Raw genomic sequence first — 57,671 nt, 5'->3', positions numbered from 1 at the left:
TCGGCGACGAGCTCCCAGCCGCGGCGCTCGATGAGCTGCAGGGCGTCCTCCCGCTGGCGCGTCACGGCCCGGCTGTCGCCTTCGCGGTCAAGGCTGATTCGCGTGTAAATGCCGGTTCTCATGTGTGCAGTCTAGACTTAACCGTCAGTTCGAAGATCTCCTCGATGGTGACCACGCGCTCGCGGCTGCCGATCGAGGAGGCCAGGCAGTTGAGCATCGTTGTCTTCCCTGACTGCGTGGCCCCGGAAACCAGCACGTTCAGCCCGGCGCCGACGGCGACATCCAGGTAGTGCGCGGCCTGCCGCGTCATCGATCCGAGCTCCACCAGGTGCTCCAGCCGGCTGGCCCGCGCGATGAACTTGCGGATGTTCACGGCCCAGTGCCTGCGGGTGATGTCGGGGATGACCACGTGGAGGCGTGAGCCATCCGGAAGCTGGCAGTCGACGAAGGGTTGGGAAAGGTCCAGGCGGCGTCCGGACGACTTGAGCATGCGCTCGACCAGTGCCGGGATCTCGGCCTCGGGCAGCCTGATCGAGGTCAATTCGGAGGTGCCGCCCCGGGCGGCAAAAACCTCGTTGGGCCCGTTGATCCAGATCTCCTCGACGTCAGGGTCGTCGAGCAGGGGTTGGAGCGCGCCGAGTCCGGCGACGGCGTCCATGATCCTGCGTCGGGCGATGCCCAGTTCCCCCAGCGCCGGCAAGAACCCGAGCAAGGAACGTTCGTCGTAGTCGCGGACCACCTCGTCAACCAGGCGCCGGACCTCGCCCACCTGCGTGGAGGGGTCAAGCCCGTGCCTGCGAATGAGTTCGCGTACCTCATCCTCAACTATCGCCAGCCCGTCCGCCATCGTGCTTCCCTACCGTGATCCGCTCCCGGGGTGACCGGGAGAGGCGCCGTTCGCCGAAGCATGTGGGGAGGCGGTGCTTGGGGGTGGCCTTGCGGCGCTCCCCATATGGCTCGTGAGCGGCGATATCCAGTTAGTTGCTAGACGCAATACCGCGACCCTACCCGCGCTCCGCGCCCGCTTCAAGGCTCCTGCCAAATCTGTGGATAAATGGCCAGGCGCCAGGCCCGATGCGTCCACAGCCCGGCAACCCCTTGGCGCCGGGCCGCCGCCGGGAACCCTAGATTGGGAGCGGATCCGGTCGACGCCGGAAACGCTGCCGCCGGTGCTGCCAGGCCCGGTTCAGCAAGAGCGGAAAGACGATCACCAGCGGCGAAGGGCGGTGCCCGTGGCAAGGAAACTCTATATCCGGCTCTCCTCCCCGGCGCTTGCCCAGCCCGTGCTGCTGGAGCTGGCCGCCGCCGAGTCGGTCACCGGCCCTTCGCTGGCCGCCGCGCTGGCCCGCCGGTGGCCGGGCATCGGCTGGCATCTGGCCGGGCGGGCGCTAGAAGACGTTGCGCGGCTGCCACGGGAGGGCAGGCTCCTGCTCTGCGACACGCCCGTGGCAGCTGACCCGCGCGGCGCCCCGCGCCCCGGCGGCCACGATCCGGCCGTGCTCGTGGTGATGCGTGGCCCGGATCCCGGCGGGACGCTGCCACTGCGCCGGGGGGTCTACGCGCTGGGCCGCGGCGACGTCGATCTGTCCATCGGGGATCTGGGGCTCTCGCGCCGCCACGCCCTGCTGCGGGTGACCGATACGTCAATCGTGCTCAGCGACGAGGGATCGGCCAACGGGGTGTGGTTCGCCCAGACGCCGATCCTGGAGCGGCGCCTGCTGATTGGGGATTCCTTCAGCGCCGGGGAGAGCAGCTTCGCGGTGCTTCCGGCACGCGGGCTCGCGCCGGTCCCGGCGCGGTGGCCATTGGATCCGGTCCCGATCACGGCAGACGAGCCCGGCAGCAGACTGGCGATGTTGCTTGTCGGCGCGCTGGCGCCGCTGGGCCTGGGTCTGGGGCTGTTCCTGATGACGCGCAGCGTGTTCTTCCTGGCCTTCTCCGCGATTTCACTGCTCACCGGCGGGTTGCCCGCGCTGCTGGTGCTTCGTGCGAAGGCCCGCTTCCGGCGCGCCTGGGCGCGGGCGACGGCGGCCGATGCGAAACGGCGCGAGGATCTGGCCCCGTCCCTCGGAGCGGTGGCGGCCGGGCTCGCCGGCGGCGTTGCCGTGGACGGGGCGGGTTTCCCGGCGCTGGTCCTTGGGCACGGCCGGCTGGCAGCCTGGCTGTGCAGCGGATCCGGCTCCGACCCGCCCGCCCCGCGGCTGGTGCGCAGCGGTACACGCGCTGCCACGGCAGGGCACCTCCGGCGGCGCCGCGGCAGGTCGCCCGCCGGGTTCCAGGCCTCCGGCCCCGACCCGGCACCGGCAGTGCCGGCGGATCCCGGCATCCTGCCGGATTCCCCGGTTCCGGTGCTCCTGCACGCCGGTGCCACCGTGTGGTTCCAGGGACAGGAGTCCGGTTGGGGCCCGTTGCTGCGCGGCGTGCTGGTGCGGTGGCTGCCGCTGCTGGCCACCGGATCGCTGCGCGTGGTGGTGCTGGGACCTGCCGGATTCCTGCCCTCCGAATTCGCGATGCTGCCCGGTGTCCAGGTGCTCCCCGGGCATGCGCCGCTGCCCCCCGCCGGTTGCGCCACGATCGTGCTGCGCACCGAGCCCGCTGCGTCCCGGCAGCCCCACCCGGATCAGCTGGGTTCCACGGAGGCCGATTCGACCGTGTGGTTCCAATGCGGCGGCCCCGCCCCCGCCGGTGCCGAGGTGCACGTCGACTGCCAATCCCGTCGGCTGGTCCTGCAGCCTTCGGGCCTGGAACAAAATCCATGGCTCCGGCCCGCGCCACCGGCGAGCGACAATCCCCGGCGCAGGGCCCCGGGATCCGCGGGCCCGGCCTTACGCCGTGGCCCTGGATCGGCGGAACACCCGCTGCCGGGACCACTCCCCGGACTGGGACCGGACCCGGCCAGCACCGACCGGGAGCATTCCCTGCCGGTGTCGTTGGAAGGGATCGGATTCGACACCTTGGCGCGCGCCATCCGGCGCATGTTGCCGATGGATGCCGCGCTGATTTCCGGCCCGGAACCAGGCTCCGCGCCAGCTCCGCCCACCGGGCCCCGCACCGGCGCCGTCATCGGGGACACCGCCGAGGGACCGCTGCACCTGGACCTCGACGCTGACGGGCCGCACCTCATGGTCGCCGGAACCACCGGTTCGGGAAAATCCGAGTTGCTGCGCTCCTTGGTGCTCGGCCTGGCCGCGGGTTCCGGACCGGACGCCCTGGCCTTCATGCTCGTCGATTTCAAGGGCGGGGCCACGCTGGCGCCGCTGTGCGGGCTGCCCCACGTCCAGAATTTCGTTTCCGACCTCGATGCCGCCGCGGGCGAACGGATCCTGGACCTGCTGGGGCACGAGCTGCACCGGCGTGAGTCCTTCCTGGCGCGCCATGCGGCCACCGACCACCGGGACTACCTGCGCTCACGCACCGCCTCCGATCCGCCGTTGCCCAAGCTCGTCGTGCTGATCGACGAATTCCGCGTCTTTGCCACCGCGCTTCCCGAGGCGCTGGAGCGGGTGGTCCACATCGCCACGGTCGGCCGTTCGCTGGGGATCCATCTGGTCCTCAGCACACAGCGGCCGGCCGGGACCATCAGCGCGCCGTTGCGCGCCAACATCGGGTCCGTCATCGCACTGCGCACCATTGGCGAATCCGAGTCCAACGACCTGATCGGCTCGGCCGCTGCGGCCCGGCTGGACGCAGCGACCCCCGGCATGGCGTATTTCCGGCGCGGCGGAGGTCCCCCGGTGAAGTTCCGGGCCCGCGTCAACGCCCGCCCCAGTGTCCCGGCCCGGCTGCGGGGATTCGGCGTGAGCCTGGGCGACGTGATGTTTGACGAGGACTTGCCGGCCGCGGAACCCGCCGCTGCCACTGCCTCGGTGGTTGGCGAGGTTCCGGGGCAGAGCGGGACCGATGCGGAGTTGACCGCGCTGGTTGAATGCATCAGCGAGCGGCACCGCGACGTCGAGCCCGCCCCGAACCCGTTTTCGGCCGCGCTCCCCCAACGCCTGCCCGCGATCCCCCGTTCTGTCCTCAAACAGGTGCTGGGGCACCAGGGTGTGGTCGGGATGCTGGATCGCCCGCATCTGTCGCAGGCCGGACCCCTGTTCTTCGACCCGCAGGCCACGGCCCGGCTGATGGTGTGCGGGCTCCCGGGGTCAGGCATCGAGCAGGTGCCCGAACTGCTGGTCCACGCCGTGAACCGCGGTGCCTTGAGGATGCCCGCCGTGCTGCTGGACGGCAACGGCACCTTGGGCGAGCTGCGCGACCATCCGGCGGTGGCCGGCTACTTCGGGCCCGGCGACCCCTGGCGCATCACCGAGCTACTGCTGCAACTCGGGGACCCCGGGTGCGTCCAGCCGCTGCTCCTGGTGGTGTGCGGACTCGGAGGCTGGGCCCAGGCACTCGAGGGGAATGCGTTCATGGGGCTTGAGGCGCTGCTGGCCGGCTTTGCGCGCACCGCGCCGGGACTGGGACGCGCCCTGGCGGTGTGCGGGGACCGGGACCTGACAGGTTCGCGCGCGGCATCGCTGTGCGAAACCCGCTGGTATTTTCCGCGCGGTGCCGGCCCAGAGGTGCTCATGGGGTGGCCGCAGCTGCACAAGGTCGCCTCCCACGTGGGCCGGGGCGTGCTCCTGGCACCCGATGGGCCGCCCCGCGGCACCGAATTCCAGCTGCTGGACGGGGCCGCGTCCATGCCGCTCCCCCCGGGCCCGGTGCCCGAGACCTGGCTGCGTTCGCTGCCGCTGCCCGAGGTCCTGTCGTCGGCGGACCTGGCAACCGGCGCCTCGGCCCATGCGGAGGGGCGACGTGGTGCCACAGGGACGCCGCCGGCGTTGGCGGTCGGGGTCTGCGGCCCGGACAACCGGCCCTTCATCTGGTCCCCCGGGCCGTGCGGATTGGTCATTGGGCACGAAGGTGCGGGCAAGAGGACGCTGCTGGAACACCTCGCCGCGCTTGACGGATCGGGGGCCGGGCACACCGTGCATCTGGGCTTGGAGGACGAGTTGCCGACGCACGCCGAGCAGTTCCTTGGGCTGCACCCGCTGGCGGCAAGGGTGCTGGTGGATCGTGCGGACCTGCGTGCGTCGCAGGCCTCGCGGGCCGCCGAAGTGCTGCTGGGCGCCCACCTCCAGGTGATCCTCAGCGCCGAACCGTCCGCTCGCCTGCTCTTTGAACTGGGGCTCTCCGCGGTGGTGCGGGACCAGCGCTCGTTCCTGGTGCTTGACCCGCAATTCGGGGCGGATGCCGATCCCAGCGGGTTCAGGCTTCCTGCCGCCACCACGAGTGTGCGGGGACGGGCGATGGCCATTGATCGCGGAACCATCCGCCAGATCCAGTGCGTGAACCGGACGCCGTGATCCACCCGCGCGGGGCGGAGCCGGTGCCGGATCGCGCCGCTGGGTCAGCTCCCGGGTCGGGCGTCCGGCGCCGGGCGATCACCCAGGAACGCGGTGGTGCGCGGGTCGAAGAGCAGCACAAGGATCAGCGCCGCGGGAACCAGCCACAGCCAGGCCATCAGCACGTCGACCGGCATGGCGATCTGCAAGGCCAGGATGATCTGGAAGACCTGCCAGACCAGGACGGCCGCGCGGGTCCAGGCCCGTGCCCTGAAGAAGTGGTGCGCCACCCACAGCTGCCAGGCACCGGCGGCGGTGATCAACACGAGCATGAAGATGCGGGCGCCCATGCCCAACTCGCCGGGCTGACCCAGGGCCATGGCGTAGGTCAGTGCGTAGAAGAAGAGGACAGCGAGGCCCTCAAGGACCAACAGCCCCGAAATGAGCAGCACCGAGATCGGGCGGCGTTGGATCGCGGGGCGGCTGGGCTTTGACGCTGGCTGGTTCATCACGCATCAAATCTAGTACGGGCACCATCCCCGAGACGAAAGCCGGAGCATGGCCCGGTGTGACAAATGACCGCCCAAAGAGCTAAAAAATACCCTTGTCACGGCCAGGAAAACCTGTTCGCCAGACCCTCAAGACGGGTGCTTGTGACCAAGCACTCAAGGATGTGGAGGTATTCGCAACACAGGACTCTTGTTTACGTGAACGTAACATGAAAACCTTGTTAGGCAGTCGTTCGGGTATGGCAATTCTCCCGCCGCACTGCTTTTGCCCCGGCTTTTTACGCTGGGCGATCCCCCTCACTTTTCCTACACCCAAGGAGCATCAACAAGCATGGATTGGCGTAGCCGCGCGGCCTGTCTGGACAAGGACCCGGAACTTTTCTTCCCGGTAGGAAACACCGGACCGGCCCTGCTCCAGATTGAAGAAGCCAAGAGTGTCTGCCGGCGGTGTCCTGTAGTGGACACCTGCTTGGCCTGGGCCATCGAATCCGGCCAGGATGCAGGCGTTTGGGGCGGCATGAGCGAAGACGAGCGTCGGGCGCTCAAGCGCCGGGCAGCACGGGCCCGTCGCGCCTCCTAGGTAGATCGGTGCTTTACAGCACCTCGAGGTGAGGGGTCGGTTCCACGGGAACCGGCCCCTCACCTGCATTTCGGCTCCAAGCCGGGCAACACGGGCAACGCAAGAACCTCGCGGTCCCCGTGTTGCGGACTCCACCCATCCCCTACCCACTGGTTACGATCGATAAGTGACAGAGCCACACACCGACCCCCGCATAGGCACGACGCTTGATGAACGCTATCGGCTCGATGCCCGCATCGCCGACGGCGGCATGTCCACCGTGTACCGCGCCATGGACGTCAGGCTGCACCGCACCGTCGCCGTGAAGATCCTGCACGCGCACCTGGCCTCCGACGCCGTTGTCCTGGAGCGATTCGCCTCCGAGGCGATCATTGCCGCCGGCCTCACCCACGACAACATCGTGGGGATCCGCGACCACCACGTCTCGGGCACCACCGCCTATCTGGTGATGGAATACGTGCGCGGGCTGAACCTGCGAGAGTCCCTCGCAGACCGCGGCCGCTACACCCCGCGCCAGGCGCTGGTGGTGCTGCAGGCCATTTGCACCGGGCTGTCGGTGGCGCACGAGGAAGGCATCGTGCACCGCGACATGAAGCCAGCCAACGTGTTGATTTCCGACGAGGGACGCATCAAGGTCGCCGACTTCGGGCTGGCCCGTGCCGCTTCGGCACACACCAATGCCACCAACTTCTTCGGCACCGCCGCGTACATCTCCCCCGAGCTGGCCAAGGGCGAACCGTCCGATGAGCGCAGCGACATCTACGCCGTGGGGATCATCGCCTACGAACTGCTCACCGGGCGCCAGCCCTTCACCGCCGAAAGCGCCTACGGGCTGGCCTTCAAGCACATCAACGACGATGTCCCGCCGCCGTCCGCGCTGGTGCCCGGGCTGTCGACGGAGCTCGACGAGCTGGTGGCCTATTGCACCAACAAGGACCCGGAGGACCGGCCGCAGAACGCGTCGTTCCTGCTCAGCGACCTGAAACAGATCCACGATTCGCTCTCCAAGGACCAGCTTGACCTGGGCTCCGAAACCCTTGGCGGGCTCAAGGACCTGATTCCGCCGGCGACAACCGCCCACACCACCGTGCACGACCGCCTGGCCCTGGCACAGGAATACCGGGATTCCGCGGCGGCCGGACGCGCGTCCGCCGACGAGGGTCTTCCCTCTCCAGAGGACCCCACGCGGGCCCTGGGCCTGGATTCGCAGGACACCACCGTGCTGGCTGGCGGGTCGGACCACACACAGGTGCTGTCGGGTTCATTCGATGGCGCCCTGCCGTCCGACCAGAGCCACACCCAGGCGCTGCAGGTACAGCCTCAGCGACCGGTCTCCGCCAGGCAGGCCAAGAAGAATACCAAGGCGGCCGAGCTCGCCTGGCGCAAGGATGCACAGATCCCGACCCGCCAGCTGGCCCCCAGGTCCCCTGCCCGGCGCAAGTGGCTCATCGGGATCCTGCTGGCCCTGCTGGCAGCCTTCGTTGCGGCAGTCAGCCTGTTCTTCGGCATGGGCCCCGGGGCCCCGTTCCAGATCCCGACGCTGACCGGAGTCTCCGGCACCTCGGCCGTGCAGCAGCTTGCGGCGACCGGCGTGCAGGCAGGCACCCGCGAGGTCTTCGACGAAAAACTTGAGCGCGGCCTCGTGGTTGGAAGTGAACCCGCCGCAGGGGAAACGATCCGCCGATTTCAAGGTCTCCAGCTCTTGGTCTCCAAGGGTCCCGAACTCTTTTCCGTCCCGAACCTGACCGGCCGCACGCAGGCCGCGGCCGAAAAGGACCTGAAGGCCGCGAACCTTGCCCCGGGCAAGGTCACGAAGAAATACTCCGAGGAAATCGACGAGGGCGTGGTGCTCGGCCATGACCCGGAAACCGGGAAAAAACTGCGTCGCGGCAGCAAGATCGCACTTGTCATCTCCCTCGGGCCTGCCCCCGTGGATGTCCCTTCGCTTGTGGGGTTGACCCCGAAGCAGGCGGAGGACGATTTGAAGCAGGCAGGGCTGAAGGGCAAGTCCTCCGGCAAGGAATACAGCAACACGGTGCCCTCGGGGCAGGTCATGTCCCAGAGGCCGGCCGGCGGGCAGGTTGAGCGCGGCACGACGGTGGAGTACGCCGTTTCGCGCGGGCCGCGGATGGTCAAGGTGCCCAACATGCAGGGCAAACAGGTCGGCGAAGCGCGCAGCATCCTAGAAGGCTTGGGATTCCAGGTGGAGGTTCGCGAGGAATTCGGCGGTTTCTTCGGGACCGTGAGGTTCCAGACCCCTGACGGCGGCAGCGCCCCGGAAGGTTCGACCATCAAGCTCGTGGTGGTCTAAGACCCGAATCCTTCACCGTCGCAAGCTCCGCCCTTCCGGAGTTCTCCGCGATCCACCGAAGAAACACCGATGGCCGGGTTCCGCTCCCCCAAGGGGGAAGGAACCCGGCCATCGTCATTCTGGCGGGACGTGGCTAGCCGCGGACTCCGCGCTTGGCCAGGGCACCGGAGACCAGGAAGGCCATTTCCAGGGACTGCTTGTGGTTCAGGCGCGGGTCGCAGACCGACTCGTAGAGGTCGTCGAACTGTTCCTGGCGGATCGGGTCGGCTCCTCCCAGGCACTCGGCCACGTCGTCGCCGGTCATTTCCACGTGCAGGCCACCCGGGTAGGTGCCCAGCGAATCGTGGACCTCGAAGAAGCCACGGACCTCGTCCATGACGTCGTCGAAGCGGCGGGTCTTGTAACCGTTTTCGGAAGTGACGGTGTTGCCGTGCATCGGGTCGGTGACCCAGAGGACCTGGGCGCCGGAGGCGGTGACCTTCTCGACCAGGTTCGGCAGCTTCTCGCGGATGTTCTTCGCACCCATGCGGGTGATGAAGGTCAGGCGGCCCGGCTCGCGGTTCGGGTCAAGCTTCTCGATGAGCGCCAAGGCGTCCTCGGGCGTGGTGCTCGGGCCGAGCTTGACGCCGATCGGGTTGCGGACGCGGGAGAGGAAGTCGACGTGCGCGCCGTCGAGCTGGCGGGTGCGCTCACCGATCCACAGGAAGTGGCCGGAGGTGTCGTAGGGCAGCTCGGTGCGCGAGTCGGTGCGGGTCAGCGCACGCTCGTAGTCAAGCAGCAGGGCCTCGTGGGAGGCGAAGAACTCGGTGCGCTTGAGCGCCTCGAAGTCCGCTCCGCAGGCCGCCATGAAGCGGACGGCGCGGTCGATCTCGCCGGCAAGCTGCTCGTAGGCGGTGTGCGCCGGGTTGGCCATGAAGCCGGCGTTCCAGGAATGCACGGATCGCAGGTCGGCGAAGCCGCCCTGCGTGAAGGCGCGGATCAGGTTCAGCGTGGCGGAGGAGGTGTTGTAGGCCTCCACCATGCGGCGCGGGTCGTGGGCGCGGGATTCGGGGGTGAACTCGTAGCCGTTGACGATGTCGCCGCGGAATGCCGGCAGGGTCACCCCGTCGCGGGTCTCGTCGTTGGAGGAACGCGGCTTGGCAAACTGCCCGGCCATGCGCCCCATCTTGATGACCGGCATCGAGGCGCCATAGGTCAGCACGACTGCCATCTGCAGGATGGTCTTCACGCGTGCGGAGATCTTGTCGGCGGTCGCCCCGTCGAAGGTCTCGGCGCAGTCGCCGCCCTGCAGCAGGAAGGCCCGACCCTGTGCGGCCTCGGACAGGCGCTCACGCAACACGTCGACCTCACCGGCAAAGACCAGCGGCGGGCGGGAGCCGAGCTCGGACACGGCCTGGGCATAGTGCTGGTGCTCGCTCCACGTCGGCTGCTGGGCAATCGGCAGGGTGCGCCAGATGTCCAGTGCGGGGTCGGCAGCGGGACCGGCCGGGGAACGTCCGGGCATTGAGGAAGTCGAAGATAGCTGAGTCACCATATAAGGGTAAACCGCTTCGGGGCTTGCCGGGCATTTACGGCGTAACCCGCGGACGCATCGGGTTCACAGTGCCGCAGGTCCGCGGCGGATCCGGCTACTTCTTCTTGCCTGCCTCGCGGCGTTCGGCATCCAGCTGCGCCTTGACGGTGGCGGCATAGGTGTCGGCGTATTCCTGCCCGGAGAGGCGCATGATCGCGTACATGATCTCGTCGACCACCGAGCGCTGCACGAAGCGGTCCTCGCTCATCCCGGCGTAGCGGGAGAAGTCCAGGGGCTCGCCGATGATCATGCCCACGCGGCGGATGTTCGGGACTCGCTTGCCGATGGGCTGGACCTTGTCGGTGCCGATCATGGCGATCGGGATGACCGGGACCCCTGCCTCCAGGGCCAGCTTCGCGACCCCGAGCTTGCCGCGGTACAGGCGCCCGTCCGGGCTGCGCGTGCCCTCGGGGTAGATGCCCAGCAGGCTTCCGTCGAGCAGTGCCTGGGCGCCGGCGCCCAGGGAGTTCGCGCTGGCGGCCCCGCCGGAGCGGTCCATCGGCAACTGGTTGATCATCCGGAAGAACCAGGCGGTGATCCGGCCCTTGGGGCCCTTGCCGGTGAAGTAGTCCATCTTCGCCAGGAAGATCACCGGGCGGCTCACGGCCACGGGAAGGAAGATCGAGTCGGACACCGAAAGGTGGTTGCTGGCCAGGATCGCGCCGCCCGATTCCGGAATGTTTTCCAGCCCCTTGACCCACGGGCGGAAGAGCACGTTTACGAGCGGCCCGACGATGAACCTCTTCATAAATTGGTAGAACATGATTGAAGTGCCTTCCGGGCCGAGGGTGCTGCGGGTTTCCACCGAGGCCAGCGCGTGCGGTGCCCGGCATGTGCCCGGAGACCTGGTGTTGATCACTTGGTTCTCAGTTAGGCTCTAACTGTAGGCAAAACTACGCCATCGGTCACACTCGGCACGACGCGGTGCCGGTGGGATCCGGTGCCCCGTTCCCCTTACGACCCACGCAGGAGCACGCACCCCATGCCAGAGACACCAGCAGCCGCCGGCCCCAACGCACCGTTCCACCACGCCGGGACAAACGGCGCGGCGGTCTTGGTGCTCCACGGCTTCACTGCCGGCCCGGCGGGGCTGCTGCCCTGGGCCCGGGCCTTTGCCGATGCCGGATACACCGTCAGCCTGCCACTTCTGCCCGGGCACGGCACCCGCTGGCAGGACCTGGCCGCCACCAAGTACACCTCGTTCATCGACGCCGTGCAGCAGGAATATGCGGCGCTGGCCGCCACGCACGGACGCGTGTTCGTCGCCGGGCTGTCGATGGGCGGCGCCCTGGCCCTGCATCTGGCCTCGACCCATGCGGTGGCGGGGCTCGCGCTGGTCAACCCGGGACTGACCCTGGCCTCCCCGCTGGCGCCGTTCACCGGGGTGCTGCGCCATCTGGCCCCGACCGTCGCGGCGATCGCCAACGACATCGCCAAGCCCGGGGGCGACGAGCACGCCTATGACCGCACCCCGGTGGCCGGCGTGCACGAGCTGCGCAAGCTCTTCAAGGACACCATCAGGCGGTTGCCGCAGGTCACCGCCCCGGTTCTGGTGTTCCGCTCGGACACCGACCACGTGGTGCCCGAGTCCAGCCTCGAGGTGCTGCGCGCGGGGCTCGATGACGGTGTCCACCTTGAGGTGAACCGGTTGACGCGCAGCCACCACGTTGCCACGCTTGACTATGAGGCGGAAGCGATCTTCTCCCGTTCCATCGAGTTCTTCCAGGAAGTTGGCGGCAGCAGGCCATGACCAACCCCATGCACGAGCCGGCCGAATCGGGCGACTCCGACAATTCCGTGTGGGAGGACCTGGTCCGCCGGCTGGAGGCGACACCGGGCGAGGCCGCGGGCCGCAAGCCCGAGGACTCCCCCACACCCGGGACACCCGGCGACGACGCAGGCCACAGGCCCGACGCCAAGGCCCCGCGGGGCGTGGACCCCGAGCTCTTCCGGATGCACCCGGCGCTCACCGGCCCCCGTGACCACGAGTTGGCCGCGGACGAGGACGAGGGCGCTTTCATCCCGGAGGTTCCCCCGGCCCTGGGATCGGGCGACCCCCTGCTGACCCTGGCGTGGTCGTGCGCCGCCGGCGCCCCGATCGCACTGTTGCTGCTGGCCATCTTCTGGCGGCGGGCGCCGATGCCGCTGTGGATCGGACTGGTCGCGGTGGCGGTCGCCGCCGCGGTGTTCCTCTTCGCCCGGTTGCCGCGCCAGCGGCGCGATGGCGACGACGGGGCGCGCGTGTAGCGGCGCCCGCGGCTTGTTGCGAAGCCGGGCAAATGCCCGTAAGTTACTAACGAGTAAACAATGTGTGACCCGAGACACTACTATGGGTGACATGGGGGAAGAGGGGTTGGCGGGCACGCACAACACCGCCCCGGAACCGAAGGAGCTCCAAATGCAGGAATTAACAGTCCCTCCGCTGGTGGAGAACCCGCCGCAGACCAACATCACCGACCTGCTCCTGCGCCATGCCCGGTCAGCAGCCGACCCCGCGCTGCTGGCCAAGCCAGGCCCGAACGGGACCTGGATCGACATGCCGGCATCGGAGTTCGCCGCGGACGCTTCCGCCCTGGCCAAGGGGTTCATTGCCTCCGGCATTGCGCCCGGGGCACGCATCGGCCTGATGGCCCGCACCCGCTACGAGTGGACGCTGGTCGATTTCGCCATCTGGTTCTCCGGCTGCGTCACGGTTCCGGTCTACGAGACCTCCTCCCCCGGCCAGGTCGCCTGGATCCTGGGCGACTCGCATGCAGTTGCCGCCGTCGTCGAGGCCCCGCGCCATGAAGCCGTCGTGCGCCAGGCCGCCCACCAGGAAGGCCTGGACGCGCTGGAGCACGTGTGGCAGATCGACGGAGACGGGCTCGATGCCCTGCGCGAGGCCGGCAAGGACGTTGATGACGCGGTCCTGGAGGAGCGCCGCTCCGCCGCCAACCTGGACTCGCTGGCCACCATCATCTACACCTCCGGGACCACCGGGCGGCCCAAGGGCTGCGAACTGACACACTCGAACTTCGTCCAGCTCAGCGACAACGCCGCGGCAGCGCTGCCCGAAGTCGTCTTCCCGGGCGCCGCAACCATCATGTTCCTGCCGCTGGCCCACGTCTTCGCCAGGTACATCTCGGTGCTCGCCGTTGCCGCGGGCGTGAAGGTGGCCCACACCGCCGACGTGAAAAACCTGTTGCCTGACCTGCAGTCCTTCCAGCCGAACTTCATCCTCGCGGTGCCGCGCGTCTTCGAGAAGGTCTACAACTCCTCGATGCTCAAGGCCGAGGACGCCGGCAAGGGCAAGATCTTCCATGCCGGCGCCGACACCGCCATCGCGTTCTCGCGCGCCGAGCAGGACGGCAAGGTCCCGCTGGCCCTGAAGCTCAAGCACAAGCTCTTCGACGTGCTGCTGTACGGCAAGATCCGTGCAGCCATGGGAGGGAAGGTCGTGCACGCGGTCTCCGGCGGCGCCCCGCTGGGCGAGCGTCTGGGACACTTCTTCCACGGCATCGGGCTCACGGTGTTGGAGGGCTACGGACTGACCGAGACCACCGCCCCGATCACGGTGAACACCCCCACGCACCTGAAGATCGGCACCGTGGGCCGGCCGCTGCCGGGCAACAGCGTGAAGATCGCGGCCGACGGCGAGATCCTGGCCAAGGGCTTCTGCGTGATGCGCGGCTACTACAACCGCCCGGACCTGGAGGCGGAGACCTTCACCGACGGCTGGTTCCGTACCGGGGACATCGGAGAGCTGGAGGCCGACGGCTTCCTGCGCATCACCGGACGCAAGAAGGAAATCATCGTCACCGCCAGCGGCAAGAACGTGGTCCCGGCCATGCTGGAGGACCAGATCCGCGCCGACTCGCTGGTTTCCCAGTGCGTCGTCGTCGGGGATGCCCGCCCGTTCATCGCGGCACTCATCACGCTGGACGCGGATGCTCTTCCGGGCTGGCTGGCCCGCCACCAGCTGCCCGCCGACACCACCGTCGCGCATGCCGCCCAGCTGCCGCAGGTCCACGACGCCATCGCCGCGATGGTGGAAAAGGCCAACACCGCTGTCTCGCGGGCTGAGGCCATCAAGGAATTCCGTATCGTGCCCACGGATTTCACCGAGGACTCCGGACACCTGACCCCGTCGCTTAAGATCAAGCGCTCCCAGGTGCTCAAGGACTACGAGGCAGTGCTCGAGGACATCTACTCGGGGTCCAAGCCCCGCGCCTAGCGCCGAATCCGCACCACGAGACGCGCGGGACGGGCACCGATTTGGTGCCCGTCCCACGCGTTTCCTGCTTAATCCGGCACCCGGTGCCGGAGCGAAGGTCCTGCGCTACAGCGGGTCGCCAGCGCCGACCGGCATGCCGAGGCCCAGCAGCGCGTTTTCCACGACCTCGCTCAGCGCCGGGTGGATCCAATAGGGCCCGCGGGCCATCGAGTTCACGTCCAGTCCCGAGTACATGGCCTGGATCAGCGGCTGGATGAGCAGCGAGGCTTCGTGTCCCATGATGTGGGCGCCCAGCAACAGGCCGGTGTCCTTGTGGGCCAGCAGCTTCACGATGCCCTCTTGATCCTCCATGGCCCAGCCGTAGGCGGTGGACCCGTAGGGCTGGACGACGGAAAGCACGGCATCACCGTGTTCGGCGCGGGCTTCTTCCTCGGTGGCACCGACGTAGGCGATCTGCGGGTTGCTGAACACCGCCGCCGGGACGGCACGGCGGTCCATGGGCCTCATGTCGTCGGGGTTTTCCAGGTTGTGGACCACCACGCGTGCCTCGCGGTTGGCCACGTGCTTGAGCTGCTCGGTGTTTGCCGCATCGCCCAGGCCGAAGATGCCCTCCACCGGCCGGCCCGCGGCCAGGATGCGCTGGTAGTCATCGAGAACCAGTGAGCCGTCCTCGCGCGTGTCGAACCCGAGCTCGGCGACTCCGAGCCCGTCGGTGTTCGGCGTCCGTCCGGTGGCCACCAGCACCACGTCGGCCTCCAGCTGCAAGGGCCGCCCGTCGCGCTCCAAGCTGACCGTCAGGACGTCCCCCTCCTTCTCGATGCCCTGCAGCGCCGCGTCGAGCTCGACGCCCCAGCGCTTGGAGGCGGCCTGCGTGAAGGCCGCGGAAATGTCGGCATCCTGCCGGCGCATCAGGGCGCCGGAGCGGTTCACCTGGATGACCTCGCTGCCCAGCGCCCAGAAGACCGCAGCGAACTCGCTGGCGATGTAGCCGCCGCCCAGGATCACCAGGCGCTTGGGCAACTGGTCCAGGCGCATGATGGTGTCGGAGGTGTGCACGCCGGGCAGGTCGATGCCCGGCACCTGCGGCAACACGGCGCGCGAGCCGGTGGCGATGACGAACTTGTCCGCGGTGATGCTCTGGCCGCTTTCGGTGAGCAGCTCGTTGCGCGAGGCGAACCGGACGTGCTCGGTGTAGAGTGTGACGTTTTCCAGCTCGTGGGCGCGGTAGTTCTTGCCGGCCTCGGAAATGGCGTCGATGCGCCCGAAGATCCGGTCCCGCATGGACGCCCAGTCGGCCCCGTCGAACGTCATCGACACGCCAAGGGCCTTGGCCTCGGCGACGGATGCGGCCAGCTGCGCCGGGTAGACGAACATCTTGGTGGGGATGCAGCCGACGTTCAGGCAGGTTCCGCCGAAGATGCCGGCATCGATGATCGCCACCTTCCGCCCGTCCCAATGCTCGGTGATCAGCGAGTTGCCGGATCCGGATCCGATGATTGCCAGGTCGTAATGTGCCATGGGGTGCTTAGCTCTCCTGAAGGATGGTGGATAGTTCGTCGACAAGTTGGTCAATGGCCGCCCGTGCTGCCCGCCGCGGGGCCCGCGCACCTGTCGCGGGGATGCTCAGGGCCGCGTCAAAGGGAAGCAAGGTCACCGGCCGGTCGAGGTCCGCCGGGAGCTGCAGCTCCCCGCCGTCCGCGGTGCCGAGGTTAACAACAATGAGAGTGCGTGCCTGCATTCCCTGTCTGTTGTTGGCCTCCAGCCAGCGCAGCTTGTCGCCCATCGCCGCGGTGATGGCAGGGTCCGCCGGGGAGACGAGCACCAGGGCGTCGGTGTCGCCAAGCATCCCGGAGAACGCGGCGCGGGCGAGGCCGGGACCTGCGGTCCGGATTCTCCACCCCTTGCCCTCGGTCCGGCGCTCCAGTGCGGCACCCAGGGTCTTGGCGCCCGCATGCTCCTCGAGGGAGACCAGCGTGATGACCTTGTGGTCCCGTGGTGTAGGCACGGTGCCCACTGTCGGCGCCGCGGCGTCCGACGTTGCGGAGGCGGAATCCTCCGGCGTGCCGTCTTCCGGTGTCGTGTCCGTGTCGGCATCGGCGTCGGCATCGGCGTCGGGAAGTGCTTCGGAATCGGGGTGGCCTGCGGCCGCCTCGGCCGGGGCGTCGTTTTCCGGCGCGGGGAGCTCCGCTGCTTCGTCTGCCGTGGCTTCGAACACCGCTGCTTCGTCTGCCGTGGCTTCGAACACAGCTGCTTCGTCTGCCTGGGCGTCGGGCGCCGGGGCGTCTTTCCCGGGCTCATCGCCAGTGGCGGCAGCGGGCCGGGCGTCTGCGGGTGTCGGCTCCTCGGCCGGTGCCGGCACCGGTTTTTCGGTGGTTTCCCGGGGTGCCGGGTTGGGTGCGGCGGTCGGTGCCGCGTAGCCGGCGGGTCCGGGCTCCGGCGTCGCCGGCCGTGCCAGCCGCGCAAATAGTCGTGCAATAAAGCCTGCCCGATTGATGGCCATGGGACCTCACTCCTTCCAACGGCGATCCGGTCTCGGTCCGCCGCCTGCTCTTTGCCGCTGGTGCATCCACTGGCCATTGGCACCCTAACACGCAAGCGAGGATGGACCCGTCCCAGGCCCCGGCATCGGGGCGGGCGGGTCCATCCTCGCGCGCACTTCATGGTTGCCTGCTGTGCCGGCCCGCGACTGCGGACCGGCACCGGGCGGCTATGCGGGGTCGATGACCACCAACAGGTCCCCGCCCTGCACCTGGGCGGTGCCACCGATCGCCAGGCGGGCCACGGTGCCGGCCACCGTGGAGGTGATCCCGGCTTCCATCTTCATGGCCTCGATGGTCGCAACGGTGCCGCCAATCTCCACGCGGTCGCCCACTGCCACCTGGGCCGTGACGGCGCCGGCGAACGGGGCGGCAATGTGCCCGGGGTTCGCCGAGTCTGCCTTTTCCGCGGCAACCACCGTGGACTCCACCGACTCGTCGCGCACCATCAGCTGGCGGGACTGGCCGTTGAGCGTGACAGTCACGGTGCGCAGGCCCTTCTCATCGGGCTCGGAGATCGACTGCAGGATCACCAGCAGGCGCACGCCCTTGCCCAGGGACACCACGTGCTCGCGGCCCTTGACCAGGCCGTAGAGGTAGTCGCGGGTGTGCAGGACCGACAGGTCGCCGTAGTTCTCCACGCTCGCCGCGAAGTCGCGGGTCGGGCCGGCAAAGAGCAGGCGGTTCAACGTGGCGCGGCGGGTGGCCGAGTCGGCGTTCAGCGCCGCGGAGTCCTCGGCCGCAAGCTCCTCGACGTGCGGGCGCACGACGCGGCCCTCGAGGGCCTTGGAGCGGAACGGCTCGGGCCAGCCTCCCGGGGGATCGCCCAGTTCCCCGGAGAGGAACTGGATGACCGAATCCGGGATGTCGAAGGACTTCGGGTCCTTCTCGAACTCGGCCGGGTCAACGCCCATGCCCACCAGCTGCAGGGCGAGGTCGCCCACCACCTTGGAGGACGGGGTGACCTTGACCAGGCGGCCCAGGATGGCGTTGGCCGCGGTGTACATGTCCTCGATGGCCTCGAAGCGCTCGCCCAGGCCCAGCGCGATGGCCTGCTGGCGCAGGTTCGAGAGCTGGCCTCCGGGGATCTCGTGGCGGTAGACGCGTCCGGTCGGGGCGGCAAGCCCGGATTCGAACGGGGCGTACATGGTGCGCACCGATTCCCAGTAGGGCTCCAGCGACGCGGCGGCCTCCAGGGAGATCCCGGTGTCGCGCTCGGTGTTCTCCAGTGCAGCGATCAGCGCGGATGCCGATGGCTGGGAGGTGGTCCCGGACATCGAAGCCGCAGCGACGTCCACCGCATCGACACCTGCATTGATGGCTGCCATCAGCGTGGCCGACTGGCCGCCTGCGGTGTCGTGGGTGTGCAGGTGCACCGGCAGGTCGAAGCGTTCGCGCAGCGCGGTGACCAGCTTCGTGGCCGCCGCCGGACGCAGGAGCCCTGCCATGTCCTTGATCGCCAGGATGTGTGCGCCGGCGTCGACAATCTGCTGCGCCAGGTTCAGGTAGTAATCCAGCGTGTAGAGATCTTCCTTGGGGTCCAGCAGGTTGCCGGTGTAGCACAGGGCCACCTCGGCGACCGCGGTGCCGGTCTCCCGCACCGCCTTGATGGCCGGGGCCATCTGCGAGACGTCGTTCAGCGCATCGAAGATGCGGAAGATGTCGATGCCGGTGGCCGCCGCTTCCTTCACGAACGCGTCGGTGACCTCGGTCGGGTACGGGGTGTACCCCACGGTGTTGCGTCCACGCAGCAGCATCTGCAGCGGGATGTTCGGCAGCTCGGCACGCAGCAGCGCCAGGCGCTCCCACGGGTCCTCGCCCAGGAAACGAAGCGACACATCGTATGTCGCGCCTCCCCAGACCTCCATGGAGAACAGCTGCGGCATCACGTGGGCGTATGCCGGGGCCGCGGCCAAAAGGTCGCGGGTACGCACGCGGGTGGCCAGCAGCGACTGGTGCGCGTCACGGAAGGTGGTGTCGGTGACTGCCACCGCCGTGGAGTCGCGCAGCGCCTTGGCGAAGCCCTCCGGGCCAAGTTCCAGCAGGCGCTGGCGCCACCCGGCAGGCGGGGCCTGGTCCGAGGGGCCGTCAAACGGGCTGCGCTCCGGCTCGGAGGCCTTGTCCCCCGGGAATGCCGGAAGCTTCTTGCGCGGGTCGATGCCTTCGATCCGTGCGCCGTTGGGCTGGTTGACCGTGACATCGGCCAGGAACGACAGCGCCTTGGTGCCGCGGTCCTGGGACTTCTTCCCGGCCAGCAGCTCCGGGTGCTTGTCGATGAAGTCGGTTGCGGCCTCGCCGGCCAGGAAGGTCGGGTCGTCAAGCACGTTCATCAGGAACGGGATGTTGGTGGTCACGCCGCGGACCCGGAACTCGGCCAGCGCACGGCGGGCGCGGGCCACAGCCGTGGGGAAGTCGCGGCCGCGGCAGGTGAGCTTGACCAGCATCGAGTCGAAGTGCGGGGAAACCTCGGCGCCGGTGTAGATGGTGCCGCCGTCCAGGCGCACGCCGGAGCCGCCGGCCGAGCGGTACACGGAGATCGTTCCGACGTCCGGGCGGAAGCCGTTGGCGGGGTCCTCGGTGGTGATGCGCGACTGCAGGGCGACGCCGCGGATCTGCAGCTCGTCCTGGCGGATGCCCAGGTCTTCCAGGGTCTCGCCGGCGGCAATGCGCATCTGCGCCTGCACCAGGTCGACGTCGGTGATTTCCTCGGTGACGGTGTGCTCCACCTGGATGCGCGGGTTCATCTCGATGAACACGTGCTGCCCGGCGCGCTCGCCCACGGTGTCGACCAGGAACTCCACGGTTCCGGCGTTCTGGTAGTTCAGCGCCTTCGCGAACTTCACCGCGTCGGCGTAGAGCGCCTGGCGGATGTTCTCGTCCAGGTTCGGTGCCGGGGCGATTTCGATGACCTTCTGGTGGCGACGCTGCAGCGAGCAGTCGCGCTCGAAGAGGTGAACGATGTTGCCGTGCTCATCGGCCAGGATCTGGACCTCGATGTGGCGCGGACGCAGCACTGCCTGTTCCAGGAACACCGTGGGGTCACCAAAGGCGCTTCCCGCCTCGCGCATGGCTGCCGAGAGCGATTCGGCAAGCTGGTCGCGGGTGTCGACGCGGCGCATGCCGCGACCGCCGCCGCCGGCAACTGCCTTGACGAAGATCGGGAAACCGATCTTGTCGGCTTCCTTGGTCAGGAACTCAAGGTCGTCGCTGGGGTCCGAGGACTGCAGCACCGGAATGCCCGCCGCCCGTGCTGCACGCAGCGCGGCAACCTTGTTGCCTGCAAGCTCGAGGACCTCGGCCGCCGGGCCGATGAATTTGATGCCCGCTTCGGCGGCCGCCCGCGACAGCTCGGGGTTCTCGGACAGGAATCCGTAGCCCGGGTAAATGGCATCCGCGCCGGCTTCCTTGGCGACGCGGATCACCTCTGCAACATCCAGGTAGGCGCGGACCGGGTGGCCCTCTTCGCCAATCCGGTAGGCCTCATCGGATTTCTGGCGGTGAATCGAGTTGCGATCCTCGTATGGGTATACGGCGACAGTCTTCGCGCCCAGCTCGTAGCCGGCGCGGAAGGCGCGAATTGCGATCTCGCCGCGATTGGCTACCAAGATCTTCTTAAACATGGCGCTCCTGCGAAATGACGTGGGGATGAATGACGCTCACGAATTTCAGGGTCTGAATTCGTGTTTGAGGGGCCGAACGTGTGTGTTTCGGCGCCCAACGACACACACTACCGTGATGGGGCACACGCTTGGCAAAAGATTTCGGCGGGCACGAAATAGTGGTGTCAGCTGGTCGTTCGGGCCCGTGGCGGCAAAGGATCCAGAACCCGATTATGATGTTGAGGGAACCAATCGTTAAGTCGTGAGCAACTAACAGTAGAAAAGGGCGTGGTCCGTTCCGTGCAGGTAGTGAGCATTAGCAGCCTTAAAGGTGGCGTAGGGAAGACCTCCGTTACATTGGGGCTAGCTTCGGCCGCCCTTGCCGCTGGTATCCCCACACTCGTGATCGACCTGGACCCGCACGCCGATGCCAGCACCGGGCTGGGCGTGCGCGCCGACGGCAAGATGACCATCGGGCGGATGCTGAAGGCCTCCCGCAAGGCGAATCTGACCGAGAACATCGTCTCCAGCTCCTGGCAGGCCAAGGCCGTATCCAAGCGCTCACTGACCCGGGTACCCGTGCTCGATGTGGCAGTCGGCGACGCCTACACCGGCATCTACGACCGCCCCGACCTGCGCGCCCGCGATTTGCGCCGGCTGACCCAGCTGCTCTCCAAGACCTCCGGCTACGCCCTGGTGCTCATTGACTGCCCTCCTTCGCTCAACGGACTTACGCGGATGGCGTGGAGCGCCAGCGACCGCATCCTGCTGGTTGCCGAGCCCTCACTCTTCTCCGTGGCCGGAACCGAACGCACGCAGCGTGCCCTGGAAATGTTCCGCAAGGAGTACGCACCGGACCTCGGCCGCATCGACGTGGTCGCCAACCGGGTGCGGAAGGATTCGGACGAGCACCGATTCCGCCTCACCGAAATGCGTTCGATGTTCGGCACCTCGGTGCTGAGCCCCGAGCTTCCGGAGTTCGCCGACTGGCAGCAGATCCAGGGCGCCGCCTACTCGGTTCACCAGTGGCCGGGGCGGCCCGCGCAGAAGACGGCTGGGTTGTTCGACGAGTTGCTGCGCAACATCACCGACACTGCAGCGAAGCCCGGACGAAGCTAGCCGGCACTTTCTCGCACCACCGGGCAACGCTCCGGAAACGCAAAAAACCGCTCAATGAGTCTCCCGGGCAATGCCCGGAGGACGTAGGGGCGGTTTTTTATTGGCGGATTCCACCGCGCGGACGCAGCCGCCATGGCGGAGATGAAAAAGGACGGGGCCGGATGCGACCTGCTTGCGCCCAGGCGCAGCGGCGGCCTCCGGCCCCGTCCACAAGAATTCTTGTGCTGCTGCTGGCCTAGCTGGCAGACCTCTTCGAGGCGCGACGCAGGGCCAGTTCGTCCCCCGGGTAATCCGTGGCACGTTCGCTGGGAAGCTGCGACAGAGATCCCTCAACCTCGCGCCACACGCGCCCGACGGCGATCCCGAAGACTCCCTGGCCGCCCTGCACCAGGTCAATGACCTCATCCGCGGAGGTGCATTCGTACACCGACGCGCCGTCGCTCATCAACGTGATCTGGGCAAGGTCTTCAACCCCGCGCTCGCGAAGGTGCCCGACAGCGGTCCGGATCTGCTGCAGGGACACTCCGGTGTCAAGAAGCCGCTTGACGACCTTGAGCACCAGGATGTCGCGGAAACCATAGAGACGCTGGGACCCCGAGCCCTTGGCGCCGCGCACGGCAGGTTCGACCAGTCCGGTACGTGCCCAGTAGTCGAGCTGGCGGTAGGTGATGCCTGCCGCCTTGCAGACGATGGGGCCCCGGTATCCGGCGTCTTCATCGAGAACCGGCAGATCCTCGGTGAAGAGGAGTCCTTGGGTATTGCGATGTGACGCGGCGTGCGTCGGTGTGGCCGCGTGTTGGTCGTCCGTGGGATTCATTGGAATCTCCTTGCTCAAGCGTCCCCGTGAGGGAAAGAGGGCTGCCGGGCGTGGAACGACTCCGTTGCGAGTGAAACCGAAATCCGCGGGTGGCAAACCTTGGGAACTTATGCTTCGACGGTACGACTACATTGGGGCTGCGTCAAAGACCTTCAAGCTTAACTTGAGGCGTGTCGCGGACGGTCGTCTATTTATCGAAGTCTTCCGGCTCGACCTCGTTGAGGAATTCGCGGAATTCCCGCACCTGGTCCTCCTCCCCCTCGGCGACTTCGGCGTCGTCCGAAACCATCACCGAGGCCTCGTCGAGCACCCGCTCGTCGCACAGGATCGGGCATTGCGCCCGCAGCGCCAGGGCGATGGCGTCGGAGGACCTGGCATCGACTCGGACGTCGTCGGCGAAGACCAGTTCCGCAGTGAAGACCGCGTTGAGGACAGAAACGATCTCCACGCGCACCAATGGCGCGTGCAACGCCTGCAGGGTCGAAATCATCAGGTCGTGGGTCAGCGGACGCGGCGGGACAATGCCTTGCTGGAACATGGCAATGGCCGATGCCTCGGGGGCGCCGATCCAAATCGGCAGGTGGCGTTGGGTGTTGGCTTCCTTGAGCAGGACAAGCGGCTGGTTGGAGGGAAGTTCTATGCGAACTCCCACAACTTCAAGTTCTTGCATGGTTCGCTCCTTAACTCGGGTCGCTGCATCGCGCAGCCACCGTGTGTCCGGCCTAGTGATCCAGCTTGGCGATGGCGCCGTTGACCAGTGCACCATGCAATGCCATGCAGGCATCGCTGATTTCGCGGGCGGTTTCCGCGGCCCTGGCACGCGACGCCACATCTCCGCGGCTCATGTGGGGAGCCACGACGCGTTCAACCAGCCCCACTTCACGATCGGCCGCCGCGCGGAAGGCACGCAGGTGGCGCGGCTCGATGCCGTGCGCCGCAAGTGCCGCGGAGGCTGCGGCAATCCTTTGGGCGTGCTCGTCGAAGCGATCGTTGTCCGGCGCGATCATGCCAAAGGCAAGCAGGTCGTTGACCAGCTCGGGGCTGGCACCGCACAGGCCCTGCAGCTCGGCCTTGGTCACCGGGCGGGTTCGGGCAACCAGGTCCTGGGTCATCTGTTCGCTGATGCTTCGCGGGGCCAGGGTGTGGCCGCCGGGCAGCTGGTCGGGCCGGTCACCCCGGTCAACGGCGTCCAGGTAGTCCTTGATGACCTTCAGCGGCAGGTACTGGTCCCGTTGCAGGCCCAGGATGAAGCGCAACCGGCCGACGTCGTCGGGGAGGTACTTGCGGTACCCTGCCGAAGTTCGTTGCGGGGTCAGCAGTCCCTTTTCCTCGAGAAAGCGGATCTTCGACGCTGTGACCTGAGGGAATTCATCATGAAGCTCCGAAAGGACCTCGCCGATATTGAGCGCCACGGCACGCTGGTTATCGCCGGCAACAACTGCCAGTCGCGGGTTTCGGGCTGCCTCATTCACTACGTTGTCCTGCTTAGTCGCGGGTGTTGGCCGGGTTGTTGGGCAACGCGTTGTAGAAGGTCAGTCGGAATTTTCCGATCTGCACTTCCGAGCCGTTGGCCAGGCGCACCGAGTCCACCCGGTCGTTGTTGACGTAGGTTCCATTCAAGGAACCGCTGTCGACGACGCTGAAACCTTCGGCATTGCGAATGAACTGCGCGTGCTTGCGCGAGACCGTGACGTCATCGAGGAAGACGCCGGCGTCCGGGTGGCGTCCTGCCTGGGTCACGTCCTGATCGAGCAGGAAGCGTGCACCCTGGTTAGGTCCTGAGTGTGCAATCAACAACGCGGAACCTTGCGGCAGGGCGGAGACGGCAGCGCGCTCTTCAACACTCAGTCCATAGAAGACAACAGGTTCACGCGTCACCGGTGGCAATGCAATTCCCGTTGTCTCGGTAGACGACTCGTGCTGCTGCTTAGGCACCCGAGCTTCAGCCATTTCCGGTCCTCCAAAAATCTTTCTCATAATTCCCTTTGGACGTTGTCCAACCCCAAATTGAGGCAATCGTCCTATCACCAGATTAGCCTACTAGCCACCAGTTGGTTTTCGTGAATAACCAAGCAGTTAATCTCCGCAGTTGCGCATTCGGCATGGGAGGATGCACTCATGCCTGATATCGAAAACACAGACCCGTCACCCACGGACGGATCCCGCCGACCCGAATCGAAGACCCGCTGGGGCCTGCGCATTGGACTGGGCGCCGCGGCGGTCGTACTGCTGGCAATCGTCTACCTTGTCGTCCGCCTATTCCTGCCCGTTTGGTGGGCCACAAATATCGGAAACCAAACCCAGGGATCACTCACCAGCGGAATCATCCTTGGCCTCGTATATGGCTTTGTATTCACCTTCGTTCCGCTGCTCGTTGTCTGGCAGGCCCGGTACAAGAAGGTGTCATGGCCGTGGAAGTCCGTCATCGTGGTGGTTGCCGTCTTGCTGGCGATCCCGAACCTGCTGACCCTGAGCATCTACGCAAATTCGTCCAGTGCCGCCGCCAAGGCCAGGTCCATGATCGACATCAGCGCCACATGGTTCCCGTCGTGGTCCATCGGCGGTGCCGTTGCCGCCTTGGTGCTCTTCGTGGGCATTGCCGCGTTCTGGCACCTGTGGCGTGCGCGTGGCAAGAAAATGAAGGCCCTGAAATCAGAGGTGAAGAGCCAAGGCGCGATGAGGGACGCCGCGGAACAGAAACGGGACGATCGACCCGCCCCGGCCACCGAATCGGGTCAGACCGCCCCTCAGACCCCTGTCTGGGCGCCGCGGGAGGACTCCGAGGATCCCACCAAGTCTTCCAGCTGACCTCCGCTGGAGCCAGCCACCATCCAAGGGCGCCTCGCCAAGCCATCCCCCGCCATGCGGGGTTGCCGCTTGGCCGGGCGCCCTTTGCGTCTGCCACGAGATTGTTCGATGATCGGCGCGAAGGTTCCCTGACTCGGCCTGGACGGGCCACTCCCCCGCGCGCCAGGGTCACTGCGGCGGGACCTTCTGCACCATGCGACCGCCCGGCGGCAACGCGGCTTCGTTGACGCCTGCGCATTGAGGGCGAGCCGCCACGTGGCGCAAGGTCACGGGCGCCGGATCACGGGCGCAAGCAATTCCCTCGCAAATCCGGTAGGTCGAAAATCCTCGGGCAAGCCACTGGCAATCTTATTTCGACAGGGATCCAAGGAACCACGGAAGCAAGCAGATATGCCGAACGTCCCCGGAACATGGAAAAACCCCGGCAGTTCAACGCTACTTCGTTGATCTGCCGGGGTTTTAACCGGTCGGGCTAGCGGGATTCGAACCCACGGCCTCCTGACCCCCAGTCAGGCGCGCTACCAAGCTGCGCCATAGCCCGGTTGCTTTCGCAGCCGTTCTCCCTCACTCTCGTGAAGGTGCCGTCTGCGAAAAGCTCCGTGATTACCCTACCCTATTTTTTGGGCTACTTCGAACGCTGGCGCTTTTCGCGCACTCGCATCGACACTTCAATGGGGGTTCCCTCGAAGCCAAAGGTCTCACGAAGCCTGCGGGTAATGAATCGACGGTATCCGGGATCCAGGAAACCTGTGGTGAACAGCACAAATCGCGGCGGACGCGAAGAGGCCTGGGTGCCGAAGAGAATACGCGGCTGCTTGCCTCCACGCAGGGGGTGCGGGTGCGCCGCCACGAGCTCGCCCAGGAAGGTGTTGAGCTTGCCGGTGGAGATGCGCTTGTCCCAGGATTCCAGGGCCGTGTGCAGGGCAGGAACGAGCCTGTCCTTGTGCCATCCGGTCTTGGCCGAGATGTTCACGCGCGGTGCCCACTCGACGTGTGCCAGATCGGTTTCGATCTCGCGCTCCAGGTAGCGGCGGCGGTCATCGTCCATCAGGTCCCACTTGTTGAACGCAAGCACCAGGGCACGGCCCGAATCGATGGTCATCTGCAGGATGCGGACATCCTGCTCGGAGAGGACCTCATCGACGGCCAGCAGCACGACGGCGACCTCGGCCTTTTCGAGGGCGGCCTGGGTGCGCAGCGAGGCGTAGTAGTCCGAGCCCTGGGCCATGTGCTGGCGGCGGCGGATGCCTGCGGTGTCAACGAAGCGCCAGACCTCGTCGCCAAGCTCCACGAGCTCGTCGACCGGGTCGCGGGTGGTGCCGGCAACGTTGTCAACGACCACGCGCTCGGAGCCGGCCATCTTGTTCAACAGCGAGGACTTGCCCACGTTCGGGCGGCCGACCAGGGCGATGCGGCGGGGGCCGCCGCGCGGGATGATCCCGCCGAAGGCGGAGTACGCGGGAAGCTTGGACACCACTTCGTCAAGCAGGTCAGCGGCGCCGCGGCCGTGCAGGGCCGAAACCGGCCAGGGCTGGCCGAAGCCAAGGCCCCAGAGGAACGCCGAGTCGGCTTCCTGGTTCTGGTCATCAACCTTGTTGGCCACCAGCAGCACCGGCTTCTTCTTCCGGCGAAGCATCTTCACGACTGCCTCGTCGGTGGCGGTCGCGCCAACGCGGGAGTCAACGACGAAGAGGATGACGTCGGCGATGTCGGCGGCAACCTCGGCCTGCTCGGCCACGCGGGCGTGGATGCCCTTGGCATCGTGCTCCCAGCCGCCGGTGTCGACGACGGTGAAGTTGCGTCCGGCCCATTCGGCCTGGTAGGAGACGCGGTCGCGGGTCACACCCGGAACATCTTCCACGACCGCCTCGCGGCGGCCCAGGATGCGGTTGACCAGCGTGGACTTGCCCACGTTGGGGCGCCCGATGATGGCCAGGACCGGCGGGATGACCTCGTCGGCGTCGTCGTCGAAGTCATCGCCCAGGTGCGCCAGCAGTTCGGCGTCTTCCGGGTCCAGTTCGTAGTCGTCGAGGCCGGCCAGCAGCGCGGTGGCGCGTGCGTCGGCATCCTCGTCGCTGATTTCGGCCAGGCGGTCGGCGATGTGGTCCTCGTTGTTGAACGGGACGTACTCGGCGCCCTCGTCCGGAAGCAGGCTCTCACTCATGGTGTGGTTCCTTTGCGTTGCGTGCCTCCACCAAACGCGGAAGCCGGTATCAATTCAAGCATGTACCCCGTCTTGGTGGGGAGCCTTCGCTCCGCGCCGAGGCGGGGTTGGTGATCCGCCGGCGGCGGATCGGGAGGTTCAGTTAGTCGGCCTGGGCATTGATGGCCTCGAGCACGGCTGTCACCGTTTGCTCGAAATCCAGGTCCGAGGAGTCCACGGTTGCCACCCCGTCGGCGGCGACGTGGAAGTTCACCACCGTCGAATCCTTGGCGTCGCGGGCGAGCACCTGGGCCTCGAGCTCGGCATCCGACTGGGTTCCGCCCAGCTGCAGGCCGCGGCGGCGCAGGCGCGCCTCCTCGGAGGCGGTGAGCAGGATGCGGGCGTCGGCGTCGGGGGCCACCACGGTGGTGATGTCCCGGCCCTCGGCCACGATGCGCGGGTGTGCGGCGATGATGGCCCGCTGCCGGGCGACCAGTTCGGCCCGGGCGGCAAGGTTGGTGGCCACCGCGGAGACTGCCTCGGAGACGAACGGCTCGCGGATCGCCTCGGTCACGTCCGTGCCGTGGATGGTGATGCGTTCCACGTCGGGATCGGTGGAGATGAACAGGTCCGCGGCCTTGACCGCTGCGGCAACCGCCTCGGCGTCGGAGAGGTCCGTGCCGGCATCCAGCGCATGCCAGGTCACGGCGCGGTACATCGCGCCGGTGTCGAGGTAGGCGGCGCCCAGGCGGCGGGCGGTTTCCTTGGAAACCGAGGACTTTCCGCTGCCCGAGGGGCCGTCGACGGCCACCGTGATTTTCTGCATTACTGCACAACCTTCCATCCAAGTGCGCTGAGCACCGTGATCAATTCTTCCCGGCGTCCGGGGATGACGGAGATGTCAACCAGCCCGATCTGGTGCCCGGCGGAGTGTTCCATCCGCAGGTCTTCCATGTTGATCCCGGCGTTCCCGACATCGGCCAGCAGCCTGGCAACCTGGCCTGGCTTGTCCTTGACCGCGACGGTGACCAAGGCAAAGGCCTGGGGCGGGGCGCCGTGCTTGCCCGGGATCCGCGCCTGCCCGGCGTTGCCCTCCCCCATCAGCTGGGCGAGGTCAAGCAGTGCCCCGGGGGCCGAGGGGTCCTCGAGCGTGCCGATGAGCCGCTGCAGGTCCTCTTGCATGCCACGCAGGATCGGCACCAGGGCGCCGGCATTGTGGCTGAGGATCTGGATCCACAGCTTCGGGTCGCTTGCGGCGATCCGCGTGGTGTCGCGCAGCCCGTTGCCCGCAAGCGCCAGCGAATGCCCCGGTGCGTTCAGCAGCCGGGAGGCAATCAGCGAGGAGGCGACCTGCGGGAAATGCGAGATCAGCGCGACGGCTGCGTCATGGTCGGACGCGTTCAAGCGTGCAACCGTGGCACCCAGGTCGATGGCAAGCGCCTCGGCGGTCTTCACCGAGTCCCCGCGCGATCCGGCATGGGCGCAGATGACCCACGGCATGGAGGTGAACAGTTCGCCGCGGGCCGCGGCCGGGCCGGAACGCTCGCGCCCCGACATCGGGTGCGTGCCCACGTAGCGGCCCAGGTGCTCCTCGGTGATGCGCGGATCTGCCCGCACGGCATCGAGGATCGAGCCCTTGACCGAGGCGATGTCCACCACGGTGGACATCGGGAAGTCCAGCAATGCCTGGGCCACGACCTGTGCCGTGACATCCGGCGGGGCGCCGACGACGACCAGCTCGGGCGCCAGCGGTCGCCCGGGGACGAGAATGGTGCCCGCGCCGATGTCCTGCGCGACGATTTGTGCGCTGGGCGAGGGGTCGGCAAGCCAGACGTTCAGTCCGCGCTGGCTCAACCCCAGCCCGACGCTGGTGCCCAGCAGCCCGGTGCCGATGACCAGAATCGGTCCGGCCAGGTGCGTGGTGGGCATGTGGCTACATCCCCACCATTGCCAGCAGGTGCCCGACTTCCTGGTTGCCCAGCGGGCGGATGGTGCCCTGCTTCTGGTCGCCCAGGCGGATCGGGCCGACCTGGACGCGGACCAGGCGGGTCACCGGGTGTCCTACCTCTTCGAAGAGGCGGCGGACGATGCGGTTGCGGCCCGAGTGCAGGATGACCTCCACGAGCACGTGGCCCGGGGTGGAATCGACCAGCTTGAAGGAGTCGACCGACTGCCAGCCGTCCTCGAGCTTGATGCCCTTCTTCATCTGAGCGCCGATCCCTGCGGCCATCGGGCCGCGGACCTGCACCAGGTAGGTCTTGGGGACCTCGTAGGACGGGTGGGCAAGCCGGTTGGCGGCCTCGCCGTCGTTGGTCAGGATCAGCAGGCCCTCGGTCTGGTAGTCAAGGCGACCGACGTGGAAGAGGCGCTCCTGGCCCTTCTTGCGGATGAAGTCGGAGATGCACCTGCGGCCCTCGGGGTCCTCCATGGTGGAGACGACGTTGCGCGGCTTGTTGAAGACGAAGTACCTCATGTCGGCGTTCAGCTGCAGGCGCATGCCGTCCACGTGCACGGTGTCGCGCTCGGGGTCGATGCGGATGCCGGGCTCGGCGATCAGCACGCCGTTGACCTCGACGCGGCCGTTGGCGATCATTTCCTCACAGACGCGGCGCGAAGCCACACCCGCGTTGGCCATGACCTTCTGCAGGCGCACGCCCTCGAGGTCAGAGTGCGCGGCTGCTGCCTGGGCCCGCTGGGTCGGCTTGGTGCGCTCGGCGCTGACCGGGCCCAGGTTCTTGCCGAAGCGTTCCTTGCCGAAGGCCTGGGGGCCGGCGTACTTCTTCTTGGCCGGGGCACCAGACTTCTTGCCCTGCTTGGGTCCGCCGTGGGTCTTGGACCAGGAACCGGTCGAGGACTCGGAACCGGATTCGGAGCCCGAACGCGGGTTTGACGAGCGTGGATTTTGGTTGGAACGGCCAGCACCGGTTGCTCCTCGGCCGTTGCCGGAGCCGGAGCCTTGTGGGCGCTGGTTGCCGCGGCCTGGGCGGGATCCCTGGTTCATGATCTGTCCTTATGTTGTTTCTTGGTTCGCCTATTGCCAGGGCGAATCAACGTCGTATTCGTCGATGTCACCCACTCCGGGAAGATGCGGGGAGAGCCTGGGCAGCTCGGAAACGCTGCCCAATCCCAATCTTTCCAGAAAGTACGAGGTGGTCTGATACAACGTGGCACCACTTTCACCGTCGTCGGGTGCTTCGTGGATCAGCCCGCGCGTCAGGAGAGTGCGCACCACCGAATCGACGTTGACCCCGCGAATCGCCGCGATCCTGCCGCGGGAAACCGGTTGCCGGTAGGCGATCACTGCCAATGTCTCCAGCGCTGCCTGGGTAAGTCTTGCCGTTTGACCGTCGATGACGAAGCGTGAAACGAAGGGAGCAAAATCACGTCGGGAGAAGATGCGCCAGCCGCCGGCCAATTCACGCAGCTCAAAACCGCGTGGTGTATCCCCACCATCATACTGTGCCCGCAGACTTTCAAGGGCCGCTGTGACGCGTTCCTCACTGACCTCAAGGACCTGTGCAAGGTGGCCGGCGGCGATCGGCTCGTCGATGACCATCAGCACCGCCTCGATGCCGGCCTCCAGCCCCCCGGGCAGCGCGTCGACGGCCGCTTCCGCGGTTCCGGGTGCCTGCCCCGTGTCGGGTGCGGCTAAGTGGTTCATGGATTTTCCCCCTGTGAGGCTTGTGCCAAAGTGGTGGATGTCTCTAACGGTTCGGCGCCCACGGCTTCGTATTCCTCGTCCAGCGCGCCGGGGTCCCAGTCGGCATCGGGTTCAAGCCAACGCACGTTCAGCGCATCCAGCGGCGCATCCTGGGAAAAGGCGATGACCTGTTCGCGGTACATCTCCAGCAGCGCGAGGAAGCGGGCAACGACCTCCAGGTGGCTGGCGGCGTCCGCGACCAGTGCGGTGAAGCTCAGTGAGCGGTGCTCCTTGAGCAGTGCCGCCAGGATCCCCGCCTGCTCGCGCACCGACACCGTGCCGCCGTGCAGGTGCGCGATCCCGACCTCGGTGGGTTCCGGGGCCTTGGGTGCCAGGGCCGCGGCGGCCAGCTGCGCCAGCACCTGGGGGGTGGTCTTGAAGACCAGCTCCGGAAGCAGAGCGGCGAAGTGCGCCTCCAGGCCCGCCTGGCGCGGGAAGCTGGTGGCCTCCTCGTGCAGCTTCCCGGCGATCCAGCCGGCGGCGTGCTTGAACGCCTTGTACTGCAGAAGCCGGGCAAAGAGCAGGTCGCGGGCCTCGAGCAGGGCCATGTCCTCGTCGTTTTCGACGTCGCTGCCCGGAAGCAGGCGGGAGGCCTTGAGGTCCAGCAGCGTGGAGGCGATGACCAGGAACTCGGTGGTCTCATCGAGCGCCTTGGCTCCCTCGCGTCCCCGGAGCAGCTTCAGGTAGGCGATGAATTCGTCGGTGACCTCGGCCATCGCGATCTGGGTGATGTCCAGCTCGCGCTTGGCGATCAGCGAGAGCAGCAGGTCGAAGGGGCCGGAAAAGTTTTCCAGCGAAACCCGAAAGCCACCGGCCGAATCGTCGGGGACGATTCTGCCGGTGGCGGTGTTTTCGGCGGCGGGTGCCGTCATTACGGGGCGCCGCCGCGGGAGATCAATTCCCTCGCGAGCTGGCGGTAGGCCTCGGCGCCGGGGTGCGTGGCGGCGTAGCTGGTGATGGGTTCGGCGGCGACGTTGGCGTCGGCGAACTTGATGGTCCGGCGGATGACGGTCTCGAAGACGGTGTCCCCGAAGGCCTCGACCAGCCGGCCCACGACCTCGCGGCCGTGCAGCGTGCGCGGGTCGTACATGGTGGCCAGCACGCCGTCGATGGCCAGGGCGGGGTTCAGCCGGTCCTGGACCTTCTCGATGGTCTCGACCAGCAGGGCCACCGCGCGCAGGGCGAAGAACTCGGCGGTCAGCGGGATGATGACGCCGTGGGCGGCGGTCAGCGCGTTGACTGTGAGCAGGCCCAGCGAGGGCTGGCAGTCGATGAGCACGATGTCGTAGTCGTCGGTGACCGAGCGCAGCGCGCGCTCCAGGACCTGTTCGCGGGCGACCTCGTTGACCAGCTGCACCTCGGCGGCGGAAAGATCGATGTTTGCCGGCAGCAGGTCCACGTTTTCGACGTCCGTGGTCAGGATGGCGTCGCGGATCTCGGTCTTGCGGTCCATCAGCACGTTGTAGACGGTGACGTCGAGCTCGTGCGGGTTGGTCCCGAAGCCGGCGGACAGGGCGCCCTGCGGGTCGAAGTCGACCAGCAGCACCTTGCGGCCGTACTCGGCCAGGGCCGCGGCGAGGTTGATGGTGGAGGTCGTCTTGCCGACGCCGCCCTTTTGGTTGACCATGGCGATCACGCGGGCCGGGCCGTGGGATTCCAGTGGCAAAGGCTCGGGGAAAATCGTCATCGGGCGACCCGTGGGTCCCAAGGGGGTGGGTTCCTTGAGCAAACCCGCGCTTCGCGACTTGCTGCCCTGTTCCTCGCTCACGGTATGAACCACGCTTCCGTTCGTTGTGCGATCTGGTTGACTACTTCAATCAAGGGTATAGGTTGCGCACCGGCCTTTGCCCAATCGGCGGCGCGGCGAGCCTTTACCTTGAAGTTGAAGTCCAATGTTATGGCGTGCCGTGAACGCTGCCCCGCGGCGCCGTCCCCGGCCAACGGGGCACGGCATGCCTGACGCCTTAACGGCACCGGTTAACGGCACCGGCCGCCGTGCTCGCATTGGCGAGCGCGGCGGCCGTGGCAGCGCGTTGGCGGGGCTAGTGCTCGTTGGCTGTCAGCGAGAGCTCGTCGAAGGGACGGTCCCCGGCAAGCACCGCGCGGGCCTGCTCCATGTCGATTTCCCTGGTCCACTTGCCGATCAGCAGCGTTGCCACTGCATTGCCGGTGAAGTTGGTCAGCGCGCGGGCCTCGGACATGAACTTGTCGATGCCCACGATCACGCCCATGCCGTCAAGCAGTTCCGGGCGGTGCGACTGCAGGCCTGCCGCCAGCGTGGCGAGGCCGGCGCCGGTGACGCCGGCGGCGCCCTTGGAGGCGACGATCATGAAGACCAGCAGGGAGATCTGCTCGCCGATGTTCATCGGCATGCCCATGGCCGTGGAGACGAATAGGGCGCTCATGGTCAGGTAGATCGCGGTGCCGTCGAGGTTGAAGGAGTAGCCGGTGGGAACCGTGATGCCCACGACCGGCTTGGAGACGCCCACGTGTTCCATCTTGGCGATCAGGCGCGGCAGCGCGGACTCGGAGGATGAGGTGGAGAAGATCAGCAGGTATTCGCGGGCCAGGTACTTCATCAGCGAGAAGATGTTCAGGCCTGTCACGGCGCGCAGCAGCGAGCCGAGGATCACGATGATGAACAGTGCGCAGGTGGCGTAGAAGGCACCCATGAGGATGGCCATGGAGCCGATGGCTGCCCAGCCGGTGGCGCCGACGACCGCTGCGATGGCACCGAAGGCGCCAACCGGGGCGATCCACATGATCATCATCATCAGGCGGAAGACCACGGCCTGGATGTTCCGGATGGCCCCGAGCACCGGCTCGCCGCTCTTGCCCATGGACTGCAGGGCGAAGCCCACGAAGAGTGCCAGGACCAGGGTCGGCAGCACCGGGATGTCGCCCGGGATCAGCTCAAGCAGGAACGTGACGGTGGCGTTCTCGGCTCCGCCTGCGGCGCCCTCGTAGGGCTGCAGCTTCAGTCCGGAACCCGGGTGGACCAGGTTGCCGACGAACAGGCCGATGGCCAGGGCGAAGGTTGACATGGTGATGAAGTACAGCAGCGCCAGTCCGCCGACCTTGCCGACCGTGGCGGCCTTGGCGATCGAGCCGATGCCCAGGACGATGGTGCAGAAGATCACCGGGGCGATGATCATCTTGATCAGCGCGACGAATCCGGTGCCCAGCGGCTTGAGTGCCTTGCCGAGGTCCGGGGCCACCAGGCCGATGGCCGCGCCGGCGACCACGGCGACGATCACCATGATGTACAGCCAGTGGGTGCGGTCCTTCTTGAGCGGTGGTTCCTGGTTCTCGATCGGGTCCCGGTCCAGGACTCCGCTCGCTGCCGGCGTCGTTGCCATGATGGCTCCTTCTAGGATGTTGCTGCTGTGGGGGTCTGGCGCTTCGACGCGCCGTGAGCTCTTCATCCATGGTGGGGCCCAAAGTGATCGAGATCTCTCTTGTGTTCATAATGGTCATGGCGCGCTTGTTGACGTGCCACCCAAGAGGAGCGCGATGTGCGCCACCCCAGGACCAGGAGAAGTGGAGGCGCCCCCCATGCCACGTGCGGCTTTGCGATCCCCCGCCACCCGGCACCGCGGCCGCGGCCCCTATTCGCTGGCCGCCCGCATTTTCGTCGCGCAGCTGGCACTGGTGGCGCTGGTGGTGTCGGCGGTCAGCGCCGCCGGGTACCTCAACGCCCGCGCCCAGGCCCACGATTTTGCCGCCAAGCGCGTGCTCTCGGTCGCCGAGACCCTCTCCCACGACCCGTTCGTGATCGACGCGGTGCAGGGGCCCGACCCCTCCGGGGTGCTGCAGCCCTTTGCCGGCCAGATCCTTCAACACGCCTCGGTGGATTTCGTGACCATCATGGACACCGACCGCACCCGCTACACCCACCCCACCGCAAGCGAGATCGGGCGCAAGTACGTGGGCAGCGTCGAGCGTGCCCTGGCCGGGGCCAGCCAGGTGGAGGACTATCCCGGCACCCTGGGCCCCTCGGTGCGCGCCATCACCCCGATCCGGGACGCCGGCGGCACCGTGATCGCGATGGTGGCGGTCGGCGTCACGCTGCAGTCTCTGGGTGTCACCCAGGCCGCGATCATCCCAGCAACGCTGCTGGTGGGGCTGCTGGCGGTGGGGCTCGGGGGCCTGTTCACCTACGCGCTGAGCCGGTACCTGCACCGCGCCACGCTGGGCTATGGCCCGGAGGAATTGCGCCGGCTCTACGCCTACTACTTTTCCGCCCTGCATTCGCTGCGCGAGGGCCTGGTGCTGGTCGATGCCAAGGGCAGGCTGGTGCTCTACAACGACCAGGCCGCCCAGTTGCTGGGCCTGCCCCCCGCAGGGTCGCTGCGCCCGCTGCCGGTGACGCAGGTGGGGCTGCCGGAGACCGTCGCCGAGCTCTTTGCCTCGGGGCGGCGCGCCACCGACGAGATCCACCTGACACAGAACCGGGTGCTGGTGATTTCCCAGCAGAACGCCGAGCAGCCGGATTCGGATCCCGGGGCGCGCGTGCGCTGGACGCTGCGCCGCAGGCAGGTGGAATCCTCGCTGGGCACCGTGGCAACGCTGCGAGACCACACCGAGGTCCAGGCGCTGACCGGCCAGCTCGAATCCCTCACCACGCTCACCGAGGCGCTGCGTGCCCAGACCCACGAGCACGCCAACCGGCTGCACACCGTGGCCACGCTCATCGAGCTGGGCCGCGAACGCGAGGCGCTGGAGTTCGCGGTGGCCGACAGGCAGGAATCCCAGCGGCTCACCGACGAATTCGTGCAGGCGGTCGACGAGCCCTACCTGACCTCGCTGCTGGTGGGCAAGGCGGCGCAGGCCCACGAACGCGGCATCACGCTGACCATGTCCGCCTCCGGCCGGCTGCCCGCCGGCGCCCTGGATGCCAGGGACCTGGTGACGATCACCGGGAACCTGCTGGACAACGCCTTCGATGCCGCCGCCGGGTCCGAGCAGCGCCGCGTCTGGGCCGACTTCGCCGCCGACGACGAGTCGGTGGTGGTCACGGTCGCCGACTCCGGGCCGGGCGTGGATCCGGATCTGCTCGACGAATACTTCCGCCTGGGCGTCTCCTCCAAGCCGGTGGCCGCGGGCAGCGGCTCGCGCGGGCTGGGCCTGGCGCTGGTGCGCCAGGCGGTTGCGCGCCTGGGCGGGTCCCTGGAAGTGGATAATGATGCCGGGGCCATCTTCACCGTGACGCTGCCGCTGGCCCACCGGCCGCGCCCGCCTGCCTGACCGCCGCGGGCCGACCCGCGGAGCCCGATTCCCCTCATACGACCAAGCCCAAGGAAGCACCGGTACATGGATCCGCACAGAGACCTCCGCGTTCTCGTGGTTGACGACGAGGCCACCACCGCCGCCGCGCACGCCAAGTTCGTCACCCGCGTCCCCGGCTTCGAGGTGCACGCCGTCGCGCACAGCGGCCAAGAGGCCTTCGCGGCCCTGGATGCCGCACAGGAGGCGGGCACGCCGATCGATCTGGTGCTGCTGGACATGAACCTGCCGGATTTGCACGGGCTGGACGTCGCCCGGCGGGTGCGCGGACGCGGCAACACCGTGGACATCATCGCGATCACCGCGATCAGGGACCTGAACGTGGTGCGCACCGCCATCTCCGCCGGCGTGACCCAGTACCTGATCAAGCCCTTCGGCTTCGCCGCGTTTTCCGAGAAGCTGGAGAACTACCGCAACTTCCGCCTCAACCTTGGCACCGCGGGCTCCTCCGCCTCGCAGGAGTCGATCGACAACGCGTTCGCCGCGCTGCGCTCGGTGGGTCCCGCCCCGCTGCCCAAGGGGCTGATCACCGAGACCCTCGGCGCCATCGCCGAGACCCTGCGCACGGCGAGCGCCGCGCTCTCTGCCACCGAGGTCTCCGAACTGCTGGACCTCTCCCGGGTCACGGCCCGGCGCTACCTCGAGCACCTGGCCGAGACCAAGCAGGCTGCCAAGGCTCCGCGACACGGGACCCGGGGCCGCCCGGAGTACGAATACACCTGGCGCCGGACGAACTGAGGCTCCCGGGGCAGTCCCCCGGGAGCCTCAGTTTTGGCTCGACTAGCCGGCCGGCCGCAGGAACGGGATCAGTTCCTCGATCACCTTCGGGTCCTCGATGGTGGAGGGCACCGCGTAGGGCTTGCCGTCGGCGATCTGCCGCATGGTCTTGCGCAGGATCTTGCCCGAGCGGGTCTTGGGCAGCGCCGCCACGATGCGCACCTCGCGGAAGTCCGCGACCGGGCCGATGTGGGCCCGCACCATCGCGACCAGTTCCTTGGCCAGGTCCGCCTCGGAGATCGCCGCCCCGCTCTTGAGCACCACGTACCCGCTGGGCCGCTGTCCCTTGAGCTCGTCGGCGACACCGATGACGGCGCATTCGGCCACCGCCCGGTGGGAGCCCAGGACCTGTTCCATGGCGCCGGTGGAGAGCCGGTGCCCGGAGACGTTGATGACGTCGTCGGTTCGGCCCATCACAAAGAGGTAGCCGTCCTCATCCAGGTAGCCCGAGTCCCCGGTGGCGTAGTAGCCCGGGAAGTGCTCCAGGTAGGTCTCGATGAAGCGCTGGTCGTTGCCCCACAGCGTGGCCAGGGTGCCCGGGGGCAGCGGCAGCTTGATGGCGATGTTCCCCTCTTCGCCGGCGCCCACCTCGGCACCGAGCCCGTCCAGGATCCGCACGTCGTAGCCCGGCACCGGGACCGTGGGCGATCCGGCCTTCAGCTGAAGCACCTCAAGTCCCACGGGGTTCGAGGCGATGGGCCATCCGGTCTCGGTCTGCCACCAGTTGTCCACCACCGGCACCCCGAGCTTTTCCCCTGCCCACACGTAGGTGTCAGGGTCCAGCCGCTCGCCGGCCACGAAGAAGTTCTTGAGGCTGGACAGGTCGTACCCGGCCATGAGCTCGGCTTCGGGGTCGGCCTTGCGGATGGCGCGCAGCGCGGTCGGTGCGGTGAAGAACGTGTCCACCCGGTGGTCCTCGATGAGTCGCCAGAAGGCCCCGGCGTCGGGGGTGCCCACGGGCTTGCCCTCGTAGAGCACCGTGGTGGCCCCTGCGATCAGCGGTCCGTAGACGATGTAGGAGTGGCCGACGACCCAGCCCACGTCGGAGGCCGTGAGCATGGTGGAGCCGGGCCCCACCCCGTAGATGTTGCGCATTGAGAAGTCCATCGCCACCGCGTAGCCGCCGGAATCGCGCACCACGCCCTTGGGCGCACCGGTGGTGCCCGAGGTGTAGAGGATGTAAAGGGGGTGGGTGGCAGGCACCGGAACCGCCGCGGCGGGTTCGGCCGCCGCGGCCAGCTCGTCCCAGTCGTGCCAGGTGGTGTCGGTGCCCGCGAATTCGTTTCGCTGGTGCGCGAAGCCCTCGCGGTGGGCAACGATGACGGTGGAAATCTTGTGGCTTGCCATCCCGATGGCTTCGGCGACGGCCGGAAGGTATTCGATGCGGCGCGAGGGTTCGATGCCGCCTGTGGCGGTGACGATGGCGGCGGGTGTGGCGTCGTCGATGCGCGCGGCCAGTTCCTTGGGGGCGAAGCCGCCGAAGACCACCGAGTGCACCGCGCCGATGCGGGCACAGGCCAGCATGGCGATGTGCGCCTGCGGAATCATCGGCAGGTAGATCAACACCCGGTCCCCCACGCCGATCCCCGCATCCCGCAGGACGCCGGCGAAGGTCTCGACCTTGGCCAGCAGCTGGGCGTAGCTGAAGCGTTCCTGGATGCCGAGCACCGCGGAGTCGTAGATCAGTGCGGTGTTCTCCCCGCGGCCTGCCGCCACGTGGCGGTCAAGCGCATTGTGGCAAACGTTCAGCACCCCGTCCGGGTACCACGCATAGATCGGTGCGCGGCGCTCATCCAGGCCGGTCGCGGGCGGGAGTTCCCAGTCGATTGTTGCGGCTTCCTTGAGCCAGAAGGCCGCAGGGTCGTTCTTGGCTTCGGCAAATCTCTGCGCGTAAGTCGGTGCCATGCGAACCGTCCGTCCATTCGTGTCGCGTGCTTGATTCGGGCTTCACCGAGCATATGACTGTCGCCACACATTTTCAAGATGAATGTATACACGAGCCCAATTTTTTCGCCCCGATTTCCATCGATCACGTGACTTCGTGGGTTTTCTGTATACAATTGGTGGCATGAGGGCAAGCGATAAGGCCTACGAGGCACTGCGAACGGACATCGTCGAATGGCGGTTGCGTCCCGGTGCCGTGCTGGGCGAAGTGGAACAGGCAGAACGCCTGGGTGTTTCACGCACCCCGCTGCGTGAGGCACTGGCGCGACTGGTCGCCGACGGGCTGGCTGTGCAGCAGCGCGGCCGCGGCGCTATCGTCTCGGACGTCTCGCACGAGCACGTCGATGACCTCTTTGCCTTGCGCCGGGCCCTTGAGGTCGAATCGGCCCGCATTGCTGCGCGAAACGCCGAGCCCGCCGTCTTTGCGGCACTGCGCTCCCGCTTCATGGAAGCTGGACGTTCCACCGACCCGGAGACCCGCGAGGCCTACTACCGGCTCGCCGGGGAACTTGACCGAAGCATCGACGCGGCGGTGGACAACCCCTACATCGAGCAGGCCCTGCGTTCCCTGCGGGTGCACCTGGCCCGGGTCCGCCGCCTGGCCCAGGACGACCCCGAACGCCTGGCAACCTCGGCCCTCGAACATGCAGCGATCGCCGAGGCCATCGCGGCACAAAACCCGGAGGTCGCCGCGGCGGCCACCCAGTTGCACCTTCACCACAGTCTTGAACACATCAAAACCCATGCCGGTTCCAGAGAGGACACCTAAATGATCAACCACCCAGTACGCGTCTACCGCAGTGAAGAAAACCTTGCCCGCGAGGACCAGCTCGCGCACAAGATCGCAGAAGTCGCGGCCGACCCCGTAGCGGTCACCGCCGAGGTCACTGAGATGATCATCAACCGCATCATCGACAACGCCTCCGTTGCCATTGCCTCGCTGAACCGCGGCCCCATCGTCGCCGCCCGCGCCCAGGCACTGACCCACGCCCCGTCCACCGGCGGCAAGGGTGCCTCAGTCTTCGGCATCACCGAGAAGGTCTCCCCCGAATGGGCAGCCTGGGCCAACGGCGTGGCGGTGCGCGAGCTCGACTACCACGACACCTTCCTGGCCGCCGAGTACTCCCACCCGGGCGACAACATCCCGCCGATCCTGTCCGTCGCCCAGCACACCGGTGCCTCGGGCAAGGACCTGATCCGCGGCATCGCCACCGGCTACGAGATCCAGGTCGACCTGGTCAAGGCCATCTGCCTGCACAAGCACAAGATCGACCACGTGGCGCACCTGGGCCCCTCGGCCTCCGCCGGCATCGGCACCCTGCTGGGCCTGGATGTCGAAACCATCTTCCAGGCCGTGGGCCAGGGCCTGCACACCACCACCGCCACCCGGCAGTCGCGCAAGGGCGAAATCTCCACCTGGAAGGCGCACGCCCCGGCATTCGCCGGCAAGATGGCCGTCGAGGCGGCCGACCGCGCCATGCGCGGCCAGACTTCCCCGGTGCCGATCTACGAAGGCGAGGACGGCGTCATCGCCTGGATGCTGGACGGGCCGGACGCCGCCTACGAGGTGCCGTTGCCGGAAGCTGGCGAGGCCAAGCGCGCCATCCTTGACACCTACACCAAGGAGCACTCCGCCGAGTACCAGGCCCAGGCCTGGATCGACCTGGCCCGCAAGCTGAACCGCGAACACCCGGAGGCCGCCGACGCCAAGAACGTCGCCTCGGTGCTCATCAGGACCAGCCACCACACCCACTACGTGATCGGCTCCGGCGCCAACGACCCGCAGAAGTACGATCCGACGGCATCGCGCGAGACGCTTGACCACTCGATCCCGTACATCTTCACCGTCGCCCTGCAGGACGGCGCCTGGCACCATGTGGATTCCTACTCCCCCGAGCGCGCCGGCCGCCCCGACACCATCGAGCTGTGGAACAAGGTCACCACCGAGGAAGACAAGGAGTGGACCCGCCGCTACCACTCGCTGGACATCAACGAAAAGGCCTTCGGCGGCTCGGTGGTCATCATCCTGGCCGACGGCACCGTGATCACCGACGAGATCGCCGTGGCCGACGCCCACCCGCTCGGCGCCCGGCCGTTCGCCCGCGAGCAGTACATCAACAAGTTCCGCACCCTGGCCGCCGGCCTGGTGGAGGACGACGAAATCGACCGCTTCATCGCGGCGGCCGAAAACCTGGAGAAGCTCGGTGCCGGGGAGCTCGATGCGCTGAACATCGTTGCGGCACCGGGCGTCATCGACCTCGCTGCCGCCCCGAAGGGATTGTTCTAATGTTGTACTCGAACGTCACCCCCGAGCAGAAGCGCGCTGCCCTGCGCGAGATGCTCGTTCCGGGAACCGCGCGCCAGTTCCCCGGGGCCTTCAACCCGCTTTCGGCCCGGTTGATCGAGGAAAAGGGCTTCGATGGCGTCTACGTCTCCGGCGCCGTGCTGGCCAACGACCTGGGCCTGCCGGACATCGGGCTGACCACGCTGACCGAGGTGGCCACCCGTGCCGGGCAGATCGCCCGGATGACGGACCTGCCGACCCTGGTGGATGCCGACACCGGATTCGGCGAGCCCATGAACGTGGCCCGCACCATCCAGGAACTCGAGCACGCAGGACTGGCCGGCTGCCACATCGAGGACCAGTTCAACCCCAAGCGCTGCGGCCACCTGGACGGCAAGAACGTCGTCGACCTGGGCACCATGGTCAAGCGCATTGCCGCCGCGGCCGACGCCCGGCGGGATCCGAATTTCCTGATCATGGCGCGCACCGATGTGCGCGGCGTCGAGGGCCTGGGTGCCGTCATCGACCGGGCCAAGGCCCTGGTGGATGCAGGCGCGGATGCCATCTTCCCCGAGGCCATGAAGGACCTGTCCGAGTTCGAGGCCGTGTGCCAGGCGGTGGATGTCCCGGTGCTGGCGAACATGACGGAGTTCGGCAAGTCCGAGCTTTTCACCCGCCAACAGCTGGCCGCCACCGGCGTGGCCATGGTGATCTACCCGGTGACCCTGCTGCGCAGCGCCATGGGCGAGGCCGAGCGTGTCCTTGATGCAATTGTGTCCGACGGAACCCAGGAGTCTCGGGTAGATTCAATGTTGACGCGTGCTCGTTTGTACGAGCTGGTTGACTATGAGGCGTACAACCGCTTCGATACCGGGATCTTCAATTTCCAGGTTCCGGATCTGGATATCCACACAAATAACGCGAATCTGTAGGAAGTCAGGAGCGAAGTGATGACTGAAACTGAGATCAAGAAGGGCCTCGCCGGGGTCGTTGTCGATTACACGGCCGTTTCCAAGGTGAACTCGGAAACGAATTCGCTGCTTTACCGTGGATACCCGGTCCAGGACCTGGCCGCGTCCAAGAGCTTTGAGGAAGTGGCGCTGCTTCTGTGGACCGGCGAGCTGCCCAGCGAAATCGAGCTCACCGACTTCGTGGCGGCCGAGCGGGCCGGACGCGCGCTGGTCTCCAACGTCAAGGCCGCCATCGACCTGCTGCCGCTGGATTGCCACCCGATGGATGTGGGCCGCACGGCGGTGTCCGTCATCGGGGCAAACCACGCCCTGGCCGAGGATTCCTCCCCGGAGGCCGAACTCATCAAGGCCAAGGAACTTTTCGCCGCGTTCCCGGCGGTGGTCGCCTACGACCAGCGCCGCCGCCGCGGCCTGGGCGTCATCGAGCCGCGTGAGGACCTGGATTATTCGCAGAACTTCCTGTGGATGACCTTCGGCGAGGAGGCCGCCCCCGAGGTGGTCGACGCGTTCCGCGTTTCGATGGTGCTCTACGCGGAGCATTCCTTCAATGCCTCCACGTTCACCGCACGCGTGGTGACCTCGACGCTCTCGGACCTGCATTCGGCTGTCACCGCCGCCATCGGCGCCCTCAAGGGCCCGCTGCACGGCGGTGCCAACGAGGCCGTCATGCACACTTTCCAGGAGATCGGGATCGACAAGAACGAATCCCGCGAGGACGCCGCGGCACGCGCCAAGGCCTGGATGGAAGATGCCCTGGCGGCCAAGAAGAAGGTCATGGGCTTCGGGCACCGCGTCTACAAGCACGGCGACTCCCGCGTCCCGACCATGAAGGCGGCGTTGGACAAGATGATCGCGCACTACGGCCGCAGCGAGATGCTTGGGCTCTACGACGGACTCGAGGCGGCCATGGACGAGGCCAAGGGCATCAAGCCCAACCTCGACTACCCGGCCGGCCCGACGTACCACCTGATGGGCTTCGACACCGACATGTTCACGCCGATCTTCATTGCCTCGCGCATCACCGGCTGGACCGCGCACGTGATGGAACAGCGCGCGGCCAACGCGTTGATCCGCCCGTTGTCCGAATACAACGGCCCGGAGCAGCGCGCGTTCTAGGCCACGGAAAATGGTCGCCCGGGGCGGAGGCATTGTCCTCCTCCCCGGGCGGCCATTGCCGTGCCCGGCCGAATTCCCCGGGCGGCCATTGCCGTGCCCGGCCGAATTCCCCGGGCTGCCCCCGCGCCGGGGCTCGGGTCAAGGTTTGGAAGGGGCGGGTGTGGCAGGAGGATGGTACATCGAGGCGCCGATGCGTTGGGCAGCGTTCCGGGCGGCGTCGGCCCCCTCGATCAGTTCCTGCTGCCGCCCCGCATCAAGCACCGGCTTCAGCGCGGCGAAGGAAAGGTGTCCGCCCTCGTCGAAGCGCAGCAGGCCCCCGCCCCGCAACACCACCGCGGATGTGGTGCGCAGGCCCAGCTTTGTGGCCTCGGCCGGGGCAAGGCGCAATTCCTGGACGAAGGAGGCCCCGATTTCGGCGACAGCGAACCCGTCGGGGCTGAGCCTCAGGCTGGGGCGCACCCTGTCGATGGTGATCCGGGCGGACGGATCCAGTTTCGCCGCGTCCATCAATGCCGGGTTGTCCCAAATGAAACGCAGCACCTCGTCGGGGTCGGACCCCAGGGCTGAAAGCCGGACCGGGTAGTTCAGGTCCCGCAGGCCGGAGATCCCGTCCAGGGCGTGCGACGGGCCGGCAACGATTCCTACCTCGGCAAAGCAGCTGCGCAGCGTTCCGCGGTAGTTGCGCTCGTCCTGCGGGACCACAACCGCGTCGGCGGCCAGGATTCCGCGCAGCAGATCCTCCCAGCCCACATCCACCGGGGCCATGTAGGCCAGTCCGCGCAGCAGCATGTTCAGCACCCGCTCACCGATCCGGGCTCCTGCGGCGGCCACCTGGTGAACGCTTGCCAGGCGGCCGGGCCGCCCCAGTTCCGCCCGCCACAGCCGCAGCACGGTTCCCAGCACCGCGCGGACGACCCCCGCGGCACGTCGATGCGGTTCCACGTCGCTGCGCCAGTCCTGCGGCAGGTCCCCAGTCAGCGGATCCCGCGCGGCCCAGCCATGGCTGAACAGGTTGTCCGCGAAACGGAAGAGCCCGGACGCCAGCAGGGTCGAATCGATGGATTCCAGGGTTCCCCCGCAGGCGGCCATTTCCCCGGCAATGATCTTTTCCACCACGGCCTCGGCGGTGAAGACCCCCAGCATGGCCAGCAGGTCGGCGAGTGCCTCGTGCAGCGCCAGCTGGTCGGCCCCGGCCAGGGAATCTCCCCAGCGTGGGCGGTAGCCGTCGACGACGGCGTGGGTGACCTCGTGGGCCACCAGGTCCCGGTACAGCACCAGCGGGAGCCTGTTCCGGTGCCGCGCATCCTCGATCAGGCCGAAGCGGATCGAACAATCCGAACGCGTGTACCCGGTGTTGCGGAAGTCGATCCGGTCATTGGCGTACAGCTTCAGTCTGCCCCCGCCGGCCCAGCCCATCCGCCGCCCCAGCGCCCGCTCGAACGCGGCCAGGGTGTGTGCCGCCACCGCGTTGGCCTGCTGGGCCAGAAAGCGGCGGTCGATCGGCAGGTCTGATGGATCCGGCGGAGGGGCGATGTCCTCCGCTCCCCAGCTGCCGTTTCCCAGCACCTGGTTTTCCCTGCGCCCGCGCGGGCCACGCACGATGACCTCGAGGCGCGCGTCCAACGGGCCGGTCAGCAGCCGTTCGCCGGGAATGCGCAGTGTGTGGGTCATCAGCCGCCCCGCGGAATCCATCGAATGCGGTCCCTGGGCAAGCACCGTCAGCGAGCTCAGGTCCCCGGCGCGATGGGTCGGCAGGGCGGGCATCGCTTCACCGCGCCGGGTTCGCGAAGGCGCTCCCCCACGGCGAGGCCTTGGCCGCGGTCGGGCCCTCAAGCTGGGCACGCTGGTCAAAGCTGCCCTTGGCCAGCGACTTGGTGACGGCGGCCAACAGCGACCGGCGGCTGCGCGTGGGGTCGCTCCGCAGCTCCTCGAGCAGATAGTAGGTGAACGCGCCGTTGTAGCGCCCGTCAAACACCGAGTCGGCCGAGGTCTGGTAGGAGCGGCAGCCTGCCAGCAGCACCGGGCGGTTTCCCCTGCCCGAGCGCGACACCAGGTCGCGGAAGGCCCGCGGATCCGCCGTCGCCGTCCGCTCCAGGCCGATCGGGGTGGGCGGGGGCAGGAACCGCGGGCGGCGCCCGGGCAGCAGGTCCAGCGCCTTGAGCCCGGTGCCGCTGTGGCAGGTGTCCAGGACGACCTCCACCAGCACGCCGGGCCCGGCCCGGGAAATGAGGTCATGGAGCTCGTCGTCGGAGATCAGGCTGGCCGGATCCCATTGGTCACCCGCCTCGTTCAGGTCGAAGGTGGCAAACGCCTCGTCCGCCTTGTCGGCCTCGTCCGCCTTGTCGGCCTTGTCGGCCTCGTCCCCCGAAGCGTCCGGGATCTGGGTCCCGTGGCTGGAAAACGTGAAGACCAGGTGCTTGAGCCCGTCGGCGGCGGCCCGGTCCATGGCCTCGCCCAACCGACCCATGACCGCGGCCTTGGTTGCCGCGCCGTCCGTGAGCACCTCGATCTGGCCGTCGGCGAATCCGTATCCGGCCCCCAGCACCTGCGCGAAGTCATTGGCGTCATTCACGCAGCCGTTGAGCCACGAGCCCGGTTTCGGGTGCTCCCTCATGCCTAGGTAATGTCCGGGAAGTCGCCTTCGGTTGCGGGAACTGCGGGAATTCCGTTTCCCTGCCAGTTGATGGTCGCAAACCGGTCCACCGATTCGTTGTCTTCCGCAAGCCGGACCAGGGCGTCGAAGCGTTCCCCTGCCAGGATCCGCCCCAGCCAAAGCGCCGAATCGTCCCACATCCGCTCCAGCGGCAAATGCCCCACCGGATGCCATTCCGGGGAGAGCTCCTCCGAGGGCAGGGCCAGGCCTGTGAAAGCGGAGGCGAGGTAGATCGTGCAGTCCATGTCCGCGGCGGGGTTCGCCGGGAAACGGAAGTAGACCCGGGCGGCGGGCAACAGCGATGCGGCGTCGGCGACCAGCGAGGTTTCCTCGGCCAGCTCGCGCACCGCCGCGTCTTCGGGACTCTCCCCCGGCTCGATCTTTCCGCCGGGGGCAACAACCCGTCCGGCACCGAACCCGCGTTGCTTCAGCCCCAGCAGCACCTGGGCGCCGTTGGGCCCGCGCAGGACCGGCAGGCACAGCACGACCTGGGTGGGGGTTTCGGCGGACGCGTGGGGCATGGCGGGGAGCGCCTTCCTTAGTTGTGGGCTCGCGGGTGGGCAGCCGCGTAGATCTCACGCAGGGTATCGGCCGTGACCAGGGTGTAGACCTGGGTGGTGGTCACCGAGGCATGGCCCAGCAGTTCCTGGACCACGCGCACGTCGGCGCCGCCCTCGAGCAGGTGCGTGGCGAAGGAATGACGGAGGGTGTGCGGGGAGACGTCTTGCTCGATGCCTGCGCGTTCGGCGGCCTTGGTGAGCACCGACCAGGCTGACTGGCGCGAGAGCCGCCCGCCGCGCTGGTTCAGGAAGAGGGCGGCGGTGCCCTTGCCCTTGGCCACAAGTTCGGGCCGCCCGCGGACCAGGTACGCGTTCAGGGCGTCGATGGCGTAGGACCCCAGCGGCACGATGCGTTCCTTGGAGCCCTTGCCGAAGAGCCGCACCACCGCAGGTCCGCTGGCCGGGCGTTCCAGATGCAGGTCATCGACGTCCAGGCCCACGGCCTCCGAGATGCGGGCGCCGGTGGAGTACAGGAATTCGAGGATGGCCTTGTCGCGCAGCCCCGCGGAGGTCTCGATGGAGACCGAGTCCAGGATCGCGGTGACCTGCTCGACGCTGATGGCCTTGGGCAGGCGGCGCCCGGGCTGTGGCGGGTGCAGGTCGACCGCGGGGTTCGTGGGTGCCAGCCCCTCAAGTTCCCAGAACTTGTGTACCCCGCGCACCGCGACGATGGTGCGTGCGGCCGACCTGGCGCTCAGCGGGGCGGCGCCGTCGGCCCCGTCGCGCACGGCCTGGGCAAAGGAGGTCAGGTGGCCGAGTGTCACCTGGGACGGTTCATGAACGTCCTGGGTGTGCAGGAAGGAAACGTACCGGTACAGGTCGCGGCGGTAGGCGCTGACGGTGTTCTTGGCCATGCCGCGTTCCACGGCCAGATGCTGCAGGTAGGTCGCCAGGTGCTTGCCCATGGGCAGGCTCGCCGGGTCAGGTGCGATAACAGCCGGCGCTGCGGTGGCAGGTGCCGGTGCCGTGCCAGGTGCCGGTGTCGTGCCAGGTACCGGTGCCGAAGCGACAGGAGTCAGGCGGATCGTGGCAGGGACCGACGTGACAGGAGCCAGCTCAATCGTGGCCGGCTCAAACATGGCGGAGGACATGGTGCCTCTCCCCTAGAGCTTGGGTTCGGTGGAGCGCAGTCGCGGGTGGGCCTCGAACGAGGTGTCGACCGGGCGCAGCGAGGCGTACCCGTCTGCGCGTGCCGCAGCGGCGGCCAGCAGGCCGGCAACCGCTGAGGGGTTGTGGATCCGCCCGCCAAGGACGCCGGCGATTGCCTCGTCAAGGGGAACCCAGGCAAGGGCCATGTCGGCTTCCTCGTCGGTGCGTTCGTGGCGTTCATGCTCGGGAACCGGTCGGGCGTCGCGTGCCAGGTAGATGCGGATCGCCTCCGAGGAGGAACCCGGGGAAAGAAACAGGTCGACCAGCACCGCCCAGTCGGCGGCGATGAGGTCTGCCTCCTCGGCAAGTTCGCGCGCGGCGGCCAGGTGCGGCGCCTCCCCTTCGATGTCCATGAGCCCGGCGGGGATTTCCCACAGGTTCATGCGCACGGGGTGCCGGTACTGGTTGATCATCAGCACCTCGTCGGCTTCGTTGAGCACGAGCACGGCAACGGCTCCGGGGTGGTCGATGTAGTCCCGCACCAGCGGTGCCGCGTCGGGCGCGTATTCGAAGGTGTCCTGCACAACGTCCCAGATGCGCCCGTCGTAGACGGTCTCGGATGAAAGCAGGCGGCGAGGGCTGAACGTATCGCCCAGCGCCTCGCCGTCTGTTGTTGCCATGGTGCTACTTGCCAGCCTTCTGGTGATCCAACCCGGCCTTGACCAGCCCCGCGAAGAGCGGGTGCGGGCGGGTGGGTCGGCTGGAGAGCTCCGGGTGTGCCTGCGTGGAGACGTAGTACGGGTGTACGTCCTTGGGCAGTTCCACGAATTCAACCAGCTTGCCGTCCGGCGAGGTGCCGGAGAAGACCAGTCCTGCCTCCGCGAGCTGTGCGCGGTAGGCGTTGTTGACCTCGTAGCGGTGGCGGTGGCGTTCGGCCACGGCGGTCGTGCCGTAGGTCGCAGCCACAACCGAGCCCTCGGTGAGCGTTGCATCGTAGAGGCCCAGGCGCATGGTGCCGCCCAGGTCGCCCTTGCCGTCAACGATTTCGAGCTGCTCCTGCATGGTCGCGATGACCGGGTGCTTGGTATCGGGCTCGAACTCGGTGGACGAGGCGTCTGCCAGGCCAACCACGTTGCGGGCGTATTCGATGACCATCGACTGCAGGCCCAGGCACAGGCCCAGGGTCGGCATGCGGTTTTCGCGGGCGAACTTCAGGGCGCCCAGCTTGCCTTCCAGGCCGCGGATGCCGAAGCCACCGGGCACGCAGATGGCGTCTACGCCGGCAAGTGCCTTCTTGGCGCCTGCTTCGGTTGAGCAGTCGTCGGAAGGGACCCAGCGGATCTGCACCTTGGCCTTGTTGGCGAAGCCGCCGGCACGCAGGGCTTCGGTGACCGAGAGATAGGCGTCGGGCAGGTCGATGTACTTGCCGACCAGCGCGATTTCCAGGTGGTGCTTCGGGTTGTGCACGGCGTCGAGGAGCTTGTTCCACTTCGACCAGTTCACATCCTTGAACTTCATGCCCAGGTGCTGAACGATGTAGGCGTCCAGGCCCTGCGAGTGGATGACCACCGGGATGTCGTAGATGCTCGGGGCATCGGCGCAGTTGATGACCGCTTCCGGGTCAACGTCGCAGGTCTTGCCGAGCTTGACGCGCATTTCTGCCGGGATTTCGCGGTCCGAACGGATCACGAGGGCGTCCGGCTGAATGCCAATGGAGCGCAACGCGGCAACGGAGTGCTGGGTCGGCTTGGTCTTCAGTTCGTGGCTGGGGCCGATGTAGGGCACCAGGGAGACGTGGACGAAGAAGACGTTGCCGCGGCCGATGTCCTGGCGGACCTGGCGTGCGGATTCGAGGAACGGCTGGGATTCGATGTCGCCGACGGTTCCACCGATTTCGGTGATGATCACATCGGGGGCCTTCTTGCCCTTGCCCGGCTCGGTGGCCGGCAGCCGCATGCGGCGCTTGATCTCATCGGTGATGTGCGGGATGACCTGGACGGTGTCGCCCAGGTAGTCGCCGCGGCGTTCTTTTTCGATGACCTCGGAGTAGACCTGTCCGGTGGTCACGTTCGCCATGCCGTTGAGGTTTTCGTCCAGGAAGCGCTCGTAGTGTCCGATGTCGAGATCGGTTTCTGCGCCGTCATCGGTGACAAAGACTTCACCGTGCTGGAAAGGGTTCATTGTGCCCGGATCCACATTCAGATACGGGTCTAGCTTCTGCATCGTTACGGAGAGACCACGCGCACGAAGAAGGTGACCGAGGCTGGAAGCCGTCAGTCCCTTTCCGAGGGACGAGGCCACACCGCCGGTGACGAAGATATGTTTTGTCGTTTCAGACGACCGGGAATCACGAGAAAGATTACGTTGCACCACGGGGTTCTACCCTATCACCTTTTCGTTGTTGGACGGTTGGGAAAGACTCTACAGCGTTGCGGGATGCGGTAGGCGGAATCCGCGCTTCACGAAAGCGAACTCACAAGCAATTGCGCCTCGCCGAGCAGCTCCTCGGCATGTGCCTGCGCCGTGCTGGAGTCTTCCTGGCCGGCCAGCATCCGCGCCAATTCGCGCACCCGCTCGGCTTCGTCCAGGAGCACGACGTCGCTGGCGGTGAATCCCGCGCCGTCGGCGGCCAAGGCGTTCGACGACTTGATGACCCGGACGTGGCGGTCGGCATAGGCCGCCACCTGCGGCAGGTGGGTGACTACTATCACCTGGACGTGCTTGGCGAGCATGGCCAGTCGCTTGCCGATCTCCACCGCCGCCTTTCCGCCGACGCCGGCGTCCACCTCGTCGAAGACAAAGGTCGGAACGGGGTCCACGGCCGCCAGCACCACCTCGATGGCCAGCATCACCCGGGAGAGCTCACCGCCCGAGGCGCCCTTGCCCAGCGGGCGCGGGGATGACCCCGCATGCGGCTGCAGCAGCATGGTGATGGAGTCCAGCCCATGGCGATTGGGCTCGGTAAGCTTCTCGATCTCCAGCACAAACTTCGCGTCCGGCATGGCCAGCGCAGCGAGCTCGGCGGTCACGCGGGTGGATAGATCTTTGGCGGCCTTGGCACGCAGCTTGGAGAGCTTGGCAGCCAAGTCCAGAACTTGGGTGCGTAGCGACTCGGTTTCTGTTCTGAGCTCCTCGATCCGCCCGTCATCGCCCTGGATCTCCGTCAGGCGGGTGCGGGAGCTGCTCGCCCAAGAAATGACTTCATCGATGTTTGGGGCGTATTTACGGATCAGTCGGTTCAAATCCGACCGGCGTTCCTCCAGCGAGGCCAGGCGTTCTGGTCCCTCGGCGTCCAGATCCGAGAGATAGGCGGCCAAGTCCGTGGAGATCTCCGCGGCAAGAATTCCGACTTCATTAAGCCGCTCGGCCAATGCCTTGATGTCCGCGTCGTCCGCTGCCACTTGATCAAGGGCGTGTTTGGCGGCCTCGACCAAGGAGATCACGCTGGCGGCTTCATAGTCCTCGCTGTTCAGCGATTCGTGTGCAAGGTTTGCGTTGGAACGCAGGGCTTCAACGTTGGAGAGCTTTAGCGATTGGTTCTTCAGTTCCACGTCTTCGCCCGGCTGCGGATCAACGGCGTCGATCTCTTCAAGGGCGGTCTGCAACGATTCCGCCTCGCGAATGCGTTCGCGGGAGGCGGCCACCAGTTCCTCAAGTTCGGCCTGGGCGCTTCCCCACTTGTCAAAGGTCTGCTGGTAGCCGCTCAGGAGCTTGGCCATGGGGGCGCCGGCAAACTTGTCCAGCGAGGCGCGTTGCGCCGCGGCGCCCTTGAGCCTCAGCTGGTCGGTTTGACCGTGGATGGCGATCAGGTCCTCGCCCAGTTCGACCAGCACGCCCACCGGGGCGGCGCGTCCGCCAACGGAGGCGCGGCTGCGTCCCTCGGCCGACAGGGTGCGGGTGATGATCAGCTCGGCCTGGTCGTCGAAGCGTTCGATAAGCGCGCCGGCTTCCTCGGCACGTTCCAGGACCTTGCTGGTGGCAGGCAACACGAGCGTTGCATCGGCCACTGCCTGCTTGGCGCCGTGGCGCACGGCCCCGGCATCCGCGCGGCGCCCGAGCAGCAGCCCCAGTGCGGTGATGACCATGGTCTTGCCGGCACCGGTTTCGCCGGTGACCACGCTGAAGCCCGGGCCCAGCGGCAGGGTCGCCTGGGAAATGACACCCAGGTCGCTGATGCGTATTTCCTGTATCACAGTTGCCTCCGATGATCCTTGTCCCCGAGGGTTTCCGGTTCGGGCTTGGGTTCGTGGTGGCGCGGTTCGATGACCTGCATCGCCGGGGTGATGACCGGCAGCGCCGTCGTTGCGGTCTCGCGTTCCCCGGGTTCCACCGGTCCGCGCCAGCCTTGGATGGGTAGTTCGAACTTGTTGACCAGTCGTTCGGAGAACGGGGTCTGGTTCATCCGTGCCAGGCGCACCGGCTTGGTGGAGCGGGTGACTTCGACACGGGCGCCGGGCGGCAGCTCGATGGTTCGCCGCCCGTCGCACCAGAGAACCGCGCCCGCATCGGTGCGGGTCAGGATCTCGATGGCCAGCAGGGAGGTGGGGGCGACGACCAGTGGCTTGGCGAAGAGGGCGTGGGCGCTGATGGGAACCATGACCAGTGCCTCGACCTCGGGCCAGACGACAGGTCCGCCGGCGGAGAACGCGTAGGCGGTGGATCCTGTGGGGGTGGCCATGACCACGCCGTCGCAGCCGAAGGTGCTCAGCGGGCGGCCATCGACCTCCATGACCACCTCGATCATGCGTTCGCGGTTGGCCTTTTCCACGGCGGCCTCGTTCAGGGCCCAGGTGTGGGCGATCCGGCGGTTGTCCAGCCAGACCTGCACGTCGATGGTCATGCGTTCCTCGACGGTGTAGCGGCGCTCAACGACCCATTGGACCGTTTCCTGCAGGGCCGCGCGTTCGCTTTCGGCCAGGAACCCGACATGTCCCAGGTTCACCCCGAGCAGCGGCACCCCGGCGTTGCGCACAAGCTCTGCGGCCCGCAGCACGCTGCCGTCGCCTCCGAGCACCACTCCGAGGTCGATGGCTTCGAGGCTGGTGTCTTCGTCGAGGATCTCAACCTCGAGGTCTTCACCCTCCGGGGTGTTGCGCACTGCCTGCATTTCCAGGCGGCGCATCACCGGGATGAGTCCGGCATCGCGAAGCCGGGAACAGGTGTCCACGGCAGCTAGAAGGGCATCGTTTCGTCCGGTGTGGGTGAGGACCAAAATCCTGCGCATGAGTTCCTTCCTCGGCGGACCGAAGGTTAGGACATCGGTTCAGATGCCACCAGTCTAAGAATAGTCAACGTCCGGCCAGGCGTCGGTCCCGACGCGGGGTTGTGGAGAAGCCTCCGGATTGTGTCCGGCATCCTTGCCCAGCCACAAAAAGAACTCGACATTGCCGTCCTGGCCCGGGAGCGGGCTGCGGGCCAGCCCCTTCACGTCCAGCCCGGCATCGCGTGCCGACGACATCACGGCGTCCACGGCCTTGCGCCGCTGGGTGGGGCTGTTGACCACCCCGGTGCGGGAAAGCTGTTCGCGGCCGATCTCGAATTGGGGCTTGACCATGAGCACCATGTCGCCGTTCGGCTCCGTGGCACCGGCCAGGGCCTTCATGACCATGGTCAAGGAGATGAAGGACAGGTCAGCCACCACCAGGGCCACGGCTCCCCCGATGTCAGCGGGGTCCAGGTAGCGCACGTTCATGCCCTCGTGGACGTGGACACGGGCATCGGCGCGCAGTTCGGAGACGAGCTGGCCGTGCCCCACATCGACGGCCTCGACGTGGTCCGCGCCGCGGCGCAGCAGCACGTCGGTGAATCCGCCGGTGGAGGCCCCGGCGTCAAGGCAGCGTTTTCCGGCGACTTCGATAAGTGAAAAGGCTGCCAACGCACCTGCAAGCTTGTGCCCGGCCCGGCTCACGAACTCCTCGCCCGCGGCGGCCTGGACGGTGATGGCCGAGGATTCGGCAACGTTTTTTGCGGCCTTGGTGGCAACCATGCCATCGACGCGCACCCGCTGATCGGCGATCATCCGGGCAGCGTCGGTGCGCGATCGGGCCAGGGAACGGGTGACCAGTTCCTGGTCGAGGCGGCTCATGCTTGCTCCAGGGAGGTTGCGTCAAGATCGGCGGTCAACGACGCCTGCAGGTCTTCGAAGATGGCCAGGTGTTCGGCAACGGGGGCCGACGCCAGGGTCTCCAGGACGCCGAGATCGGTCGTCGACTGGTGGTATTCCGTGGGTGCCGCCGGGCGCGGACCGGAGACCTGTGCGCCGGGGCCGTTGTTGGCAGGTGGTGTGTGGTTGTTGCTCATCATCACCCTCGAGCCTATGGCTTGATGCCGACGATTTGGGAAAAACTGAGCTTCGGTTCCACGGCGTGTTCCTGTTGCGGGTGCGCGAGCCACCAGGCCGCACATGCCGCACGCCAGGAATCAAGGTCGGTTTCGTCGCCATCTATGGTGATCGTTTCGCCGTTGATCGAGGCCAGTGCGGCACCGCAGCGGACGCCGAATCCGGTGACCTCGACGACGGGGTAGGTCTCGTAGAGCCCTGAGAGGTCGGCAATGATGTAGTTGGGGCGTTCTGCGGTACGGGCGGCCAACGCCGTACGCACCGTGTCCACGCCGGTGAGCACCAGGGCGGTACGGCATCCGGCGTTGTTGCCGCCGAGGATGTCGGTGTCGAGCCGGTCCCCCACCACCAGCGGGTGGGTGGCCTGGAAGGTTTCGGCCGCGCGGCGGAAGAGCAGTGGTTCGGGCTTGCCGGCCACCAGTGGCTTGGCATCGGTGGCCGCGGCGACGGCCTCGACCAAGGATCCGTTGCCGGGGGCGATGCCCTCGGCGCGCGGGATGGTCCGATCGGTGTTGGTGGCGACCCAGATGGCTCCACCGTGGATCGCGTAGGCCGCTTCCGCCAGATCCTTCCAGCCAATGGAAGGGTCGAAGCCCTGGATGACCCCTTGGGGCTGATCCAGGTGGCTGGCGACTATTTCCATTCCGAAGGAACTCACGCAGTCGCGCAGGTAGGAGCTGCCCACCACCAAGACCTTGGAGCCTTGGGGCAGTTTCTGGGCAAGGAGTTCGGCTCCCGCGTCTGCCGAGCCAAAGCCTTGGTCGGCAGACGCGGGGGCACCCAGCTGAATCAGGTGTGCCGCAACGGCACCCGGCGATCGTGAGGCGTTGTTCGTGATGTACGCCAGGACGACCGAGTGTTCCTGCAATCGGTTCAAGGCATCGATGGCCTTGGGAATTGCACCGTTGCCGGCATAGACGACGCCGTCGAGATCGGCGAGCAGCGCGTCATAACCTGAGATCAGCATGGATGAATCGAATTCCTACTTTTCGTCGTTTTCGTCCTGGTCGATGACCGGGGACGTTCCGTTGGCCTCGGTGACGGCCGGGGCCTCGTCATCGAGTTCCGGGTTCGATTCCTCGGCCACTTCCTCAAGCGAGGACGCATCGACAACGTCGACGGCGTCTTCGTCAGAGAGTCCTTCTTCTTCGGCTTCTTGCGAGGATTCGACGCCGTCTTCCGAGGAAAGGGTCTCCGACTCGACGAGATCGCGGGCACGCGGGCGGCGTGCCTCGGTTTCGTCGTCTTCGCCGAGGTCGATGATATCCGGTTCGGCGAACTCGCCGGTGCCAAGAGCTTCCTCGGCCACGGAGATCTGCTTGCGCCAGGTCGATGCTTCTTCGTTGCGGCCCAGGTTTTCCAAGGCGTCGGCGTAGGCCGAGAAGAGACGCGGGCTGTAGCTGAACGCGCGGTTCAGATCCAACTGCGGGATCTCAAGTTCAGCCAAGGCTGCGTCGAGGTTACCCAAGTCGTTCTGGGCACCGGATGCGACCATGGCCATTTCGACCTTGCCATTGGTGTCCAGGGTCTCGATGACCTCGCTGTGGGCAATTTCCAGCGCCTTTTCCGGACGACCAATTCCACGTTCGGAATCGGCGATCAGGGGCAGGTGCAGGTTGTTGCCGCTGATGCGGCGGTGGGTGCGGAATTCGCGCAGTGCTTCGGCGAACTCGCCGGCAGCGTATGCGGCGAGGCCGACGGCTTCACGAACAACTGCAACGCGGCCGCCACGACGGCTGGCTGCGATGGTGTGCTCGTAGGCCAACTGGGGATCGATATCGATCAAGCGGCCGGCCATGACCAGGTGCTTGGATACCCATTCGTTGTTGACGTCGTCAAGGTAACGCAGTTCCGCACGGGTGATGCGGTCCAGTTCCTTGCCAGTTACATCGTCATCAATTTCCGGTGAACGTCCGCGTTCCGGGCTGTTGGAGCTGCGAAGGTCGGCCGGGTTGTGCGCGCGACGGATCTCTTCGTCGCGCTGTGCCTCGAGGTCAGCGGTGCTGCTCTCGGCGCGGGGCTTGAAACCACCACGATCTTCACGGGGCTTGAAACCACCGCGATCTTCACGGGGCTTGAAACCGCCTTCGCGACGGTCTCCACCCTGGAATCCGCCACGGTCTTCACGGGGCTTGAAGCCGCCTTCGCGACGGTCTCCACGCTGGAATCCGCCACTGTCTTCACGAGGCTTGATTCCACCGCGATCTTCTCGATGCTTGAAGCCACCGCGATCTTCTCGAGGCTTGAAGCCACCTTCGCGACGGTCTCCACCCTGGAATCCGCCACGGTCTTCACGGGGCTTGAAGCCACCGCGATCTTCGCGAGGCTTGAAGCCACCTTCACGGCGGTCTCCGCCCTGGAATCCGCCACGGTCTTCACGGGGCTTGAAGCCACCTTCACGGCGGTCGCCACCCTGGAATCCGCCACGGTCGTTGCCGCCACGGAATCCACCACGGTCTTCACGGGGCTTGAAACCGCCTTCGCGACGGTCACCGCCCTGGAATCCGCCACGGTCTTCACGGGGCTTGAAGCCACCTTCACGGCGGTCGTCGCCACCGCGACGGAAACCGTCGCTGTTGTTCGGCTTAGAACCGGTCCGGTCGCGGTTGTCCTTTGACCCGAAGCCCTTGTTTTCGTTTGACACTAGATGTGTTCCTCTCAAAAGGGTCTTCAGTTTTGGACCCCACGCATGAACCAGTGGACCCCCGCATCTCACGGAAGCCCACCCTAAAATCTTTTTGCCCTCACCAGGGCATTGAACGCCTGCATCTATCTTAGTCGAGCGTACCCAGTCGCCTTCGTGATTTGCACCAATAGTGCGCAACGCAACTGATCAATTGTACGGCAGAAACTCTGTCACTCGCTTTAGAAAACAACAGCTCCTCCGCCTACGAGGAACATTCCATCGGACTCAAGATCCGATGTAGCAGTCCGGCTGCCTGCGGCCGGTTCCCTTCCCCTTGAATTGATTTACCGGACTCAGAAGTAAGCTCGCGTTCAAGGAGAAGTAAAGATATGAACCAGCGGAACCAAATCGCCTCATCCGTGGCCTTGCAAGTCGCGCTGCCACTTCTACCTTCGGCCAACGGTTTCCGGCTTAGCCCCTCCACTGTTCACGTGACGTTGGCGCCGTGAAATCGGTGAGCCTTGACGACAACGCATCAGCAGATACTGCGAAGAGCCAACCAATGTGTGTTCGTCGAACACGACTGGGAAGCATATGGCAGGTGGCCCAAACCATTCAGGTGATGAAGACTGTCATTGGAAAATGGCAGTTTTTTTGGTTGGGGGGTTAAACATCGGAACCCCCAAACACAGTGTGCTTGGGGGTTCCGGGACATTTATGTCCGGCGGTGACCTACTCTCCCACACCCTCCCGAGTGCAGTACCATCGGCGCAGTGGGTCTTAGCTTCC

General features: G+C 67.0%; 47 protein-coding genes, 1 tRNA gene and 1 pseudogene (1 of these 49 running past the window's edge). 15 read left to right on the top strand and 34 right to left on the bottom strand.

Annotation, left to right across the window (positions count from 1 at the left end; translation table 11 throughout):
• Positions 1-122, bottom strand: partial view of a recombinase family protein gene (locus ACLQ7E_RS06305; RefSeq protein WP_411731718.1) — the 5' portion only. Its footprint begins 1,252 nt before the window's first position; the window shows 122 of its 1,374 coding nt (coding positions 1-122); the start codon lies at positions 120-122; its stop codon lies beyond the left edge, outside the window.
• A gap of 23 nt (positions 123-145) precedes the next feature.
• Positions 146-847 (bottom strand): annotated as a pseudogene (locus ACLQ7E_RS06300) (CpaF family protein); the annotation flags it as partial.
• 385 nt (positions 848-1,232) lie between these two features.
• On the opposite strand from ACLQ7E_RS06300, the gene ACLQ7E_RS06295 reads away from it, so the two are divergent.
• Complete coding sequence (locus tag ACLQ7E_RS06295; protein WP_411731717.1) at positions 1,233-5,348, top strand: FtsK/SpoIIIE domain-containing protein; 4,116 nt, start codon at positions 1,233-1,235, stop codon at positions 5,346-5,348.
• Between the two features lie 44 nt (positions 5,349-5,392).
• On the opposite strand, the gene ACLQ7E_RS06290 is transcribed toward ACLQ7E_RS06295, so the two are convergent.
• On the bottom strand, positions 5,393-5,839 hold the full coding sequence (locus ACLQ7E_RS06290) for a hypothetical protein (RefSeq protein WP_411731716.1): 447 nt from the start codon (positions 5,837-5,839) through the stop codon (positions 5,393-5,395).
• Between the two features lie 328 nt (positions 5,840-6,167).
• On the opposite strand from ACLQ7E_RS06290, the gene ACLQ7E_RS06285 reads away from it, so the two are divergent.
• Together ACLQ7E_RS06285 and ACLQ7E_RS06280 are read left to right on the top strand one after the other, a co-directional pair.
• Positions 6,168-6,416, top strand: coding sequence for a WhiB family transcriptional regulator (locus ACLQ7E_RS06285; protein WP_007271814.1), 249 nt, complete (start codon positions 6,168-6,170; stop codon positions 6,414-6,416).
• A 166-nt stretch (positions 6,417-6,582) separates the two neighbouring features.
• Positions 6,583-8,727, top strand: a complete 2,145-nt coding sequence (locus ACLQ7E_RS06280) for a protein kinase domain-containing protein (protein ID WP_411731715.1) — start codon at positions 6,583-6,585, stop codon at positions 8,725-8,727.
• 133 nt (positions 8,728-8,860) lie between these two features.
• Here ACLQ7E_RS06280 and ACLQ7E_RS06275 read toward each other — a convergent pair whose 3' ends face one another.
• Entirely contained in the window at positions 8,861-10,261 is a 1,401-nt protein-coding gene (locus tag ACLQ7E_RS06275; protein ID WP_411731714.1) for a class II 3-deoxy-7-phosphoheptulonate synthase, read from the bottom strand.
• 94 nt (positions 10,262-10,355) lie between these two features.
• Positions 10,356-11,063 (bottom strand): lysophospholipid acyltransferase family protein, encoded by a 708-nt coding sequence (locus ACLQ7E_RS06270; protein ID WP_411731713.1) that lies wholly within the window; start codon positions 11,061-11,063, stop codon positions 10,356-10,358.
• Positions 11,064-11,282: 219 nt separating this feature from the next.
• On the opposite strand from ACLQ7E_RS06270, the gene ACLQ7E_RS06265 reads away from it, so the two are divergent.
• The 3 genes from ACLQ7E_RS06265 to ACLQ7E_RS06255 all read left to right on the top strand — a co-directional run bounded on the left by ACLQ7E_RS06265 (position 11,283) and on the right by ACLQ7E_RS06255 (position 14,513).
• Entirely contained in the window at positions 11,283-12,050 is a 768-nt protein-coding gene (locus ACLQ7E_RS06265) for an alpha/beta hydrolase (RefSeq protein WP_411731712.1), read from the top strand.
• Positions 12,047-12,547, top strand: coding sequence for a hypothetical protein (locus ACLQ7E_RS06260; protein ID WP_411731711.1), 501 nt, complete (start codon positions 12,047-12,049; stop codon positions 12,545-12,547). The genes ACLQ7E_RS06265 and ACLQ7E_RS06260 overlap by 4 nt, the downstream gene beginning before the upstream one ends.
• 151 nt (positions 12,548-12,698) lie before the next feature.
• Positions 12,699-14,513: an AMP-dependent synthetase/ligase gene (locus ACLQ7E_RS06255; RefSeq protein WP_411731710.1), complete on the top strand. Its 1,815-nt coding sequence runs from the start codon at positions 12,699-12,701 to the stop codon at positions 14,511-14,513.
• A 105-nt stretch (positions 14,514-14,618) separates the two neighbouring features.
• On the opposite strand, the gene ACLQ7E_RS06250 is transcribed toward ACLQ7E_RS06255, so the two are convergent.
• The 3 genes from ACLQ7E_RS06250 to ACLQ7E_RS06240 all read right to left on the bottom strand — a co-directional run bounded on the left by ACLQ7E_RS06250 (position 14,619) and on the right by ACLQ7E_RS06240 (position 20,670).
• The gene (locus ACLQ7E_RS06250) at positions 14,619-16,031 is read right to left on the bottom strand and encodes a mycothione reductase (RefSeq protein ID WP_411731709.1); all 1,413 of its coding nucleotides are present in this window, start codon (positions 16,029-16,031) and stop codon (positions 14,619-14,621) included.
• Between the two features lie 7 nt (positions 16,032-16,038).
• A complete protein-coding gene (locus tag ACLQ7E_RS06245; RefSeq protein ID WP_411731708.1) occupies positions 16,039-17,013 on the bottom strand; it encodes a hypothetical protein in 975 nt (324 codons plus the stop codon).
• A 207-nt stretch (positions 17,014-17,220) separates the two neighbouring features.
• Entirely contained in the window at positions 17,221-20,670 is a 3,450-nt protein-coding gene (locus ACLQ7E_RS06240) for a pyruvate carboxylase (protein WP_411731707.1), read from the bottom strand.
• Positions 20,671-20,949: 279 nt separating this feature from the next.
• Between ACLQ7E_RS06240 and ACLQ7E_RS06235 the strand changes: the two genes are divergently transcribed.
• A complete protein-coding gene (locus ACLQ7E_RS06235; protein WP_411731747.1) occupies positions 20,950-21,768 on the top strand; it encodes a ParA family protein in 819 nt (272 codons plus the stop codon).
• Positions 21,769-22,003: 235 nt separating this feature from the next.
• Here the strand turns inward: ACLQ7E_RS06235 and ACLQ7E_RS06230 are convergent, their stop codons facing one another.
• The 4 genes from ACLQ7E_RS06230 to ACLQ7E_RS06215 form a co-directional block, all read right to left on the bottom strand.
• Positions 22,004-22,585, bottom strand: a complete 582-nt coding sequence (locus tag ACLQ7E_RS06230) for a MerR family transcriptional regulator (protein WP_411731706.1) — start codon at positions 22,583-22,585, stop codon at positions 22,004-22,006.
• A gap of 187 nt (positions 22,586-22,772) precedes the next feature.
• Positions 22,773-23,255, bottom strand: a complete 483-nt coding sequence (locus ACLQ7E_RS06225) for a bifunctional nuclease family protein (protein ID WP_411731705.1) — start codon at positions 23,253-23,255, stop codon at positions 22,773-22,775.
• Positions 23,256-23,307: 52 nt separating this feature from the next.
• Positions 23,308-24,057: a MerR family transcriptional regulator gene (locus ACLQ7E_RS06220; protein WP_411731704.1), complete on the bottom strand. Its 750-nt coding sequence runs from the start codon at positions 24,055-24,057 to the stop codon at positions 23,308-23,310.
• Positions 24,058-24,070: 13 nt separating this feature from the next.
• A complete protein-coding gene (locus ACLQ7E_RS06215) occupies positions 24,071-24,535 on the bottom strand; it encodes an FHA domain-containing protein (RefSeq protein WP_411731703.1) in 465 nt (154 codons plus the stop codon).
• Positions 24,536-24,703: 168 nt separating this feature from the next.
• On the opposite strand from ACLQ7E_RS06215, the gene ACLQ7E_RS06210 reads away from it, so the two are divergent.
• Complete coding sequence (locus ACLQ7E_RS06210) at positions 24,704-25,393, top strand: hypothetical protein (protein WP_411731702.1); 690 nt, start codon at positions 24,704-24,706, stop codon at positions 25,391-25,393.
• A 467-nt stretch (positions 25,394-25,860) separates the two neighbouring features.
• On the opposite strand, the gene ACLQ7E_RS06205 is transcribed toward ACLQ7E_RS06210, so the two are convergent.
• The 9 genes from ACLQ7E_RS06205 to ACLQ7E_RS06165 all read right to left on the bottom strand — a co-directional run bounded on the left by ACLQ7E_RS06205 (position 25,861) and on the right by ACLQ7E_RS06165 (position 34,595).
• Positions 25,861-25,934 (bottom strand) — tRNA-Pro (locus ACLQ7E_RS06205).
• A gap of 84 nt (positions 25,935-26,018) precedes the next feature.
• Entirely contained in the window at positions 26,019-27,557 is a 1,539-nt protein-coding gene (gene der / locus ACLQ7E_RS06200; protein ID WP_411731701.1) for a ribosome biogenesis GTPase Der, read from the bottom strand.
• Positions 27,558-27,699: 142 nt separating this feature from the next.
• A complete protein-coding gene (gene cmk / locus ACLQ7E_RS06195; RefSeq protein ID WP_411731700.1) occupies positions 27,700-28,362 on the bottom strand; it encodes a (d)CMP kinase in 663 nt (220 codons plus the stop codon).
• Entirely contained in the window at positions 28,362-29,465 is a 1,104-nt protein-coding gene (locus ACLQ7E_RS06190) for a prephenate dehydrogenase (RefSeq protein WP_411731699.1), read from the bottom strand. The genes cmk and ACLQ7E_RS06190 overlap by 1 nt, the downstream gene beginning before the upstream one ends.
• A 4-nt stretch (positions 29,466-29,469) precedes the next feature.
• Positions 29,470-30,537 carry a pseudouridine synthase gene (locus ACLQ7E_RS06185; RefSeq protein ID WP_411731698.1) on the bottom strand — a complete coding sequence of 356 codons (1,068 nt, stop codon included), beginning with the start codon at positions 30,535-30,537 and terminating at the stop codon, positions 29,470-29,472.
• Between the two features lie 30 nt (positions 30,538-30,567).
• The gene (gene scpB, locus ACLQ7E_RS06180; RefSeq protein WP_411731697.1) at positions 30,568-31,197 is read right to left on the bottom strand and encodes an SMC-Scp complex subunit ScpB; all 630 of its coding nucleotides are present in this window, start codon (positions 31,195-31,197) and stop codon (positions 30,568-30,570) included.
• Positions 31,194-32,108, bottom strand: a complete 915-nt coding sequence (locus ACLQ7E_RS06175; RefSeq protein ID WP_411731696.1) for a segregation and condensation protein A — start codon at positions 32,106-32,108, stop codon at positions 31,194-31,196. Before ACLQ7E_RS06175 ends, scpB begins: the two co-directional genes overlap by 4 nt.
• The gene (locus ACLQ7E_RS06170; RefSeq protein ID WP_411731695.1) at positions 32,108-33,004 is read right to left on the bottom strand and encodes a ParA family protein; all 897 of its coding nucleotides are present in this window, start codon (positions 33,002-33,004) and stop codon (positions 32,108-32,110) included. The genes ACLQ7E_RS06175 and ACLQ7E_RS06170 overlap by 1 nt, the downstream gene beginning before the upstream one ends.
• 274 nt (positions 33,005-33,278) lie before the next feature.
• Positions 33,279-34,595: a cation:dicarboxylate symporter family transporter gene (locus ACLQ7E_RS06165; protein WP_411731694.1), complete on the bottom strand. Its 1,317-nt coding sequence runs from the start codon at positions 34,593-34,595 to the stop codon at positions 33,279-33,281.
• A gap of 196 nt (positions 34,596-34,791) precedes the next feature.
• Here ACLQ7E_RS06165 and ACLQ7E_RS06160 point away from each other — a divergent pair, with 196 nt between their 5' ends.
• Together ACLQ7E_RS06160 and ACLQ7E_RS06155 are read left to right on the top strand one after the other, a co-directional pair.
• Complete coding sequence (locus ACLQ7E_RS06160; protein WP_411731693.1) at positions 34,792-36,483, top strand: ATP-binding protein; 1,692 nt, start codon at positions 34,792-34,794, stop codon at positions 36,481-36,483.
• A 66-nt stretch (positions 36,484-36,549) separates the two neighbouring features.
• Positions 36,550-37,260 (top strand): response regulator, encoded by a 711-nt coding sequence (locus ACLQ7E_RS06155; protein ID WP_411731692.1) that lies wholly within the window; start codon positions 36,550-36,552, stop codon positions 37,258-37,260.
• A gap of 42 nt (positions 37,261-37,302) precedes the next feature.
• Here the strand turns inward: ACLQ7E_RS06155 and ACLQ7E_RS06150 are convergent, their stop codons facing one another.
• Positions 37,303-39,204, bottom strand: a complete 1,902-nt coding sequence (locus tag ACLQ7E_RS06150) for an AMP-binding protein (protein ID WP_411731691.1) — start codon at positions 39,202-39,204, stop codon at positions 37,303-37,305.
• Between the two features lie 163 nt (positions 39,205-39,367).
• Between ACLQ7E_RS06150 and ACLQ7E_RS06145 the strand changes: the two genes are divergently transcribed.
• The 4 genes from ACLQ7E_RS06145 to ACLQ7E_RS06130 are packed head-to-tail and all read left to right on the top strand — an operon-like array spanning position 39,368 to position 43,614.
• Entirely contained in the window at positions 39,368-40,012 is a 645-nt protein-coding gene (locus ACLQ7E_RS06145; RefSeq protein WP_411731690.1) for a GntR family transcriptional regulator, read from the top strand.
• The gene (locus ACLQ7E_RS06140) at positions 40,013-41,530 is read left to right on the top strand and encodes an MmgE/PrpD family protein (RefSeq protein ID WP_411731689.1); all 1,518 of its coding nucleotides are present in this window, start codon (positions 40,013-40,015) and stop codon (positions 41,528-41,530) included.
• Positions 41,530-42,459, top strand: a complete 930-nt coding sequence (gene prpB / locus ACLQ7E_RS06135) for a methylisocitrate lyase (RefSeq protein WP_411731688.1) — start codon at positions 41,530-41,532, stop codon at positions 42,457-42,459. The genes ACLQ7E_RS06140 and prpB overlap by 1 nt, the downstream gene beginning before the upstream one ends.
• Before the next feature lie 18 nt (positions 42,460-42,477).
• The gene (locus ACLQ7E_RS06130; protein WP_411731687.1) at positions 42,478-43,614 is read left to right on the top strand and encodes a bifunctional 2-methylcitrate synthase/citrate synthase; all 1,137 of its coding nucleotides are present in this window, start codon (positions 42,478-42,480) and stop codon (positions 43,612-43,614) included.
• A 138-nt stretch (positions 43,615-43,752) separates the two neighbouring features.
• Here the strand turns inward: ACLQ7E_RS06130 and ACLQ7E_RS06125 are convergent, their stop codons facing one another.
• From ACLQ7E_RS06125 to ACLQ7E_RS06070, 12 genes are all read right to left on the bottom strand, one after another.
• Positions 43,753-45,378, bottom strand: a complete 1,626-nt coding sequence (locus tag ACLQ7E_RS06125) for a hypothetical protein (protein WP_411731686.1) — start codon at positions 45,376-45,378, stop codon at positions 43,753-43,755.
• A 4-nt stretch (positions 45,379-45,382) separates the two neighbouring features.
• The gene (locus ACLQ7E_RS06120) at positions 45,383-46,186 is read right to left on the bottom strand and encodes a caspase family protein (protein ID WP_411731685.1); all 804 of its coding nucleotides are present in this window, start codon (positions 46,184-46,186) and stop codon (positions 45,383-45,385) included.
• Between the two features lie 44 nt (positions 46,187-46,230).
• Positions 46,231-46,788, bottom strand: coding sequence for an 8-oxo-dGTP diphosphatase (locus tag ACLQ7E_RS06115; protein ID WP_411731684.1), 558 nt, complete (start codon positions 46,786-46,788; stop codon positions 46,231-46,233).
• Between the two features lie 17 nt (positions 46,789-46,805).
• Entirely contained in the window at positions 46,806-47,918 is a 1,113-nt protein-coding gene (gene xerD, locus ACLQ7E_RS06110) for a site-specific tyrosine recombinase XerD (RefSeq protein WP_411731683.1), read from the bottom strand.
• A gap of 12 nt (positions 47,919-47,930) precedes the next feature.
• Positions 47,931-48,596, bottom strand: a complete 666-nt coding sequence (locus ACLQ7E_RS06105; RefSeq protein ID WP_411731682.1) for an NUDIX domain-containing protein — start codon at positions 48,594-48,596, stop codon at positions 47,931-47,933.
• A gap of 4 nt (positions 48,597-48,600) precedes the next feature.
• Positions 48,601-50,289 (bottom strand): CTP synthase, encoded by a 1,689-nt coding sequence (locus tag ACLQ7E_RS06100; protein WP_411731681.1) that lies wholly within the window; start codon positions 50,287-50,289, stop codon positions 48,601-48,603.
• Positions 50,290-50,375: 86 nt separating this feature from the next.
• A complete protein-coding gene (gene recN / locus ACLQ7E_RS06095) occupies positions 50,376-52,109 on the bottom strand; it encodes a DNA repair protein RecN (RefSeq protein WP_411731680.1) in 1,734 nt (577 codons plus the stop codon).
• Positions 52,106-53,140, bottom strand: a complete 1,035-nt coding sequence (locus tag ACLQ7E_RS06090; protein ID WP_411731679.1) for an NAD kinase — start codon at positions 53,138-53,140, stop codon at positions 52,106-52,108. The genes recN and ACLQ7E_RS06090 overlap by 4 nt, the downstream gene beginning before the upstream one ends.
• Before the next feature lie 54 nt (positions 53,141-53,194).
• Positions 53,195-54,001 carry a TlyA family RNA methyltransferase gene (locus ACLQ7E_RS06085; RefSeq protein WP_411731678.1) on the bottom strand — a complete coding sequence of 269 codons (807 nt, stop codon included), beginning with the start codon at positions 53,999-54,001 and terminating at the stop codon, positions 53,195-53,197.
• Positions 53,998-54,216 (bottom strand): hypothetical protein, encoded by a 219-nt coding sequence (locus ACLQ7E_RS06080; RefSeq protein WP_411731677.1) that lies wholly within the window; start codon positions 54,214-54,216, stop codon positions 53,998-54,000. The genes ACLQ7E_RS06085 and ACLQ7E_RS06080 overlap by 4 nt, the downstream gene beginning before the upstream one ends.
• 14 nt (positions 54,217-54,230) lie before the next feature.
• Positions 54,231-55,223, bottom strand: a complete 993-nt coding sequence (locus ACLQ7E_RS06075; RefSeq protein WP_411731676.1) for an HAD-IIA family hydrolase — start codon at positions 55,221-55,223, stop codon at positions 54,231-54,233.
• Between the two features lie 15 nt (positions 55,224-55,238).
• Positions 55,239-56,042, bottom strand: coding sequence for a hypothetical protein (locus tag ACLQ7E_RS06070; protein ID WP_411731675.1), 804 nt, complete (start codon positions 56,040-56,042; stop codon positions 55,239-55,241).
• 168 nt (positions 56,043-56,210) lie between these two features.
• Here ACLQ7E_RS06070 and ACLQ7E_RS06065 point away from each other — a divergent pair, with 168 nt between their 5' ends.
• Positions 56,211-56,873 carry a hypothetical protein gene (locus tag ACLQ7E_RS06065; protein ID WP_411731674.1) on the top strand — a complete coding sequence of 221 codons (663 nt, stop codon included), beginning with the start codon at positions 56,211-56,213 and terminating at the stop codon, positions 56,871-56,873.
• The last annotated feature ends 798 nt before the right edge of the window (positions 56,874-57,671 follow it).

Origin of the sequence: Paeniglutamicibacter sp. (genome assembly GCF_046714615.1) — a bacterium.
GTDB lineage: Bacteria > Actinomycetota > Actinomycetes > Actinomycetales > Micrococcaceae > Paeniglutamicibacter.
The sequence above is the reverse complement of the archived record's forward strand: the minus strand, read 5'-3'. Positions and strand labels throughout refer to the sequence as shown.

Coding starts and splice junctions, on each gene's coding strand:
- ACLQ7E_RS06285 (WP_007271814.1), top strand. CDS start 6,168: ATGGATTGGCGTAGCCGCGCGGCCTGTCTGGACAAGGACCCGGAACTT.
- ACLQ7E_RS06275 (WP_411731714.1), bottom strand. CDS start 10,261: ATGGTGACTCAGCTATCTTCGACTTCCTCAATGCCCGGACGTTCCCCG.
- ACLQ7E_RS06270 (WP_411731713.1), bottom strand. CDS start 11,063: ATGTTCTACCAATTTATGAAGAGGTTCATCGTCGGGCCGCTCGTAAAC.
- ACLQ7E_RS06265 (WP_411731712.1), top strand. CDS start 11,283: ATGCCAGAGACACCAGCAGCCGCCGGCCCCAACGCACCGTTCCACCAC.
- ACLQ7E_RS06260 (WP_411731711.1), top strand. CDS start 12,047: ATGACCAACCCCATGCACGAGCCGGCCGAATCGGGCGACTCCGACAAT.
- ACLQ7E_RS06255 (WP_411731710.1), top strand. CDS start 12,699: ATGCAGGAATTAACAGTCCCTCCGCTGGTGGAGAACCCGCCGCAGACC.
- ACLQ7E_RS06250 (WP_411731709.1), bottom strand. CDS start 16,031: ATGGCACATTACGACCTGGCAATCATCGGATCCGGATCCGGCAACTCG.
- ACLQ7E_RS06245 (WP_411731708.1), bottom strand. CDS start 17,013: ATGGCCATCAATCGGGCAGGCTTTATTGCACGACTATTTGCGCGGCTG.
- ACLQ7E_RS06240 (WP_411731707.1), bottom strand. CDS start 20,670: ATGTTTAAGAAGATCTTGGTAGCCAATCGCGGCGAGATCGCAATTCGC.
- ACLQ7E_RS06230 (WP_411731706.1), bottom strand. CDS start 22,585: ATGAATCCCACGGACGACCAACACGCGGCCACACCGACGCACGCCGCG.
- ACLQ7E_RS06225 (WP_411731705.1), bottom strand. CDS start 23,255: ATGCAAGAACTTGAAGTTGTGGGAGTTCGCATAGAACTTCCCTCCAAC.
- ACLQ7E_RS06215 (WP_411731703.1), bottom strand. CDS start 24,535: ATGGCTGAAGCTCGGGTGCCTAAGCAGCAGCACGAGTCGTCTACCGAG.
- ACLQ7E_RS06210 (WP_411731702.1), top strand. CDS start 24,704: ATGCCTGATATCGAAAACACAGACCCGTCACCCACGGACGGATCCCGC.
- der (WP_411731701.1), bottom strand. CDS start 27,557: ATGAGTGAGAGCCTGCTTCCGGACGAGGGCGCCGAGTACGTCCCGTTC.
- cmk (WP_411731700.1), bottom strand. CDS start 28,362: ATGCAGAAAATCACGGTGGCCGTCGACGGCCCCTCGGGCAGCGGAAAG.
- ACLQ7E_RS06190 (WP_411731699.1), bottom strand. CDS start 29,465: ATGCCCACCACGCACCTGGCCGGACCGATTCTGGTCATCGGCACCGGG.
- ACLQ7E_RS06185 (WP_411731698.1), bottom strand. CDS start 30,537: ATGAACCAGGGATCCCGCCCAGGCCGCGGCAACCAGCGCCCACAAGGC.
- scpB (WP_411731697.1), bottom strand. CDS start 31,197: ATGAACCACTTAGCCGCACCCGACACGGGGCAGGCACCCGGAACCGCG.
- ACLQ7E_RS06175 (WP_411731696.1), bottom strand. CDS start 32,108: ATGACGGCACCCGCCGCCGAAAACACCGCCACCGGCAGAATCGTCCCC.
- ACLQ7E_RS06165 (WP_411731694.1), bottom strand. CDS start 34,595: ATGGCAACGACGCCGGCAGCGAGCGGAGTCCTGGACCGGGACCCGATC.
- ACLQ7E_RS06160 (WP_411731693.1), top strand. CDS start 34,792: ATGCCACGTGCGGCTTTGCGATCCCCCGCCACCCGGCACCGCGGCCGC.
- ACLQ7E_RS06155 (WP_411731692.1), top strand. CDS start 36,550: ATGGATCCGCACAGAGACCTCCGCGTTCTCGTGGTTGACGACGAGGCC.
- ACLQ7E_RS06150 (WP_411731691.1), bottom strand. CDS start 39,204: ATGGCACCGACTTACGCGCAGAGATTTGCCGAAGCCAAGAACGACCCT.
- ACLQ7E_RS06145 (WP_411731690.1), top strand. CDS start 39,368: ATGAGGGCAAGCGATAAGGCCTACGAGGCACTGCGAACGGACATCGTC.
- ACLQ7E_RS06140 (WP_411731689.1), top strand. CDS start 40,013: ATGATCAACCACCCAGTACGCGTCTACCGCAGTGAAGAAAACCTTGCC.
- prpB (WP_411731688.1), top strand. CDS start 41,530: ATGTTGTACTCGAACGTCACCCCCGAGCAGAAGCGCGCTGCCCTGCGC.
- ACLQ7E_RS06130 (WP_411731687.1), top strand. CDS start 42,478: ATGACTGAAACTGAGATCAAGAAGGGCCTCGCCGGGGTCGTTGTCGAT.
- ACLQ7E_RS06125 (WP_411731686.1), bottom strand. CDS start 45,378: ATGCCCGCCCTGCCGACCCATCGCGCCGGGGACCTGAGCTCGCTGACG.
- ACLQ7E_RS06115 (WP_411731684.1), bottom strand. CDS start 46,788: ATGCCCCACGCGTCCGCCGAAACCCCCACCCAGGTCGTGCTGTGCCTG.
- xerD (WP_411731683.1), bottom strand. CDS start 47,918: ATGTCCTCCGCCATGTTTGAGCCGGCCACGATTGAGCTGGCTCCTGTC.
- ACLQ7E_RS06105 (WP_411731682.1), bottom strand. CDS start 48,596: ATGGCAACAACAGACGGCGAGGCGCTGGGCGATACGTTCAGCCCTCGC.
- ACLQ7E_RS06090 (WP_411731679.1), bottom strand. CDS start 53,140: ATGCGCAGGATTTTGGTCCTCACCCACACCGGACGAAACGATGCCCTT.
- ACLQ7E_RS06085 (WP_411731678.1), bottom strand. CDS start 54,001: ATGAGCCGCCTCGACCAGGAACTGGTCACCCGTTCCCTGGCCCGATCG.
- ACLQ7E_RS06080 (WP_411731677.1), bottom strand. CDS start 54,216: ATGAGCAACAACCACACACCACCTGCCAACAACGGCCCCGGCGCACAG.
- ACLQ7E_RS06075 (WP_411731676.1), bottom strand. CDS start 55,223: ATGCTGATCTCAGGTTATGACGCGCTGCTCGCCGATCTCGACGGCGTC.